The sequence below is a fragment of the Microbispora sp. NPDC046933 genome (assembly GCF_040644635.1).
GTDB lineage: Bacteria > Actinomycetota > Actinomycetes > Streptosporangiales > Streptosporangiaceae > Microbispora.
Genome location: NZ_JBEYWW010000053.1, coordinates 1 through 49,848, shown reverse-complemented (window position 1 = coordinate 49,848; position 49,848 = coordinate 1). Strand labels below are relative to the sequence as shown.

The 49,848-nt window shown below is 70.4% G+C and carries 39 protein-coding genes, 2 tRNA genes and 1 riboswitch; of the genes, 24 read left to right on the top strand and 17 right to left on the bottom strand.

What is annotated here, in order from left to right; translation table 11 throughout:
* Window positions 1-632: 632 nt before the first annotated feature.
* The 6 genes from ABZ857_RS41000 to ABZ857_RS40975 form a co-directional block, all read right to left on the bottom strand.
* On the bottom strand, window positions 633-3,221 hold the full coding sequence (locus ABZ857_RS41000; protein ID WP_357055279.1) for a valine--tRNA ligase: 2,589 nt from the start codon (window positions 3,219-3,221) through the stop codon (window positions 633-635).
* Window positions 3,222-3,294: 73 nt separating this feature from the next.
* A complete protein-coding gene (gene clpX / locus ABZ857_RS40995; RefSeq protein ID WP_079317756.1) occupies window positions 3,295-4,578 on the bottom strand; it encodes an ATP-dependent Clp protease ATP-binding subunit ClpX in 1,284 nt (427 codons plus the stop codon).
* A 222-nt stretch (window positions 4,579-4,800) separates the two neighbouring features.
* Window positions 4,801-5,448 carry an ATP-dependent Clp protease proteolytic subunit gene (locus ABZ857_RS40990; RefSeq protein WP_079317758.1) on the bottom strand — a complete coding sequence of 216 codons (648 nt, stop codon included), beginning with the start codon at window positions 5,446-5,448 and terminating at the stop codon, window positions 4,801-4,803.
* A gap of 14 nt (window positions 5,449-5,462) precedes the next feature.
* Entirely contained in the window at window positions 5,463-6,107 is a 645-nt protein-coding gene (locus tag ABZ857_RS40985; protein WP_030509565.1) for an ATP-dependent Clp protease proteolytic subunit, read from the bottom strand.
* A gap of 355 nt (window positions 6,108-6,462) precedes the next feature.
* Entirely contained in the window at window positions 6,463-7,857 is a 1,395-nt protein-coding gene (gene tig / locus ABZ857_RS40980) for a trigger factor (RefSeq protein ID WP_357055276.1), read from the bottom strand.
* A 201-nt stretch (window positions 7,858-8,058) separates the two neighbouring features.
* On the bottom strand, window positions 8,059-8,925 hold the full coding sequence (locus ABZ857_RS40975) for a helix-turn-helix transcriptional regulator (RefSeq protein ID WP_357055273.1): 867 nt from the start codon (window positions 8,923-8,925) through the stop codon (window positions 8,059-8,061).
* A 276-nt stretch (window positions 8,926-9,201) separates the two neighbouring features.
* Here ABZ857_RS40975 and ABZ857_RS40970 point away from each other — a divergent pair, with 276 nt between their 5' ends.
* The 3 genes from ABZ857_RS40970 to ABZ857_RS40960 all read left to right on the top strand — a co-directional run bounded on the left by ABZ857_RS40970 (window position 9,202) and on the right by ABZ857_RS40960 (window position 12,539).
* Window positions 9,202-9,681: an ATP-binding protein gene (locus ABZ857_RS40970; protein ID WP_357055270.1), complete on the top strand. Its 480-nt coding sequence runs from the start codon at window positions 9,202-9,204 to the stop codon at window positions 9,679-9,681.
* Between the two features lie 1,095 nt (window positions 9,682-10,776).
* Complete coding sequence (locus tag ABZ857_RS40965; RefSeq protein ID WP_357055267.1) at window positions 10,777-12,204, top strand: serine hydrolase domain-containing protein; 1,428 nt, start codon at window positions 10,777-10,779, stop codon at window positions 12,202-12,204.
* Window positions 12,205-12,227: 23 nt separating this feature from the next.
* Window positions 12,228-12,539 (top strand): hypothetical protein, encoded by a 312-nt coding sequence (locus tag ABZ857_RS40960; protein ID WP_357055264.1) that lies wholly within the window; start codon window positions 12,228-12,230, stop codon window positions 12,537-12,539.
* A 57-nt stretch (window positions 12,540-12,596) separates the two neighbouring features.
* Here the strand turns inward: ABZ857_RS40960 and ABZ857_RS40955 are convergent.
* Window positions 12,597-12,667, bottom strand: a tRNA-Gly gene (locus tag ABZ857_RS40955).
* A gap of 90 nt (window positions 12,668-12,757) precedes the next feature.
* On the opposite strand from ABZ857_RS40955, the gene ABZ857_RS40950 reads away from it, so the two are divergent.
* Together ABZ857_RS40950 and ABZ857_RS40945 are read left to right on the top strand one after the other, a co-directional pair.
* Window positions 12,758-12,834, top strand: a tRNA-Pro gene (locus ABZ857_RS40950).
* Between the two features lie 180 nt (window positions 12,835-13,014).
* Window positions 13,015-13,776: an enoyl-CoA hydratase gene (locus ABZ857_RS40945; protein WP_357055261.1), complete on the top strand. Its 762-nt coding sequence runs from the start codon at window positions 13,015-13,017 to the stop codon at window positions 13,774-13,776.
* A gap of 3 nt (window positions 13,777-13,779) precedes the next feature.
* Here ABZ857_RS40945 and ABZ857_RS40940 read toward each other — a convergent pair whose 3' ends face one another.
* Window positions 13,780-14,202, bottom strand: a complete 423-nt coding sequence (locus tag ABZ857_RS40940) for a VOC family protein (protein WP_357055258.1) — start codon at window positions 14,200-14,202, stop codon at window positions 13,780-13,782.
* A 20-nt stretch (window positions 14,203-14,222) separates the two neighbouring features.
* Here ABZ857_RS40940 and ABZ857_RS40935 point away from each other — a divergent pair, with 20 nt between their 5' ends.
* The 8 genes from ABZ857_RS40935 to ABZ857_RS40900 all read left to right on the top strand — a co-directional run bounded on the left by ABZ857_RS40935 (window position 14,223) and on the right by ABZ857_RS40900 (window position 22,609).
* On the top strand, window positions 14,223-14,720 hold the full coding sequence (locus ABZ857_RS40935) for a DUF2087 domain-containing protein (RefSeq protein ID WP_357055255.1): 498 nt from the start codon (window positions 14,223-14,225) through the stop codon (window positions 14,718-14,720).
* Window positions 14,721-14,797: 77 nt separating this feature from the next.
* Window positions 14,798-16,156: a TrpB-like pyridoxal phosphate-dependent enzyme gene (locus ABZ857_RS40930; protein ID WP_357055252.1), complete on the top strand. Its 1,359-nt coding sequence runs from the start codon at window positions 14,798-14,800 to the stop codon at window positions 16,154-16,156.
* Between the two features lie 162 nt (window positions 16,157-16,318).
* Window positions 16,319-18,052, top strand: coding sequence for a SpoIIE family protein phosphatase (locus tag ABZ857_RS40925; RefSeq protein ID WP_357055249.1), 1,734 nt, complete (start codon window positions 16,319-16,321; stop codon window positions 18,050-18,052).
* A gap of 87 nt (window positions 18,053-18,139) precedes the next feature.
* On the top strand, window positions 18,140-18,706 hold the full coding sequence (locus ABZ857_RS40920) for a TIGR03086 family metal-binding protein (protein ID WP_079317795.1): 567 nt from the start codon (window positions 18,140-18,142) through the stop codon (window positions 18,704-18,706).
* A gap of 226 nt (window positions 18,707-18,932) precedes the next feature.
* The gene (locus ABZ857_RS40915) at window positions 18,933-19,736 is read left to right on the top strand and encodes a DeoR/GlpR family DNA-binding transcription regulator (protein ID WP_357055245.1); all 804 of its coding nucleotides are present in this window, start codon (window positions 18,933-18,935) and stop codon (window positions 19,734-19,736) included.
* A gap of 83 nt (window positions 19,737-19,819) precedes the next feature.
* Window positions 19,820-20,878, top strand: a complete 1,059-nt coding sequence (gene galT, locus ABZ857_RS40910; protein ID WP_357055242.1) for a galactose-1-phosphate uridylyltransferase — start codon at window positions 19,820-19,822, stop codon at window positions 20,876-20,878.
* A 70-nt stretch (window positions 20,879-20,948) separates the two neighbouring features.
* A riboswitch (cyclic di-AMP (ydaO/yuaA leader) is annotated at window positions 20,949-21,087 on the top strand.
* A gap of 16 nt (window positions 21,088-21,103) precedes the next feature.
* Window positions 21,104-22,030, top strand: a complete 927-nt coding sequence (locus ABZ857_RS40905) for a hypothetical protein (RefSeq protein WP_357055239.1) — start codon at window positions 21,104-21,106, stop codon at window positions 22,028-22,030.
* Window positions 22,031-22,099: 69 nt separating this feature from the next.
* Window positions 22,100-22,609, top strand: coding sequence for a DinB family protein (locus tag ABZ857_RS40900; RefSeq protein WP_357055236.1), 510 nt, complete (start codon window positions 22,100-22,102; stop codon window positions 22,607-22,609).
* Window positions 22,610-22,646: 37 nt separating this feature from the next.
* On the opposite strand, the gene ABZ857_RS40895 is transcribed toward ABZ857_RS40900, so the two are convergent.
* Window positions 22,647-23,951 (bottom strand): site-2 protease family protein, encoded by a 1,305-nt coding sequence (locus ABZ857_RS40895; protein WP_357055233.1) that lies wholly within the window; start codon window positions 23,949-23,951, stop codon window positions 22,647-22,649.
* A 190-nt stretch (window positions 23,952-24,141) separates the two neighbouring features.
* Between ABZ857_RS40895 and ABZ857_RS40890 the strand changes: the two genes are divergently transcribed.
* Window positions 24,142-24,747 (top strand): response regulator transcription factor, encoded by a 606-nt coding sequence (locus ABZ857_RS40890; RefSeq protein ID WP_357055230.1) that lies wholly within the window; start codon window positions 24,142-24,144, stop codon window positions 24,745-24,747.
* Between the two features lies 1 nt (window position 24,748).
* On the opposite strand, the gene ABZ857_RS40885 is transcribed toward ABZ857_RS40890, so the two are convergent.
* Window positions 24,749-25,861, bottom strand: a complete 1,113-nt coding sequence (locus ABZ857_RS40885; RefSeq protein WP_357055227.1) for a PP2C family protein-serine/threonine phosphatase — start codon at window positions 25,859-25,861, stop codon at window positions 24,749-24,751.
* Between the two features lie 117 nt (window positions 25,862-25,978).
* On the opposite strand from ABZ857_RS40885, the gene ABZ857_RS40880 reads away from it, so the two are divergent.
* The gene (locus ABZ857_RS40880) at window positions 25,979-27,214 is read left to right on the top strand and encodes a GNAT family N-acetyltransferase (protein WP_357055224.1); all 1,236 of its coding nucleotides are present in this window, start codon (window positions 25,979-25,981) and stop codon (window positions 27,212-27,214) included.
* A 37-nt stretch (window positions 27,215-27,251) separates the two neighbouring features.
* Window positions 27,252-27,425, top strand: coding sequence for a hypothetical protein (locus ABZ857_RS40875; RefSeq protein WP_357055221.1), 174 nt, complete (start codon window positions 27,252-27,254; stop codon window positions 27,423-27,425).
* Here ABZ857_RS40875 and ABZ857_RS40870 read toward each other — a convergent pair.
* Window positions 27,422-27,892, bottom strand: coding sequence for a ribose-5-phosphate isomerase (locus tag ABZ857_RS40870; RefSeq protein ID WP_357055216.1), 471 nt, complete (start codon window positions 27,890-27,892; stop codon window positions 27,422-27,424). The two genes, ABZ857_RS40875 and ABZ857_RS40870, sit on opposite strands and share 4 nt — an antisense overlap.
* A 108-nt stretch (window positions 27,893-28,000) precedes the next feature.
* On the opposite strand from ABZ857_RS40870, the gene def reads away from it, so the two are divergent.
* Window positions 28,001-28,489 carry a peptide deformylase gene (gene def, locus ABZ857_RS40865; protein ID WP_357055213.1) on the top strand — a complete coding sequence of 163 codons (489 nt, stop codon included), beginning with the start codon at window positions 28,001-28,003 and terminating at the stop codon, window positions 28,487-28,489.
* 4 nt (window positions 28,490-28,493) lie between these two features.
* Here the strand turns inward: def and ABZ857_RS40860 are convergent, their stop codons facing one another.
* Window positions 28,494-29,900 carry an aldehyde dehydrogenase family protein gene (locus ABZ857_RS40860; RefSeq protein WP_357055210.1) on the bottom strand — a complete coding sequence of 469 codons (1,407 nt, stop codon included), beginning with the start codon at window positions 29,898-29,900 and terminating at the stop codon, window positions 28,494-28,496.
* A 95-nt stretch (window positions 29,901-29,995) separates the two neighbouring features.
* The gene (locus ABZ857_RS40855; protein ID WP_357055207.1) at window positions 29,996-30,604 is read right to left on the bottom strand and encodes a DsbA family protein; all 609 of its coding nucleotides are present in this window, start codon (window positions 30,602-30,604) and stop codon (window positions 29,996-29,998) included.
* A gap of 181 nt (window positions 30,605-30,785) precedes the next feature.
* Between ABZ857_RS40855 and pepN the strand changes: the two genes are divergently transcribed.
* On the top strand, window positions 30,786-33,350 hold the full coding sequence (gene pepN, locus ABZ857_RS40850; protein WP_357055205.1) for an aminopeptidase N: 2,565 nt from the start codon (window positions 30,786-30,788) through the stop codon (window positions 33,348-33,350).
* Window positions 33,351-33,383: 33 nt separating this feature from the next.
* Here the strand turns inward: pepN and ABZ857_RS40845 are convergent, their stop codons facing one another.
* The gene (locus ABZ857_RS40845) at window positions 33,384-33,878 is read right to left on the bottom strand and encodes a hypothetical protein (protein ID WP_357055202.1); all 495 of its coding nucleotides are present in this window, start codon (window positions 33,876-33,878) and stop codon (window positions 33,384-33,386) included.
* Complete coding sequence (locus ABZ857_RS40840) at window positions 33,860-40,135, bottom strand: DNRLRE domain-containing protein (protein WP_357055199.1); 6,276 nt, start codon at window positions 40,133-40,135, stop codon at window positions 33,860-33,862. Before ABZ857_RS40840 ends, ABZ857_RS40845 begins: the two co-directional genes overlap by 19 nt.
* 311 nt (window positions 40,136-40,446) lie before the next feature.
* On the opposite strand from ABZ857_RS40840, the gene ABZ857_RS40835 reads away from it, so the two are divergent.
* The 3 genes from ABZ857_RS40835 to ABZ857_RS40825 are packed head-to-tail and all read left to right on the top strand — an operon-like array spanning window position 40,447 to window position 43,814.
* Window positions 40,447-40,998, top strand: a complete 552-nt coding sequence (locus tag ABZ857_RS40835; protein ID WP_357055196.1) for a LemA family protein — start codon at window positions 40,447-40,449, stop codon at window positions 40,996-40,998.
* Window positions 40,999-41,000: 2 nt separating this feature from the next.
* Window positions 41,001-42,833, top strand: a complete 1,833-nt coding sequence (locus ABZ857_RS40830; protein WP_357055193.1) for a hypothetical protein — start codon at window positions 41,001-41,003, stop codon at window positions 42,831-42,833.
* Between the two features lie 9 nt (window positions 42,834-42,842).
* Window positions 42,843-43,814 (top strand): hypothetical protein, encoded by a 972-nt coding sequence (locus tag ABZ857_RS40825; RefSeq protein ID WP_357055190.1) that lies wholly within the window; start codon window positions 42,843-42,845, stop codon window positions 43,812-43,814.
* A gap of 3 nt (window positions 43,815-43,817) precedes the next feature.
* On the opposite strand, the gene ABZ857_RS40820 is transcribed toward ABZ857_RS40825, so the two are convergent.
* Window positions 43,818-45,245 carry an amidase gene (locus tag ABZ857_RS40820; RefSeq protein ID WP_357055187.1) on the bottom strand — a complete coding sequence of 476 codons (1,428 nt, stop codon included), beginning with the start codon at window positions 45,243-45,245 and terminating at the stop codon, window positions 43,818-43,820.
* Window positions 45,246-45,584: 339 nt separating this feature from the next.
* Between ABZ857_RS40820 and ABZ857_RS40815 the strand changes: the two genes are divergently transcribed.
* Both ABZ857_RS40815 and ilvD read left to right on the top strand, forming a co-directional pair.
* A complete protein-coding gene (locus ABZ857_RS40815; protein WP_357055184.1) occupies window positions 45,585-46,220 on the top strand; it encodes a nuclease-related domain-containing protein in 636 nt (211 codons plus the stop codon).
* A 108-nt stretch (window positions 46,221-46,328) separates the two neighbouring features.
* Window positions 46,329-48,167, top strand: coding sequence for a dihydroxy-acid dehydratase (ilvD, locus tag ABZ857_RS40810; protein ID WP_357055183.1), 1,839 nt, complete (start codon window positions 46,329-46,331; stop codon window positions 48,165-48,167).
* Between the two features lie 49 nt (window positions 48,168-48,216).
* On the opposite strand, the gene ABZ857_RS40805 is transcribed toward ilvD, so the two are convergent.
* Entirely contained in the window at window positions 48,217-48,699 is a 483-nt protein-coding gene (locus tag ABZ857_RS40805; protein WP_357055180.1) for a hypothetical protein, read from the bottom strand.
* 512 nt (window positions 48,700-49,211) lie between these two features.
* On the opposite strand from ABZ857_RS40805, the gene ABZ857_RS40800 reads away from it, so the two are divergent.
* Window positions 49,212-49,706, top strand: a complete 495-nt coding sequence (locus ABZ857_RS40800) for a WYL domain-containing protein (protein ID WP_357055177.1) — start codon at window positions 49,212-49,214, stop codon at window positions 49,704-49,706.
* Window positions 49,707-49,848 lie beyond the last annotated feature (142 nt).

Sequence of the window (49,848 nt, the reverse complement as noted above, 5' to 3'; positions counted from 1 at the left end):
GCCAGGATCAAACTCTCCAAACAATGCTTGAAGAAATCTCCCTGGCCGACACCCCCCAGCTAAAGAAGGATGCCGTCAAAGGAATCCGTCACCGATGCCAAGCACCGGTCGACGGGGTCATGCATGATTCATGCACTGGCTTTTAGCACACTGTTGAGTTCTCAAGAAACGGACGCGACCACCATCACCCGAAACCTCCGAGAAGGTCCCACGCTCCGGGGCGTTTCACCGTTCGTTCTACCTTTATTCTGGCGAGTCCCGTTATTCTTGTCAAATCAATTCGATTTGCTTCGAATTCCGTTTTTCGCCGAGAATTTCGGCCGCCCCGTTTCCAGGGCAACCCCTCTAACTTACCTGATCCCCGAAAGCCCGTCGAATCGCGACGGAGCATCCCAAGATCGGGTCCGATGAGAGGGAGTGGCTGAGAGCCTAGCAGCCGATCCCCGGAGGGGGGTTCAGGCTCGCCGGTCCTCAGCGCGTGCAGAAAGACTAGCACCCGTCCGGAGGGGCTGCGCACAACTTGGGCAACTTTGTGGTCCTGCCCTGTCTTCAGGGCCCTCAAACCTCTGCCGCCACAAAGCTTCCGGATGCCTGTGCGCCCTCGTCGTGACGAGGGCGCACAGGACGACGGCCTAGGCCGGCAGGGCTGCGAGCTGGGCTTCGAGGCGGGAGATGTCCTCGGCGGCCTGCTCGGCCCGCCGGCGCACCTTCGCCACGACGTCCTCAGGTGCCTTGGCCATGAACTGCTCGTTGCCGAGCTTCGCCGTGACCTGCGCCTGCTCCTTGCGCGCCGCGGCCAGGTCCTTCTCCAGCCGCTTCCGCTCGGCGACGACGTCGATGGCTCCGGCTGTGTCGATCTCCACGAGCACCGTGCCGACGGTGAGCCGGGCTGTCGGGTTGAAGGTGTCCGCCGGTGCGTCCAGGCGCAGCAGGACGCGGATCGCGTCTTCGTGGGCGGCGAGAGCCGTACCGGACAGGGACAGCCGTGCGGCCACCCGCTGGCCGGGCTTCAGGCCCTGGTCCGAGCGGAACCTGCGCACCTCCGTCACGAGGTTCTGCAGTGAGCCGATCTCCTGCTCGGCCGCGGGGTCGAGCAGTCCGGGCGAGGCCGCGGGCCAGGGAGCGACCACGATCGACTCCCCACCGGTCAAGGCCCGCCACAGCTCCTCCGTCACGAACGGCACGAGCGGGTGGAGCAGCCGGAGCAGTGCGTCGAGCACATGCCCCAGCACCCGCTTGGTGTTCTCCGCCACCGCGCCGCCCTCGGCGAACTGGACCTTGGCCAGCTCGACGTACCAGTCGAAGACCTCGTCCCAGGCGAAGTGGTAGAGGGTGTCGGACGCCTTGGCGAACTCGAACTCCTCGAAGGCCGCGTCGACACCCGTGACGACCTCCTGCAGCCGCGACAGGATCCACCTGTCGGCCGCGGTGAGTTCCTCGGGCAGGCCGTCGGAGACGGCGCCGTTCATCAAGGCGAAGCGGGTGGCGTTCCAGATCTTGTTGCAGAAGTTGCGGGATCCGGCCGCCCAGTCCTCGCTGATCGCCACGTCGGAACCCGGGTTGGCACCGCGCAGGAGCGTGAAGCGCGTGGCGTCCGCGCCGTACCGCTCGATCCAGTCGAGCGGGTCGACGACGTTGCCGAACGACTTCGACATCTTCTTGCCGAACTGGTCACGCACCATGCCGTGCAGCGCCACTGTGCGGAACGGCGGCTGGCCGTCCATCGCGTACAACCCGAACATCATCATCCGGGCGACCCAGAAGAACAGGATGTCGTAGCCGGTGACGAGCACGGTCGTCGGATAGAAGCGGGCCAGATCGGGCGTGGCGTCGGGCCAGCCCAATGTGGAGAACGGCCACAGGCCGGAGGAGAACCATGTGTCGAGGACGTCCTGGTCCTGCTCGTAACCGGCCGGCGGCTCCTCGTCAGGCCCCACGCAGACCATGTCGCCGTCCGGGCCGTACCACACGGGGATCCGGTGTCCCCACCACAGCTGGCGGGAGATGCACCAGTCGTGCATGTCGTCGACCCAGTCGAAGTAGCGCTTGGCCAGCTCCGGCGGGTGGATGCGGGTGCGGCCGTCACGCACCGCGTCGCCGGCGGCCTTGGCCAGCGGCGTGACGTTGACGAACCACTGCAGCGACAGTCGCGGCTCGACCACGGTCTTACAGCGGGAGCAGTGCCCGACGGAGTGCACGTACGGCCGCTTCTCGGTGACGATGCGGCCCTGCTCGCGCAGCGCGGCGACCACGGCGGGCCGCGCCTCGAACCGGTCGAGGCCCTGGAAGGGCCCGTGGGCGGTGATGACGCCGCGCTCGTCCAGGACGACGAGCGACTCCAGCGAGTGGCGGCGCCCGATCTCGAAGTCGTTCGGGTCGTGCGCGGGGGTGACCTTGACCGCTCCGGTGCCGAAGGAGGGGTCGACGTGCTCGTCCGCGACGATCGGGATGCGCCGCCCGGTGAGCGGGACCTCGACGTACTTGCCGACCAGGTGCGCGTAACGCTCGTCGGCGGGATGGACGGCGACCGCGGTGTCGCCCAACATGGTCTCCGCGCGGGTGGTGGCGACGATGATCTCCTCGTCGCCCGAGCCGTACCGGATCGAGACGAGTTCTCCGTCATCCTCGCTGTGCTCGACCTCGATGTCGGACAGGGCGGTCAGGCAGCGGGGGCACCAGTTGATGATCCGCTCGGCGCGGTAGATGAGCCCGTCGTCGAACAGCTTCTTGAAGATCGTCTGGACGGCCCGGGAGAGCCCCTCGTCCATCGTGAAACGCTCGCGGGACCAGTCCACGCCGTCGCCGAGCTTCTTCATCTGGCCGAGGATCCGGCCGCCGGACTCCTCCTTCCACTGCCAGACGCGCTCGACGAACGCCTCACGGCCGAAGTCGTGGCGGGACAGGCCTTCCTTGGCGATCTCGCGTTCCACGACGTTCTGCGTGGCGATGCCGGCGTGGTCCATGCCGGGCAGCCACAGCGTCTCCATGCCCCGCATCCGGGCCCGCCGGGTCAGCGCGTCCTGGATCGAGTGGTCGAGCGCGTGGCCCACGTGGAGCGACCCGGTCACGTTGGGCGGGGGGAGCACAATGCTGTACGGCTCGCGCCCGCTGCCCGGGTCCGCGGCGAAGTAGCCCGCGGATACCCAGCGCTCGTAGCTCCGGGTCTCGACATCGGCGGGGGCGTACTGGGTGGGCAGCTCAGACGTAGTCACGCTGCCCAATTCTAGGGACGTCCGGCCGCCGCCCGAGCCGTCGCCGCACGCCCTGTGGACAACCTGCCGGCGAAGGCCCGCGTCAGGCCGACTTCTCCCTCGGGGTCCGCTGCTGCTTGGCCTGCAGCTGGTCGCGTGGCACCAGGGTCGGATTCACGTGCTCAAGCACGGCCTCGCGGGTGATGACGACGCGGGCCACGTCCTGACGGGAGGGCACCTCGTACATCACCGACTGGAGGACCTCCTCCATGATGGCGCGCAGGCCGCGGGCACCGGTGCCGCGCAGGATGGCCTGGTCGGCGATGGCCTCAAGCGCGTCGTCGGAGAACTCCAGCTCGACGTTGTCCAGTTCGAGCAGGCGCCGGTACTGCTTGACAAGCGCGTTGCGCGGCTCGGTGAGGATCTGGATCAGCGCGTCCCTGTCGAGGTTGTGCACCGAGGTGATCACCGGGAGCCGGCCGACGAACTCGGGAATCATGCCGAACTTCAGGAGGTCTTCCGGCATGACGTCGGAGAAGATGTCGGAGGAGTCCATCTCCTCCTTCGAGTGGATGATCGCGTTGAAGCCGATGCCCTTCCTGCCGACCCGCGACTCGATGATCTTCTCCAGGCCGGCGAAGGCGCCGCCGCAGATGAACAGCACGTTCGTGGTGTCGATCTGGATGAACTCCTGGTGGGGGTGCTTGCGCCCGCCCTGCGGGGGCACGCTCGCCGTGGTCCCCTCCAGGATCTTCAGCAGGGCCTGCTGCACGCCCTCACCCGACACGTCTCGGGTGATCGACGGGTTCTCGCTCTTACGGGCGATCTTGTCGACCTCGTCGATGTAGATGATGCCGGTCTCGGCCTTCTTGACGTCGTAGTCGGCGGCCTGGATCAGCTTGAGGAGGATGTTCTCCACGTCCTCGCCGACGTAGCCGGCCTCGGTCAGCGCGGTCGCGTCCGCGATGGCGAACGGCACGTTGAGCATCTTGGCGAGGGTCTGCGCCAGCAGCGTCTTGCCCGACCCGGTGGGGCCGAGCAGCAGGATGTTGGACTTGGCCAGCTCCAGGCCGTCGTCACGGCCCCGCTCCCCCGACTGGACGCGCTTGTAGTGGTTGTAGACCGCCACCGACAGCGCCTTCTTCGCCTTGTCCTGGCCGATGACGTACGCGTCGAGGAACTCGTAGATCTCGCGCGGCTTGGGGAGGTTGTCCCACTTGAGCTCGGAGGACTCCGACAGCTCCTCCTCGATGATCTCGTTGCAGAGATCGATGCACTCATCGCAGATGTAGACGCCTGGTCCGGCGATGAGCTTCTTGACCTGCTTCTGGCTCTTGCCGCAGAACGAGCACTTCAGCAGGTCTCCCCCGTCGCCGATGCGTGCCACCCCAGATACTCCTTTGCGTGGGACCGCCCCTGCCGCCGCGGTCGCTTCCGTCCGCACCCTGTTCACGATCCGGACTCATGATCCGGTGATCGCGATCCGGTGCGAAAACGTCATCCCGCTCAGGTTTCGACGTTACCGTCTCTCGGGCCCTCAGTGAGCCCCCTAGCGGTGAGTCGCACCGGAACGTGCCCAAATGGGCACTGTTCCGGTGCGGCAGCTCCCTCAGGAAGCGGCGACCGCCGCCGCGCGCTTCTTCCGTGACGGGATGATGTCGTCCACCAGCCCGTACGCCTTCGCCTCCTCGGCGCTGAGGATCTTGTCGCGCTCGATGTCCTTGCGGACCTCGTCGGCCGACTTGCCCGAGTGCTTCGCGACGATCTCCTCGAGCAGCGACCTCATCCGCAGGATCTCACGAGCCTGGATCTCGATGTCACTGCCCTGGCCACCGCCCTCGGTGTAGGGCTGGTGGATCAGCACGCGGGCGTTCGGCAGCGCGAACCGCTTGCCCGGCGTGCCGCCGGCCAGCAGGACCGCCGCGGCCGAGGCCGCCTGCCCCAGGCAGACCGTCTGGATCTCGGGCCGGACGAACTGCATGGTGTCGTAGATCGCGGTCATCGCGGTGAACGAACCGCCCGGCGAGTTGATGTACATGCTGATGTCGCGGTCCGGGTCCAGCGACTCCAGCGTCAGCAGCTGCGCCATCACGTCGTTCGCCGAAGCGTCGTCGATCTGGACGCCGAGGAAGATGATGCGGTCCTCGAACAGCTTGTTGTAGGGATTCATCTCCTTGACGCCGTACGACGTGCGCTCGACGAAGGAGGGAAGGACGTAGCGGCCGTTGATGTCACCCGGCCGGATCAGCTCACTCATCTGGGAAGCTCCAGTCACGAGACGGCGCCCTCGGAGGGCACCTGGCGGGCGCTGCGCACCACGTGGTCGATGAAGCCGTAGTCCTTGGCCTCCTCGGCCGTGAACCAGCGGTCCCGGTCGGAGTCGCGCTCGATCTGGTCGAGCGGCTGGCCGGTGTGGAAAGCGATCCGCTCCGCGAGCGTCTTCTTCACGTAGAGCATCTGCTCTGCCTGGATCGCGATGTCGGCCGCGGTGCCGCCGATGCCGCCCGACGGCTGGTGCATCATGATCCGGGCGTGCGGAAGCGCGTACCGCTTGCCGCGGGCGCCGGCACAGAGCAGGAACTGCCCCATGGAGGCGGCCAGACCCATGGCGACCGTGCAGACGTCGTTCGGCACGTACTCCATCATGTCGTAAATCGCCATGCCCGCGGTCACCGAGCCACCGGGGGAGTTGATGTACATCCAGATGTCGCGGTCAGGGTCATCGGCGGCGAGGAGCAGGAGCTCAGCGGCCAGCCGGTTGGCCACCTCGTCGTTGACCTGGGTGCCGAGCACCACGATCCGCTCGCGCAGCAGGCGCTGGTAGAGCTGGTCCTCGAGGCGGGAGGGGCCACCCTCCGGGCTCCGGGCCTCGAAGCCGGAACCACCGGTCGGGAAGAAGGTCGGCGGGCTGGTCACAGCGTCACCTTCCGATGCGTCGTAATCGATTGGCTTTGCTTGTGACCTTAACGCGCGACGCAGACAGGTCATGCCCGTGCGCCGTACTGTTCGCTGACGGCGCATGCCCGGCCGCCGACGCGCCCCCGCGCCGCATCGTCCGTGTTTCCCGCCCCTGGCCGCGCGGTCAGGGGCACGCGGATCACAGGCGTACGATCGCTCCCCGACACGCGGTAAGAAACAAATTTGCAGGGATTTGCCCGAATATAACCGGAAACCCCCGGCGCACCCGAGTGCGACGGGGGTTTCACCGTTACCGCCGAACCGGCCGGCCTCTCGGCCGACCGGCGGCAGAGTCAGGCGACAGGCTCGGGAATCAGCTTTCCTTGGCCTCGTCGGCGGGCTCCCCTGCGCCCGCCTCCTCCACGCCCACGGCCTCCTGCTCGGGGTTGAGCTCGGCGTAGATGGCCTTGATGTCCACCTCGTTGCCCGCAGTGTCGGTCACCTTGGCCGCGTCGCCGATGAGGGTCTTGGCCTTCTCCCGCACGATCTCCATCATCGCCAGCGGGAGCTGGTTGTTGTCGGCGAGGTGCTGGGCCAGCGTGTTCGGCGCGACGCCCATCTGCATGGCGCGACGCACCACGAAGTCGGTCAGCTCCTGCTCACTGACACCGATCTCCTCCGCCTTGACGATCTTGTCAAGCACGAAGCCGGACTTGAGCGCCTTTGCCGCGTTCGCCTCGTACTCGGCGAACAGCTCCTCCTCGGTGGTCTGCTGGAGGCGGAGGTACGCCTCGCGGCTCAGGCCGCTCTCGGCGACCTGGTGCTCGAGGTTGTGCTTACGGGCGTCGACCTCCGCCTGGAGCGCGCTCTCGGGCAGCGGGATGTCGATCTTCTCGAGCAGCGCGTCGAGCGCCTTCTCGCGGCTCTGCACGACCTGGTCCACCAGCTTGTTGCGGCGGACCTGCTCACGGATGCTGTCCTTGAGCTCGTCGAGCGTGTCGAACTCGCTGGCGAGCTGCGCGAACTCGTCGTCCAGCTCGGGCAGCACCTTCTCCTTCACCGACTTGACGTTGATGATCACGTCGGCCTCCTCGCCGGCGTTCTCACCGCCGACGAGCGTGGTGCGGAAGGTCTTCTCGTCGCCGGCGGCCATGCCCTGCAGCGCGTCGTCCAGGCCCTGCAGGACCGAGCCCGCGCCGACCTCGTACGACACGTCGGCGGCCTGCTGCTCGTCCAGGTTGCGGCCGTCGATCTCGGCGCGCAGGTCCATCACGACGTAGTCGCCGTTCTGAGCCGGCCGCTCCACGCCGGTCAGCGTCGCGAAGCGCTGGCGCAGGGCCTCGAGCTGCGCGGTGATGTCCTCGTCGGTCGCCTCGGCCGGGTCGACCACGACCTCGGCGCCCTGGTAGTCCGGAATGTCGAAGGCGGGGCGGATGTCCACCTCGGCGGTGAACTCGACCTGCTCGCCGTCCTCGATCTTGGTGACCTCGATCTCCGGCTGGCTGACCGGGAAAACATCGGTCTCGTCAACGGCCTGGCCGTACAGCTTGGGCAGCGCGTCGTTCAGGGTCTCCTCGAGAACCACCGCGCGGCCGAAGCGCTGCTCGATGATCCGGGCCGGCACCTTGCCAGGACGGAAGCCGGGCACGCGCACCTGCTGCGCGACCTTCTTGTACGCGGCCTGCAGGCTCGGCTCGAGCTCCTTGAACGGCACCTCGACGGTGAGCTTGACCCGGGTAGGGCTGAGCTCCTCGACAGCGGTCTTCACGGGGTGGTCTCCTTGATCCAGCATCTGGTGATCGCGGGCACGTCGTGCACGGCAACCGCGGCACAGTAACGCGCGCCGCGCCCACGTGAGAGGCGCAGGATCACCGTCTCGCCTGCACGCGACCTGTCCGGGCATGCTCGACTGTGGCGGGTGTCCGACGCCAAGGGCAGTCTAGAGCAGATGAGCCCCGGTAGCGACAGATCAGAGGTCGGCCATGATCTGCCGCAGCAGGTCCACCGTCTCCGTGGGGGTGGTGCTGACCGCGCAGAGGCGTTCCATGACCTCGCTGTAGCGGTCGACCTCTTCCCGTTTGTCCAGGTAGAGCGCGCTGGCGAGCTGCTCGACGTACACGATGTCGGGCAGGTCGGAATCGGCGAACCGCAGGATGCTGAAGGCACCGCCCTCGGCGGCGTGTCCACCGTAGCTGAACGGGATGACCTGGATCGTCACGTTGGGCTGGTTCATCAGGTCGATGAGGTGCTGGATCTGCCCCCGCATGACGTCGACGCCGCCGATCGGGCGGCGCAGCGCGGCCTCGTCGATCACGGCCCAGAACTTGGGGCTGTTCTCGCCGTCGAGGATGCGCTGACGCTCCAGCCGCAGGTCCACGCGCCTGGCGATCTCCTCCGGCGCCGCGCCGACCGCGCCGGCCATGATGACGGCCCGCGCGTACTCCTTGGTCTGCAGCAGTCCGGGCACGAACTGCACCTCGTAGGTGCGGATGCGCTCGGCGGCCTCCTCCAGGCCGACGTATGCCTGAAACCACGAAGGCAGCAGGTCGTTGAACCTGTGCCACCACCCGGGCTCGTTGGCCCTTTCGACCAGGTTCATCACGACATCGCGCGTCTCCTCGTCCTCCACCCCGTAAAGGGCGAGAAGGTCGGTGACGTCGCGTTCCTTGAATCCGACCCGGCCCAGCTCCATCCGGCTGATCTTCGACTCGGACGCCCGGATGCACTGGCCGGCCTGGTCACGGCTGATGCCCTTGCTCTCACGGAGCTTGCGGAGCTGGGAACCGAGAAGGATGCGCAGAGCCGTCGGACCCGATCCAGCCTGGATCTGTATCACGGCGCCTCCCTCTCACCTCGGCCCTGTTGTGCCGCCAAGGGACGACCCGCACGACACCCCCAGCCCACACAGTGTCACCACTTCGGGCTCCGATGACAAGGTCTGATCTACGTGTCCCTGACGGTTAGCACTCTCGCATCGTGCGTCTGCACATGACACCTGCACGTGCATTTGGGTCTTGCAGCGACAGGAGGCGCTGTTCCATCATGTCTAGGTGCATATTGGGCCAAATGTGCACCAGTCCTCGATTCAGGCCAGCGGGAGGTATGGGCAACCATGTCGGACGAGCCCAAATCCGGCGGCCAGCTGACCCGCGAAGTGGGATTCGGCTGGTTCCGGAGGGCGGCGGGCGCGTCCGATACGACGTTGTGCCCTCTCGCCCCGCAGGCCGACTCTGTCAAGACGGCACGCGACGTCACACGGACGACCCTGCAACGGTGGGGCCTGTCGGAACTGAGCGACGACGCGGCACTGGTCGTGAGCGAACTGGTGACGAACGCGGTCCGTTACGCTCTGTATCCGGCGAACCGTGCCGGCGACCGGCCGATAACGCTGACGCTCCTGCGCATCGCCCCGCATGTGCTGCTCGCCGTCTCTGATCCGAGCGACCAGGCGCCGTCGCCCGTACAGCCGGACTTCGTCTCCGAGCACGGGCGCGGCCTCTACATCGTCGAGACGTACAGTCAGGCGTGGGGCTGGGACGCGCTGGACGAGGGCGGCAAGGCCGTCTGGGCTCTCTTCCGCACCGGCGACTGACGTTCCTCGGGGGTTGCCCCTTCCCCGCCACCTCGCCCCAAGCGGCTATACGGACGATCGACGGCCCGCCGGAACGGCGGCGGGCGGCCGGCGCGGCGTTCACGGAGGGCAGGACGACCACGGGGACGGCCCGTCCGCCTTGCCGGACTCGGTCACGTGGTGACTCCCATGATTCGGCGTACGGCCCATAACGGGGACCAACGCCCCGGCCTGGGCTTTCATTGCCTCTGTTGCGGCACCCGAACCGACAGCGGCGTGACCGGCATCAGTCGCGAGGCCGTTCGCGTCGCCCTTTCAGGACCACTGCCAGGCCATCCATAACCGCGAATACCAAGCAGATGACGATCCCGAAGGTGAGCAGGAGAGCCAAGGATAAAGTCACCGCCTGCCAACCGCCGGCTTTCATGGGCTCGTCCAGAAGATCCACCAGCGTCAGCCCGAGAAGACACCCCACGAGTGTCAGTAACTCGACTTTCAGCGCGCGTAGTGTCCGGCCCCTCCGCTTCCTCCGCGACAAGCCGCCTCCCCTCTCCTGCCCGATCTTCCCGTCGCCATCGTCCCATGGAACCGCCCTGCCGCCGGCCCCGCACGAGAACGGCCCCCGCACCGCACGCGCGGCGCGGGGATCGGCGCGGGGCCGTGGCGGCGTCTGGTTCCTATCGGCATAACTCTGCGGACACGTGGGCTATCCGCCTTGTCGCGTCCTCACATGCCGAACGTCGCCCTCGCGTTCATATCGCCGGGTGTGCGCGTGCTTCCGTAGTGCCAGACTGGCTGCGACATCCCTGTATGGCATATTCCGGGCGACTGGCGAACGAGTCCGGAAGTGGCTGATATTTGGGTCGATGTGCCCCACGACCGCAGAGTAGCGTTAACAAAGAGATATGCGGAGGGAAAAGGGCGCCGATCGCCGTTTGCGATTCCGGCGAACGGATAGCAAGCTCCCAGAAGAACGGCCCGCCGGGCTTTGCCGAACGGGAATCTCCCGGTTCGGGAAATGTCGAAATTCTGGACAACGGGGAGATCATGCCCAAGTTTCCTAATGCTGTCGGATTTCTTGCGACCTTCTCCGTGCTAGCCGGTGGGGCCATACCCGTGGGCACTCCTGCCATCGCCGCATCCGCCGGGGGCACTGTCGTGACCGGCCCCGACATCGATCACCCGACCGTTCACAGTCATGCTCGAGCCCATGAGCGCCATCGCGTCAGGCACCGCGACAAGCAGCGGCAGCTGGAACGCGAGCGGCACCGTCAAGGTCAGAACCTGCTCCACGACGTCACGCTCGTCATGACACCGAACCAGAAGGGCGGCACGGATTCGCGGGCTCTGCCGTACAACTGGCAGAAGGCGGACACGAGCGCGAACGCCTATAACGATCAGGACAGCCTGTCGGACGTCACGAATCGGCCCACCCAGGAATCGGACTCACTGGTCTCCGACCTGACGAGCCACCCCACCCAGATATCGAACCCGCAGGTCACGTCCCCGGCATCGCAGGGTGACTCCACCGGTGCGGCCATGCTGGCGTACCTGCGAGACCTGGCCGCGAAGAAGCAGTTCACCGGCTCGGCGCTGGTGATGCGGCGTGGGGAGGTGCTGGCGCGTTTCGCCGCCGGCGAGGCCGACGAAGAGAAGCACATCCCCAACCGGCCGGACACGGTCTACCGGGTCATGTCGATCACCAAGCAGTTCACCTCGATGCTCGTGCTGAAACTGCAAGACCGCGGGCTGCTCAAGCTGGACGACCCGGTCTGCCCGTATCTCGTCCCGGAATACATCAAGGCCTGCCCCACAGCGTGGCGTCCCATCACGATCCGCGAGGCACTCACACACACCTCGGGCATCCCCAACATCGAGACACTGCCCAGCTACCTCGCCAATGTCACGCGACCGACCACGCCCCGGAAACTGATCCAGCAGTTCGTGAACCTGCCACTGGACTTCCCGCCCGGCACCAGTTGGAAGTACACCAACTCCGGCTACGTCCTGGCCGGTGCGATCATCCAGGCGGTGACGCACGAGCCGTACGGCGTCGTACTGCACAAGCTGATCACCGGCCCGCTGAACCTCCGGCACACCGGTTACAGCAGGGGATATCCGCCGGACGGGTACGCGAAGGGTTACTTCACGCTCGGGTCACCGGCCCCGCTCCTCAACGGCTCCGAGCTGTTCTCCGCGACCGGCCTCTACTCCACCGTCGACGACATCGCCCGCTGGGACCGGGCGTTCGGCTCATACCAGGTCGCGCCACCCGCCACCGTCAAGCAGGCGTTCACGCCACAGGCGCCGTGTCCCTCCACCGGCTGCCTCAACCTGCCGTCGAGCGCGTACGCCTTCGGCTGGCTCGTCGACCGGCTCCATGGGCACCGGCTCCGGTACCATCCAGGTCTTTTCCAGGGCTACGCGGCGAGCAACATGTACCTGCCCGATGACGACATCGAGGTGGTCGTGCTCAGCAACGTGCAGGACACCGATACCAACGGCATCGCCCGCCACCTCGCCACGATGGCTCTCGGTCTTTGACCCGTGGATCGGCTGTTCGAGGCTTGGACGCCTGGACGATCAGCGAGTGCAGGCCGCAGGTCGCGGCGTGGGTGCGCGTGATCGTCCAGGCTGTCCGGCCGTCGCCGGCAGAGCGCTTCGGGTTCGGTGCGGGTGCCGACCGGGCAGCCGGCGAGGCGTTCGGCTGCGGACAGGTTGATGTTCCTGTCCCTGACCGAGGTCACGAGGGACCGCTCTATCTGCACGTTACCCAGGACCGTGATCAGGCGATCGCCAGAGCGCTCGGGCAGGCGTTCGAGACGACGGCCGAAACGAAGATCGAAAACCGAGGTGGCACGGAAGATCGGAAAGAGTGATCCGAGATCACGAAGGCCAGGCTCCCCGTACGGGGTGACCTGGCCTTTCGCACTGAGAGCGGACGACGGGAATCGAACCCGCGTAGCCAGTTTGGAAGACTGGGGCTCTACCATTGAGCTACGTCCGCGCGCGCCCGGTGTCCATCTGGTCTAGACTTCATCCGGTCGTCAGGGCGTAAGCGTACCGGAGTCTCGGACCGCTCGCGTACCCGACGAGACGGGGCGTGGCGCAGCTTGGTAGCGCGCTTGCTTTGGGAGCAAGAAGTCGCAGGTTCAAATCCTGTCGCCCCGACCAGCGCTCACGCGCTACAGAGGCCGCTTCCGGTGATCGGAAGCGGCCTTGTCTGTTCCCCGTGGCCCACAGGCCCCTACCGCTCGCGGATCCGACGGCGTCCTGCCGCGCCAGCCGGGCTCCGCGCTTCCCGCGCATTTCTATAACCTGTTCTCGCCGTACCCCGGGATCCTGAGGAGCACCATGGGCGACCTGGTCCTCGTCGACCGGCCCTCCGAGGCCGTCGCGGTTGTGACGCTGAACCGGCCGCGCAAGTACAACGCGATCTCCAAGGCGCTGCTCGAGGAGTTCCATGACACGCTCGGACGGCTCGCGGAGGAGCCGGACCTGCGCGCGATGGTCCTGACCGGGGCCGACCCCGCCTTCTGCGCCGGCCTGGACCTCGGCGAGCTGGAAGCGGGAGTGAAGATCGGCCACCCCGACTCGATCCTCCCCTTGCGCGACTTCCCGGCGCCCGTCATCGGGGCGGTCAACGGCGTGGCGGTGACCGGCGGCCTCGAGTTCGCGCTCGCCTGCGACTTCAGGATCGCCAGCGAGCGGGCGCGGTTCGCCGACACCCACACCCGCGTCGGCATCGTGCCCTCGTGGGGCATGACGGTCCGGCTCAGCCAGGCCGTCGGGCAGTCCTGGGCCCGGCAGATGACGTTCACCGGGGATTTCGTCGACGCTCCCCTGGCGCTGCGCATCGGCCTGGTGAACGAGGTCGTCGCGCACGACCGGTTGCTGCCCCGGGCCGTGGAGCTGGCGCAGAGCATCGCGACGACGACGCCGGAGACGCTGGGCAGGATCCGGGAGATCTACGACCTCCTGCGCGACGGCACCGGCGCGGACGGCCTGCGGGCCGAGCTGGAGACCGGCCGGGGCGGGCTCACCATCGCCAGCCCCGAGGACTTCGCCGCCCGCAGGCGCGCCGTGTTCGACCGGGGCCGGACGCAGGCCCGCTGAAGGTCACTCCTCCTCGACGTACGGATGGGTGAGGAACTCGATGGCATGGCCGTCGGGGTCGTCCACGTACACCCCGCGGCCGTGGTGGCGGTGGTTGATCTGCTGCGGCTCCTGGTGGCCGGGGCCGCCCCAGTACGGCAGGCCCCGCTCGGCGATGCGAGTGAAGATCGCGTCGAACTCGTCCTCCGAGACGAGGAACGCCAGGTGCTGCATGACGATCCGGTCCCGGTCGACGATCGAGTCGGCGTAGTCGATCGTCACGCCGTTGGCGACCCGGACCGTGGCGAACGGCCCGAACGCGCCGGGCTCGGGCTCGCCGAGCAGCCCGGTCAGGAATCGGGCGGACTCGAAGCGGTCGCTGCTGTGCACGATCGTGTGGTCCAGTTGAGCGGTCACGTCGCCCTCCAGGTTTCCTACGGTCCTCATCGAGCCAATACCGTGGACAGGTGATCGACAAGCACATCTCCCGCGTGCTCGGGCTGCTCGGGCAGGACGACACGCTCCGCGTCCTCGCCGGGCTGGTCCTGCGTCCCGGTGAGCCGCTCGACAAGGTCACCGGGCTCGACCCGGAGGTGACGGCCAAGGCCCTGGACCGGCTGGAGCGGGGCGGCCTCGCCGTACGGGACGGGGACGGCTGGCGGGCGCGGCCGGAGACCTTCCGCGACCTGCTGCGCACGATTCCCTCCACGCCGGCGGATCCGATGGACGCGTTCCTGGTTGGCGGGCGGCTCGTCTCCATGCCGGCGAAGAGGACCAAACGGCGGATGGTCCTCGACTACATCGCGCAGGTGTTCGAGGTGGGCGTGCGCTACCCCGAGAAGGAGGTCGACGTCGCGTTGCGGGCCTTCCACGACGACTACGCCGCGCTGCGCCGCTACCTGGTGGACGAGGGGTTCCTCACCCGGGAGGCGAACGTCTACTGGCGCTCGGGAGGAACCACCTGACGCAGCTGTCTGACCGGGTCCGGCCACATCGGCGGACTCCCTTTCCCGATGGGCCTCCGCGGCGGAGACTGGGAGACATGGGCGAGCCGACCAGGGTCCTTCTCGACGAGTCCCGGATCCCCCGGAACTGGTACAACGTGGTCCCCGATCTGCCCGCGCCTCCCCCGCCGGTGCTCCACCCGGCGACGCTGCAGCCGGTCGGCCCCGACGACCTCGCCCCGCTCTTCCCGGCGGCGCTGATCGGGCAGGAGGTGTCGGGCGAGCGGTTCGTCCCGATCCCCGAGGGCGTCCTCGACGTCTACCGCCTCTGGCGGCCCACGCCCCTCATCCGCGCCCGGCGCCTGGAGCGCGCCCTCGGCACGCCCGCGCGCATCTACTACAAATACGAGGGCGGCAGCCCGTCGGGCTCGCACAAGCCCAACACCGCGGTCCCGCAGGCGTACTACAACGCGCGGGAGGGCGTGCGGAGGCTGACCACCGAGACCGGCGCGGGCCAGTGGGGCTCCGCCCTGGCGTTCGCCTGCGCCCAGTACGGCCTGGCCTGCGAGGTCTGGATGGTCAGGGCGTCGTACGAGCAGAAGCCGTACCGCCGCACGCTGATGAAGGTCTACGGCGCGACCCTGCACGCCAGCCCGTCGGCGGTGACCACGGCGGGCAGCAGGATCCTGGCCGAGGACCCCCACTGCACGGGGTCGCTGGGCATCGCGATCAGCGAGGCGGTCGAGGTCGCCGGGCAGCACGACGACACGCGATACGCCCTCGGATCGGTGCTCAACCACGTCCTGCTGCACCAGACCGTGATCGGTGAGGAGGCGCTGGAGCAGCTGGCCGCCCTCGGCGAGACCCCGGACGTGGTGATCGGCTGCACCGGCGGCGGCTCCAACTTCGCCGGGCTGGCCTTCCCGTTCCTGCGCGAGAAGCTGGCGGGGCGGATGAACCCCGTGCTGCGGAGCGTCGAGCCCGCCGCCTGCCCGTCCCTGACCCGGGGCGCCTACGCGTACGACTTCGGCGACACGGCGGGGTTCACGCCGCTGATGAAGATGCACACGCTGGGGCACACGTTCGTGCCCGACCCGATCCACGCCGGCGGGCTGCGTTATCACGGCATGTCGCCGCTGCTCTCGCACGTGTACGCGCTGGGCCTGGTGGAGGCCGTGGCCGTCACGCAGACCGAGTGCTTCGACGCGGGGATCCGCTTCGCCAGGGCCGAGGGGGTCGTGCCGGCTCCCGAACCCGCCCACGCGGTGGCCGCGACGATCGCGGAGGCGCTGCGGTGCGCCGAGTCGGGCGAGGAGAAGGTGATCGTGATGTCCCTGTGCGGGCACGGCCACTTCGACCTGCCCGCCTACGAGAGCCGTCTCGCCGGTCGCCTGGAGGATTTCACGCTTCCGCAGGAGCGTATCGACGCGGCTCTCGCGCACCTGCCCGCCGTCTGATGCGACGCATGCCCACCGTTATCCGTTTCGTCCCTTGACCGGCGGGTACGGCTGCGCCATCGCGGCGTCATACCGACCGGAGCACTCATGTCAAACGGCTGAAATGCGCGGTATCAGCTCCATACGATTCTGGAACACCATCCGCTCTCTCCGGAGAATTCGTTGAACCGGAACTGCGTTATCAAGGACCCCGCGCCGGGGAACCGGGCGCAGTGGCGCCGCAGCAGCGCCGCGTCCGCGCACGAGCGGCTGGCTTTCCTGAACGAGGCGAGCCGGCGCATCGGCAGCACGCTCGACCTGGCCGAGACGAGCCGCGAGCTCGTCGACGTGGCGGTCCCCCGCTTCGCCGACGCGGCGGCCGTGATGGTGCAGGACCGTCTCATGGCGGACGGCGAGTTGTCGTCCCGGCCGGTGGACGGGACGACCCTCGTGCGCCGGGTCGCTCTGGGCGTGGCCGGCGCCGATCCGGACTCCTGGGTGAATGCCTTCCCCGTCGGCGAGGCGACGGTCTACCCGGCCATCCTCCCGCAGGCCCAGTGCATGGCCGGCGGGAAACCGCTGATGTACCCGGCGCTGGACAAGGAGAGCGCCCGGCTGATCGGCGCCAGCCTGGACCGGGAGGAGGCGGTCGCCTCGCTCCTGACCGACTCCTCGTTCCTCGCGGTGCCCCTGCGCGCGCGGGGACGGGTCCTCGGCTGCCTGATCTTCACCAGGCGCCCGGAAAGCCTGCCGTTCGAGGAGCAGGACGTGGTGGTGGCCGAGGACCTGGCCGCCAGAACCGCCCTGTGCATCGACAACGCGCGCCTGTACACCCGGGAGCGCAGGACCGCGCTGACCCTGCAGAGCAGCCTGCTGCCCGTCGAGCTGCCGCAGGCGCTCGGCATGGACATCGCCTCGCGCTACCTGCCCGCCAGCGACCTGATGGGCGTCGGGGGCGACTGGTACGACGTGATCGCCCTGCCCGGGTGCCGTACGGCCCTGGTGGTGGGCGACGTCATGGGCCACGGGACCAGGGCCGCGGCGACCATGGGCCAGCTCCGCACGGCCGCGCGTACGCTCGCGAGCCTCGACCTGCCACCCGACGAGGTGCTGTTCCGGCTCAACCTGATGAGCCAGGACCTCGACCCGAGCCAGATCGCGACGTGCATCTACGCCGTCTACGACCCGGTGACGCGCAGTTGCGCGCTCTCCCGTGCCGGGCACGTGCCGCCGATCCTGCTGCACCCCGACCGGTCGACTGAGATCATCGAGCTGCCGTCGGGCCTGCCTCTCGGCATCGGCAGCGACCCGCTGGAGTCGCGCGAGATGGTCCTGCCGGCCGGGAGCGTGCTCGCCTTCTACACCGACGGTCTCGTGGAGAGCCGGGAGCGGGACCTGGACGCCGGGATCATGGGGCTGCGCCGCCTGCTCGCCGGTCCGGTCGAGGACCTGGACGACATGTGCGACGTGATCATCAGCAGCCAGCGGTCGGGCCACGAGCGTGACGACATCGCGCTGATGGTGGCCCGGGTGCGCGATCTCGACCCGGACGAGGTGGCGGCCTGCCCGTTGCCGTCCGACCCGCGGTTCGTCTCGCACGCCCGCCGCTTCGTCCGCGGCACGCTGCAGAGGTGGGGCCTGGGCGGCCTGGTGGACAGCACCCAGCTCATCGTGAGCGAGCTGGTCACCAACGCGCTCAAGCACGGCTGGCCGCCGATCGAGCTGCGCCTGCTGCGCGGCCGCACGCTGGTGGTCGAGGTCGTCGACGGCTCCCCCGCCACTCCCGCCCCGCGCACGGCCACCCCCGACGAGGACACCGGCCGCGGTCTCCAGCTGATCAAGCGGTTCGCCTATCGCTGGGGCACCCGGCCCACTCCGTACGGAAAGATCGTCTGGGTCGAGCAGCACCTCCCTTGACCCGGGCGTTCCCTCCCCGGCGAGCGTGTATGACTGATCGTTGAGAAGAGTTACGTTCGAACGGGGAGTTCGTGGCGAGGAGGGGACATGATCGACATCCGTGACGCGTACCGCAGGGCGCTGGACGGTTTCGGGGACCGCCTCCATCTCGTCCGCCGGGGACAGTGGGAGCTGCCGACCCCCTGCGTCGACTGGGACGTCCGGGGGCTCGTCAACCACGTCGTGGCCGAGAACCTGTGGGCCCCCGAGCTGCTGTCCGGCCGTACGGTCGCCGAGGTGGGGGACGCCTTCGAGGGCGACGTGCTCGGCGACGACCCGCTCAAGGCGTTCGAGGCGTCCGCGCAGGGCGCCGTCCAGGCGGTGTACGCCGAGGGCGCCCTGACCAGCGTGACCCACCTGTCCTTCGGCGACGTGCCGGGTGAGGAGTACATCACCGAGCTGTTCGCGGACGCGCTGATCCACACCTGGGACCTGGCACGTGCCATCGGCGGGCCGGAACGGCTCGACCCCGAGCTCGTCGCCTCCTGCTCGGAATGGTTCGAGAAGGCGCGGGAGGACTACCGCGAGGCGGGCGTGATCGGGGACGAGCGGGACGTCCCGGCCGGCGCCGACCAGCAGACTCACCTGCTCGCCGCCTGGGGCAGGAACCCCTAGGACTGCCGTCTACCGGCCTGTGGGCCGCCTGCCGTGGTTGGCCTTCTTCTTCTTGCGTGCCTTCGACTTGCGTGCGCGCCTGCCCATCACGACCGCCTTCCGTCGAGTACGGCTTTCGCTCAATGTCCTCCCCCGGACCGCGAGCGGCAAGTACCCGGACCCCAACTCAACATGTCTCCACGTGCGTGCGGCATAATTTGTTTGAATCTGTTGACAGGAGTGGTGGATGCTGGCCCAGCAACGGCAGCAGGCGATCCTGGAGAGGGTACGCAGAACCGGCGGGGTGCGCGTCGCGCAGCTCGTACGCGACCTCGGGGTCTCGGACATGACGATCCGCCGCGACCTGGAGGTCCTCGCGGAGCGCGGCCTGATCGTCAAGGTGCACGGCGGGGCGACCGCCACCGGCACCGGCTCTACCGAGGAGCCGGGCTTCGCGGCCAAGTCGGTGCGGCAGCAGGCCGAGAAGGAGGCCATCGCCCGCCGGGCCGCCATGCTCGTCCGGCCGGGCAGCTCCGTCGCCCTGTCGGCCGGGACCACGACCTGGACACTGGCCCACCACCTGGTGGACGTGCCCGAGCTGACCGTGATCACCAACTCCGTCCAGGTGGCCGACGTCTTCCACCGGGCGGGACGGCCCGACCAGACCGTGGTACTGGTGGGAGGCGTGCGCACGCCCTCCGACGCGCTGGTCGGCCCGGTGGCCGTGGCGGCCGTCCGCTCCCTGAACGTCGACACGCTCATGCTCGGCGTGCACGGCATGAGCGTCCGGGCCGGTTACACCACCCCCAACCTGCTGGAGGCGGAGACCGACCGCGCCCTCATCGCGGCCGCACAGCAGCTCGTGGTCCTGGCCGACCACACCAAGTGGGGGACGATCGGCATCAGCACGATCGCCACCCTCGGCGAAGCCGACATGGTCGTGAGCGACGTCGGCCTGCCGGAGGAGGCGCGCGCCGCGCTGTCGGAGCACGCGGGCGAGCTCCTCCTCGCCGATCCGTCCGGGGAGACCGAGCTGGAGAACGCACTGTGACCCCGGACCTCTGGAAGCCCGCTGTGACCCGGGACACCGCACCGTGAAGCTGGAGACCGCTCTGTGAAGCTGGAGACCGCTCTGTGAAGCGCACCATCACCCATCTCGCCGACGGCCGCGAGCTGATCTACTTCGACCGGCGCGACGACGCCGACCACAGCGCCGCCGACCCCAGGGACCTGCCGCCGCGCCCGCTCGCCTCCGAGCTGCGCTACGACCCCCTGACGGACGAGTGGGTGGCCGTCGCCCGGCACCGCCAGACGCGCACCCACCTGCCGTCCGCCGAGGAGTGCCCGCTCTGCCCGGCCCATCCCGGCTCGGAGATCCCCTCGCCGTACGAGGTGGCGGTGTTCGAGAACCGGTTCCCGTCGTTCAGCTTCAACACGGGCGCGTACGAGCAGGTGGGCGGGCTGAGCGAGGTGCGGCCGGGGATCGGGCGCTGTGAGGTCGTCTGCTTCACCTCCGACCACGACGCGTCGTTCAGCTCGCTGAGCGACGCGCAGGCCGAGCTGGTCGTCGAGGCGTGGGCCGACCGCACGGCCGAGCTGTCCTCCCTGCCCGGCGTGGAGCAGGTCTTCTGCTTCGAGAACCGCGGCGCCGAGATCGGTATCACGCTGCCGCACCCGCACGGGCAGATCTACGCCTATCCGTACGTCACGCCGCGTACCCGCCAGATGCTGGACGCCGCCTCCCGCCACCGGGGCGGCAACCTGTTCGCGGACGTCCTGGCCGCCGAGCGGAGGGGGCCGCGGGTGGTGGCCGCCAACGAGTACTGGACGGCCTTCGTCCCGGCCGCCGCGCGGTACCCGTTCGAGGTGCACGTCTACCCGCACCGCCGGGTGCCCGACATCCCCGCGCTGTCGCCCGAGGAACGGGCCGCCTTCGCGCCGCTCTACATCGAGGTGCTGCGCCGCCTGGACGGGCTGTTCGGCGTCGTCATGCCCTATGTCGCGGCCTGGCACCAGGCCCCGGTCACCTACCGGCGCGACCTCGCCTATCTCCACCTGCAGCTCTTCACGATCCGGCGGGCGCCGAACAAGCTGAAGTATCTCGCCGGATCGGAGTCGGCCATGGGCGCGTTCGTCAACGACGTGCTCCCGGAGGAGGCCGCCCGAATGCTCCGCGAGGTGGTAACGGCTTGATCTCCGAATGGTTGCGACTTGGGTGGCAGCCATCGTTTCTTTACCACTAGTATCCCTGACACCGGCGGTCACAGCCGGTACGCCTAATCCCGGGCACCCTGCCCGGGAGCCGGGGACCCAACCACGCACCTGGGGTCAAGGCAGTCGCCTGCCCGGGCTCCTCCAGCCCGAACCCGTCAGCTAACCCGGTCGGCAGATGGAGAGGAGTGGGCTCTGCCCCGCGCGTTGCCCCTGGCTGTCGGCGTGCTCGCCTCCGCCGTCCTCGTGTTCGGCACGGCCGCCCCGGGCGCCGCCGACCCCAAACCGACGGAGAAGCAGCTCAAGAAGGAGCTGTCGGACCTGCGGAAGAAGGTCGACCGGCTGATCGGCGACTACAACGCCAAACGCGTGGCCCTCGCCAAGGCCCGCGTCGAGGAGAAGGCGGCGCGCGGCCGGCTGGCCAAGGCCGAAACCGACTACGAGGCCGCGAGGGACGCCGTACGGCAGATGGCCGGGCTGCGCTACCAGACCGAGAGCGCGATGGCGCTGCCCGACATGAACACCGCCGCGCTGAACTACCAGCTCAAGGAGGAGCAGGCCGCCAGGCTCGCGCGCTTCGACCAGGTCCGCGCCGAACGGCAGCGGGCCGCGGACGCCGCCAAGACGCTGACCGAACAGCTCAAGGCGCAGGCCGCCGAGGTCGCGGGACAGCGGAAGGACGCCGAGGATCTCATCGACGAGATCAAGGACAGGCTCGACGCGCTGATCCCGACCGCGCCGGGCAAGCGCACGGGCGGGTGGGCGCCGGAGCTACCCGGCGGCGCCGACAACATCACGCCCCGGATGCGGCTCATGCGCACCGAGGTCGAAAAGCACTTCGACCTGCGGTTCCCGGTGGGCTGCTACCGCGCCGAGAACAGCGGCGAGCACCCGCTCGGGCGCGCCTGCGACTTCATGATGAGCTCGGGCGGCGCCATGCCCTCCCCCGAGATGAAGGCGCTCGGCGACAGCCTGGCCGCCTGGGCCATCAAGAACGGGCCGAAGCTGGGCGTGATGTACGTGATCTGGCAGCAGCGCATCTACAACCTCGGCCACCCGGGCTGGCGGACCATGTCCGACCGCGGCGGCATCACCGCCAACCACTACGACCACGTACACATCTCGATGTACTAGGCCCGCAGGCCGCCTGAAGCGACCTCAATTGACGTGACTCCGCGCCGCGGCTCGGGGCAGGATGCCGGAATGACCGACACACGTATCGATCCCCCTGTCGTCGCGGACGAGCGCGCGATGCTGCGCGCCTGGCTGGACTGGCACCGTCAGACCCTCGCGGTGAAGTGCGAGGGCCTCACGGAGGAGCAGCTGCGGCTGCGCTCCGTGCCGCCCTCCAGCATGTCGCTGCTCGGCCTCGTACGGCACATGGCCGACGTGGAGCGGTCCTGGTTCCGGCGGCGGCTGAACGGCGAGGACCTCGGCGGCATCTACTACAGCGACGACGACCCGGACGGCGAGTTCGACAACGTGGACACCGCGTCCGCCGAGGAGGCCTTCGCGACCTGGCGCGCGGAGATCGAGCACGCGCGGGCGGCCGAGGAGGCCTGCGCCGACCTGGACGCGATGACGAAGGCGGACCGCCAGGGAGTCCACTATTCGCTGCGCTGGATCATGTGCCACATGATCGAGGAGTACGCCCGCCACAACGGCCACGCCGATCTGCTGCGCGAGCGCATCGACGGCGTGACCGGCGAGTAGCCCCCCGCCCGGCGGGGCGCAGCCGGACAGACGGAGCTCAGCCGGACAGGCGGACCGGATTGACGAGGTCGGCGTAGATGAGAAGGCCGCCCATCACGACAAGCAGGGCCGCCATGACGTACGTCAGCGGAAGCGCCTTGGCCACGTCCACGTAACCGGGGGCGGGCCGGCGGCGCACCCGCGCGAAGGCCCGCTTGAGGCCCTCCCACAGCCCGCCGGCGATGTGCCCGCCGTCCAGCGGCAGCAGCGGGATCAGGTTGAACATGCCCACCGCGAGGTTCAGCCCGGCCAGCAGGCTGATGAAGATTTCGATCTTGTTCTCGACCGGGATGTCCGAGGCGGCGATCTCGCCACCGATCCGGCCCGCCCCGACGATGCCGATCGGCCCGTTCGGGTCGCGCTTGTCTCCCGAGAACGCGGCGTTCCACACGCCGACCATCTTCTTGGGGATGTTGACCATCGCGACGGCGGTGCGTTCGGTCAGGTCCCACATCTGCCCGACGACGTAGCCGGGGCCCTTCTTCTCGACGACGACGGTCGGGCTCACGCCCAGGAAGCCGGCGTTCTTGTCGACCTTGTCGGGGTCGGTCAGCGAGGGCAGGTCCTGCGCGATCAGGTCGACCCTCACGTCGGCCCGCTTCCCGCTCCGCTCGACGCCCAGCGTCGTCACCCCCGCGCCGTGCTCGCGGATGAGCCGCCGGGCGGTCTCCCAGTCGGTGATCGGCGAGCCGTCGATGGCGACGATGCGGTCGCCGGGGCGCAGGCCGGCCTTGGCGGCGGGCGTCGTGGGATCGCCCGGCCGGCAGTCGCGCGTGTCCGCCTCCGCGGCGGGAATGGCGCACTTGGACACCGAGGACACGACCGGCGTCTGCACGCGGACGCCGAAGCCCATCACCACCACCGCGAACAGCACGAACGCGAGCACGAAGTTCATCGCCGGGCCACCGGTCATGATGATGACCTTCTGCCACCAGGGCTTGCGATAGAAGACCCGGTTCTCGTCGCCCGGCCGGATCTCCTCCGAGGCGACCGCCCGCGCGTTCTCGATGAGGCCCTGCCAGGGACCGGTGGAGACGCTGCGGAGCTTGCCGGGATCGTCGGAGGGGCGTGGCGGCAGCATGCCGATCATGCGGATGTAGCCGCCGAGCGGGATCCACTTCACGCCGTACTCGGTCTCGCCCCGCCTGCGTGACCACATCGTGGGCCCGAAGCCGACCATGTACTGGGTCACGCGGACGCCGAAGAGCTTGGCGGGCACGAGATGCCCGATCTCGTGAAGCGCGATCGAGAGCAGCAGACCCACGAAAACGATCACGAATCCGGCCACGATGAGCCAGCTCATCAGCGCGTACCCCCGAATCGGAGAAGGTGCCCTGGCAGACGAAGCACCTTTCGAGCGTAGCCCACCCGCACGAGAGCGAAGACTTTTCCAGGGCGGGTTCGGCTTGCCCGCCCGTGACCGATTGGGGACACTTCGTTGACAGTACGCAATTGGTCGATCACCCTTTGAGAGACGTCCAGAGGGGAGCATCTTGATCCGGATCCTGGTGGCCGAACACCTTCCGTTGGTACGGCGAGGCCTGGTCGCGTCCCTCGACGGGGAGGACGACCTGCGGGTGGTCGCGGACGTCGGGTCGGGCGAGGACATCGTGCCCGCGGCCCTGGACGTGCGGCCGGACGCCGCCGTCATCGACGCGGACCTGCCCGGGGTGGACGGGCTCAGCGCGGCCGCGCGGCTCGGCGAGAAGGCGCCACGGTGCCGCGTGATGCTGCTGTCGGCGCAGCCGAGCCCGGGTCACGTCAAGCGGGCCTTCGCGGCGGGCGTCCTGGGCTACCTGAGCATCGAGGTGGCCCCCGAGCAACTCGCCGACGGCATCCGGCGGATCACCGCCGGGCGCCGGGTCGTCGACTCCGAGCTGGCGGTCGCCGCGCTGGAGGCCGCCGACTGCCCGCTGACGCCGAGGGAGCACGAGGTGCTGCGGCTCGCCGCGGGGGGCGCGCGCTCGAAGGACATCGCCACCGAGCTGGGCCTGTCCGTCGGCACCGTGCGCAACCATCTGTCGCGCATCCTCGTGAAGACCGGGGCGCGCAACCGCGTCGACGCCGTCAGGATCGCCACGGACTCCGGCTGGCTGTGATCTAGGGGCGCCAGATCAGGACGAGCGCGCAGTCGTCGTTGTGGCCGGAGGACATCGACTGGACGAGCTGCCGCGCCTTGTCGCGGAATCCCGACGGCAGCAGCCGCTCTGCCTCCCCCAGCAAGCGGTCGAGCCCGGCGTCGATGTCCCGGCCGGGCTGCTCGATCAGCCCGTCGGTGAACAGCATGAGCGCGTCGCCCTTGCGCAGCACCCCGCTGTCGGTCTCGCAGGCGAGGTCGGGCACCACGCCGAGCACGACGCCCTTCGCCGTGGAGACCCGCCACGTGCCCGATCCGGAGTCGAACCGGACCACGGGCGGGTGCCCGGCCGAGGTGATGGTGTACTCCCCCGTGGACAGGTCGAGCTCCAGGTGGACGGCGGTGACGAAGCCCTCGTCGCCGAGCTGGCGGTGCAGGTAGGAGTTGCACGCGACGAGGAAGTCGTCCACCGAGCCGAGCAGGCCGCCGAAGGTGCCCGACAGCATGAGCGCGCGGGTTCCCGCGTCCACCCCCTTGCCTGACACGTCGACGACCGCCACCTGGACCCGGTCGCCCTCCCGCATCGAGACGACGAAGTCGCCGCCGAACGACGATCCGCCGGCCTGCTTCAGCACCACCTTGCCGCCCCAGTCCTTGGGCAGCGGCGGCAGCTCGCTCTGCCGCTTGAGCCGGTCGCGCAGCTCCAGCAGCATCGCGTCGCCGCGCAGGCCCTGGACGCCGAGCTTGCCCCGCGTGCGCGCCATCGTCCAGGCCAGCGCGGCGGTGAAGGCCATCGTGATCAGCAGGCCGGGCCCGACGCTGAGCACGCCCCTGATCGGTCCCATGTACGCCAGGGACGCCACGACCACGCACAGCAGGATCGCGAGGCTGCGCAGCCGGAGCTGGAGACCGCCGATCAGCGTGAAGAGGATCAGCAGCGAGGGCGAGAACCAGTACGCCGACACCTCCGCGTCCAGCACGCCGACCACGATGGTGAGCACGATGAGAGCGATGAGGAGGTACTGGTCCTTCGACCAAACTTTCCTGACAAAACGGACCAACGGCACCAGGAGCGGCACGCGCGCGAGGAGCGCGCGCAGCCGAGGAGGGATCAGCGGCGCCGGACGGGAAGTCATGATGGCCTCGACTGTATCCGGACATCCCAGGTGGCGGCACCTGCTTGACCAACGTCTAGATCATCCCGCACGGATATTGGGTCGCCTCGCGTGGCGGCCCCCTTCTACGGTGATCCGATGAGCATCACCGTGCGCCCCATCGAGGAATCCGAGTGGCCGGAGTTCGTCGCCGTCGACGACGAGGCGTTCAACTCCTCCCAAACGCCCGAGATCACCGACGGCTGGCGGGAGATCACGGAGATCGACCGCCTGCTGTCCGCCTTCGACGGCGACCTGAGGGTCGGCTGCGCGGGCGCGCTGTCCTTCCGGATGACGGTCCCCGGCGGGCCGATCCCCGTGGCCGGCGTCACGGCGGTGGGCGTGCTCCCCTCGCACCGCCGCCGCGGCGTGCTGACCGCGCTGATGACGCGCCAGCTGCACGAACTGCACGAGGACGGGCGGGAGGCCGTCGCCGCGCTCTACGCCAGCCAGGCCGGCATCTACGGCCGCTTCGGGTACGGTAGGGCCGCCGACGCCATGTCCTTCCGCATCCCCACCCACGGGTCGGCCTTCGCGCGCTCGGCCCCCAGCGACCCGGGGCTGCGCCTGAGGGTGGTCAGACCCGCGGACGCGCTGGCCGACTTCCGGCGCGTCTACGACGCCGTCCGACCCGGTCGTCCCGGCCTTTACGCGAGGTCCGACGCCTACTGGCGGGTCGAGATCCTGTCGGACACCGAGTTCCACCGGGGCGGGATGGGCCCGCTGCGCTGCGTGGTCGCGGAGGACGGCGAAGGCGCTCGCGGCTACGCGCTGTTCCGGGTGAGGTCCGGCTCGACCGAGCACGACGTGCCGGACGGGGAGGTGCGGCTCCTGGAGTTGTTCGCCTCCGACCCCGCGGCGTACGCGCTGGTCTGGCGCAGCGTCCTCGACCGGGACCTGTGCTCGCGGGTCGTGGCCGAGAGGCGACCGGTGGACGACCCGATCATGCATCTGCTGGCCGAGTCCCGTCACCTCAACGCGGTGTGGTACGACGACCTGTGGGTCCGCCTGGTGGACGTGGACCGGGCCCTGGTCTCCCGCGCGTACGCGGCGCCCGCCGACGTGGTCGTCGAGGTGGAGGACGAGGTCTGCCCGTGGAACGCGGGCCGCTGGCACCTGAAGACGACGGGCGGGGAGCCGTCGTGCGAGCGCAGCGACGCGCCGGCCGACATCACGCTGCCGGTCGACGTGCTGGGCGCGGCGTACCTCGGCGGGCGGCCCCTGCGGGCGGCGGCCGACGCCGGGCTGGTGCGTGAGCACCGCCCGGGCGCCCTGCGCGAGCTGTCGGCCGCGATGGCGTGGGACCCCGCGCCGTGGGGCTGCCGGGTGTTCTGAGCATCCGCGACCGGTGATCGGCGCGTAGGCTCAAGGCATGGCGCTGCAGAGTTTGCAGATCACCGCGATCACGGCCATGCGGGCCCGCGACGTGTCCCGGCCGACCCCCGAGCAGCAGGAGGCCGCCGACCAGCGGCCGCTCCGCGACGAGACGCCCCGGCGGGAGCCCCGCCGGGGCCGGGACAGGGACACCCGCCAGGCGCAGGGCTAGGCGGGCAGCGGCGGCAGCTCGCCGGTGGTCTCGTAGTCGGCGAGCTGGCGGATCCGCCGGGCGTGGCGCTCGGCCCCGGAGAACGGCGTGGCCAGGAAGAGCCCGACGAACCGGACGGCCTCCTCCGGCGTGTGCTGCCGGGCGCCCAGGCTGATCACGTTGGCGTCGTTGTGCTCGCGGGCCAGCTTCGCCGTGTCCTCGTTCCAGGCGAGGGCCGCGCGCACCCCCCGCACCTTGTTGGCGGCGATCTGCTCGCCGTTCCCCGAACCGCCGATCACCACCCCGAGGCTGCCCGCGTCGCCGGCCACGCCCTGCGCGGCGCGCAGCACGAACGGCGGGTAGTCGTCCTCCGCGTCGTAGACGTGGGGGCCGCAGTCCTCCACCTCGTGGCCCTGCTCCTTCAGCCAGGAGACCAGGTAGTTCTTCAGCTCGTAGCCGGCATGGTCGGCACCGATGTAGACACGCACGGCACAAGTTTCCCAGAAGGCCTCTGGCGGAGACGACCCCGGGCTCCACTAAAGTAATAACCGATATGGGCCTGCGTCCCTTACACCCTCCGGCCTGACAGGAGTGTCATGCGCGAGCTTCGTTACGTCGGCGACCCCGTCCTGCGTACTCCCGCCGAACCGGTGACGGACTTCGACCGCGAGCTGCGCCGGCTGATCGACGAGATGTTCGCGGTCATGTACCAGTCCGACGGCGTCGGGCTCGCCGGGCCGCAGATCGGCGTGGGCCGGCGGCTGTTCGTCTACGACATCAGCAACCGCAAGGGTCACGTGATCAACCCGGAGCTGACGATCGACGACCCCGAGGAGGTCGTCGAGGAGGAGGGCTGCCTGTCGGTGCCCGGCAAGGAGACCGGCAAGCCGCTGTACGCCCCGACCCCCCGCGCCGCCGGGGTCACCCTGCGCGGGGTCGACAAGCTCGGCCGGCCCGTCGCCCTCAAGGCCCGGGGCATGCTCGCCCGGTGCTTCCAGCACGAGTTCGACCACCTTGAGGGCACGCTGTACGTCGACCGGCTGGGCAAGGACGAGCGCCGCAAGATCCTCCTGCAGGCGCCCTGACCTCCTACAGCTGGATGGCCTTGATCTCCAGGAACTCCTCCAGGCCGAACTCGCCGAGCTCGCGCCCGATCCCGGAGTGCTTGTAGCCGCCGAACGGCGCCATCGTGTTGAACCGGCCGCCGTTGATCGCCACCTGCCCGGTGCGCAGGCGCCGGGCGACCGCGAGCGCCTTGTCCTCGGTGCCCGCCCACACCGCCCCCGACAGCCCGTACGGCGTGCCGTTGGCGATCTCGACGGCCTCGTGCTCCGACGCGAACGGGATGATCGACAGCACCGGGCCGAAGATCTCCTCCTGCTCGATGGCCATGCCGGGCGAGACGCCCGCGAAGACGGCGGGCTCGACGTAGTAGCCCCGTTCCATGGGGTTGTCGGTCCCGCCGAGCACGAGCCGGGCGCCCTCCTCCTGGCCGCGGTTGATGTACCTGACGACCCGGTCGCGCTGGGCGGCGGACACCAGCGGCCCGAGGCGCGTGCCCTCGGCGAACGGATCGCCGGGGACGTAGGCGCCGGCCGCCTCCACGGCGAGCCGCACCGCGTCGTCGTACTGGTCCCAGTGGACGAGCATCCGGGTCAGCGCCGAGCAGGTCTGGCCCGAGTTGAGGTAGGCGCCGGCCACCCCGCTCTTGACCGCCTTCTCCAGGTCGGCGCCGGGAAGGATGATGTTCGCCGACTTGCCGCCCAGCTCCAGGGCCACCCGCTTCACCGTCTCGGCCGCAAGGGCCGCGACCCGGCGGCCGGCCCTGGTGGACCCGGTGAACGAGACCATGTCCACGTCCGGGTGGGCGGCGATGGCCTCGCCGACCACCGGCCCCTGTCCGCTGACCATGTTGAACACGCCGGGCGGCAGGCCGACCTCGTGGAAGATGTCGGCCAGCGCGTACGCCGCGAGCGGCGCGACCTCGCTCGGCTTGAGCACGACGGTGCAGCCGGCCGCGAGGGCCGGGGCCACCTTGCACACCACCTGGTGGAGCGGGTAGTTCCACGGCGTGATCGCGCCGACCACGCCGACGGGCTCCCGCACGATGAGCGAGTTGCCCACGCGGCCGCCGTCGAACTCGTACCGCTTGGCGAGGTCGGCGTAGGAGGCCAGCACCTCGGCGGGCATCAGGGTCTGCACCTTCAGCGCGAGCGTGAGCGGGGCGCCCATGTCGGTGGCGATCGTCGCCGCGATCTCCCGGGAGCGCTCCTGCAGCCGCCCGGCCGCCGCCCCCAGGAACGCGGCGCGTTCGGCCGGTTCCAGGGCCGACCAGGACGGGAAGGCGGCACGGGCGGCGGCGACGGCGGACTCGACGTCGGCGGGCGACCCCGCGGGCACCCGGTCCACGACCTCCTCCGTCGCGGGGTTGACGACGTCGACGGCCTCGCGGGAGGAGGACGGGACCCAGGCTCCGTTCACGTAGAGGTGACGCATGTCACTCATCCTTGCGCCTCGGCTGTCAGATGGCGAGCCTTCCAGCCGAAACCTTTCCGGTCAGTTCGCGCAGGAGTGAAGGAGCCTGTGAAGTCTCAGGTGAAGATCGGGTCGCGGGTCCTGGAGCGCTTCAGCTCGAAGAAGCCGTCGGTGCCGGCGACGAGCAGGACGCCGTCCCACAGGCGCGCGGCGGCCTCGCCCCTGGGGATGGGCGAGACGACGGGGCCGAAGAACGCCGTGCCCTCGACGGCGATGACCGGCGTGCCCACCTCCTGGCCGACCAGTTCGATGCCCTCTCCGTGCGAGCGCCGGATCGCCTCGTCGTACTCGTCCGAGTCGTGCGCGGCGACCAGCGCGGGGTCGAGCCCGGCGGCGGTGAGGGCCTCGGCGATCGTGTCCCGGCCGCGCTCGCGCCCCTCGTCGTGGAAGCGCCTGCCGATCTCGGTGTAGAGGTCGCCGAGGACCTCCTCGCCGTACTTGTCCGCGGCGGCGGCGAGCACCCGGACGGCGCCGAGCGTCTGCTTGACCCGCTCGCGGTAGTCGTCGGGGATGTCCTTGTCCTCGTTCAGCACCGCCAGGCTCATGATGTGCCATCGCACATCGACGGGACGGAGCGCGGCCACCTCGTGGATCCAGCGTGAGGTGATCCACGCCCAGGGGCAGGCGGGGTCGAACCAGAAATCGACAAGCTTTCGGTCGGACACTGTGACACCCTCTCGAACGGACTATGGTTCCCTCGGTCGTCAACCCGGGCAGGAAATCTCCTATTCCAGGTAGGAGCAATCTCGAATCCGTCGTGTCGCCGCGACGTGGCAGGATTCATGCAATCCCTGACGCGACGGGGCGGCGGGGATCGGGGGCTTGATCATGCGATGAGGAGCGGGTGTGGCAGGGAATCTGACACGGGACGAGGCTCGGGAGCGCGCTCGGCTGCTCTCCGTCCAGTCCTACCAGGTCGAACTCGACCTGACGGAGGGCGAGGAACGGTTCGAGAGCATCACGACGGTCCACTTCACGTCGGACCGCGAGGGGGCGGACACGTTCATCGACCTGCACGGCGCGCACGTGCGGAAGGTCGTCCTCAACGGCAGGGAGCTGGATGTCAGCACCTACGACGCCGAGAAGGGCCGCATCCCGCTGCCGGGGCTCGCCGAGCACAACGAGCTGCGCGTGGACGCCGACTGCTCCTACATGCGCACCGGTGAGGGCCTGCACCGCTTCGTCGACCCCGTGGACCGGCAGGTCTACCTGCACAGCCAGTTCGAGACGGCCGACGCCCACCGGATGTACGCCTGCTTCGACCAGCCGGACCTCAAGGCGACCTTCGAGCTGACCGTCCTCGCCCCCGCCGACTGGGAGGTGGTGTCCAACGCCGCCCCGGACGCGGTCGAGGCGCTGGAGGAGCACCACGGGCGGCACGGCACGCTGCAGGCCGCCAGGCGCTGGCACTTCCCGCCGACCCCCGTCATGTCGACGTACATCACGGCCCTCATCGCCGGGCCGTACGCGGTCGTGCGGGACGAGCACGACGGGATCCCGCTCGGGATCTACGTGCGGCGCTCGCTCGCGCAGTATCTCGACCCCGAGAACATCTTCGAGGTCACCAAGCAGGGCTTCGACTTCTTCCACCGCGTCTTCGGCCTGCGCTACCCCTTCGGCAAGTACGACCAGCTGTTCGTGCCGGAGTTCAACGCGGGCGCCATGGAGAACGCCGGCGCCGTGACGTTCCTGGAGGACTACGTCTTCCGCTCGCGCGTGACCGACGCGCTCATCGAGCGCCGCGCGGAGACGATCCTGCACGAGATGGCGCACATGTGGTTCGGCGACCTCGTCACCATGCGCTGGTGGGACGACCTGTGGCTGAACGAGTCGTTCGCCACCTACATGTCCGTGCTCTGCCAGGCCGAGGCCACCCGGTGGGGGCAGGGCGCCTGGACGACGTTCGCCAACGTCGAGAAGGCCTGGGCCTACCGGCAGGACCAGCTGCCCTCCACCCACCCCATCGCCGCCGACATCCCGGACATGCAGGCCGTCGAGGTCAACTTCGACGGCATCACGTACGCCAAGGGCGCCTCGGTGCTCAAGCAGCTCGTCGCGTACGTGGGGCTCGACAACTTCCTCGCCGGGGTGCGCGACTACTTCAACGAGCACGCCTGGAAGAACACCACCCTGCAGGACCTGCTGTCGGCGCTTGAGCGCACCTCCGGGCGCGACCTGTCGTCCTGGTCGAAGGAGTGGCTGGAGACCTCGGGCGTCAACACGCTGCGGCCGTCGTTCACCACCGACGACGAGGGCCGGTTCCTGAGCTTCGACGTGCTGCAGGAGGCCACGCAGGAGCACCCGACGCTGCGCTCGCACCGGGTGGCCATCGGCCTGTACTCCCTGCGCGACGGCGTGCTGACCAGGACCAAGCGGGTCGAGCTCGACGTCGTCGGCGCGCGCACGGCCGTGCCCGAGCTGGTCGGCGAGGGCCGGCCCGACCTGGTGCTGGTGAACGACGACGACCTCACCTACGCCAAGATCCGGCTCGACGAGCGGTCGCTGCGCACCCTCGTCGGCGGCGGGATCACCGCGTTCACCGAGTCGCTGCCCCGCGCGCTGTGCTGGTCGGCCGCCTGGGACATGACGCGGGACGCCGAGATGGCCACCCGCGACTACGTCAAGCTGGTCGTCTCCGGCATCGACTCGGTGCGCGACATGACCGTCCTGCAGACCGTGCTGCGCCAGGCCCGCCAGGCCGTGCAGCAGTACGCCGACCCGGCGTGGCGGGCCACCGGCCTGGCCGAGCTGGCCGGCGCGCTGCGCCGCCTCGTCGCGGCGGCCGAGCCGGGCTCGGACCACCAGCTCGCCTACGTCAACGCGCTCGCCGCGACCGCGACCTCGTCCCAGGACCTGGCGTTCCTCAAGGGCGTGCTCGACGGCACCGAGGTGCCCGAGGGCCTGGCGGTCGACGCCGACCTGCGCTGGACGCTCATCCAGTCGCTCGTGTCCGGCGGCGTCCTCGGCGCCGGGGACATCGACGCGGAGCTGGCCAGGGACGCCACGGCGACCGGCGAGCGCTCGGCCGCCACCAGCCGGGCCTCGATCCCGACCCCGGAGGGCAAGGCCGAGGCCTGGGCGGCGATCGTGGGAGGAAAGCTGAGCGGCGCCCTGCTGCGCGCCACGATCCTCGGCTTCGTGGACCCGCACCACTCCGAGCTGCTGGAGCCGTACGCCGACCGGTACTTCGAGGAGGTCGGGCGGATCTGGAGCGAGTGGACCTCCGACATGGCGCAGAACTTCGTCATCGGCTGCTACCCCGCGCTGCTGATCCGTCCGGAGACCGTGGCCCGCACGCAGGACCACATCAGCGCCAAGCAGCCGCCGCACGCGCTGCGGCGCCTGCTGCTGGAGGGCGCGGACGGCGTCAGCCGGGCGCTGCGCGCCCGCGCGCGGGACGCGTCCGCCTGATCCCGCACCACCGGCGCCCCCTGACCCACGTGGTCAGGGGGCGCCGCCGTCTTCCGCACCGCTGTCTTCCGCACCGGGGTCTTCCCCCCACGCCCTGATCTCCGGGGGTGACGGGGGCCGCGGGCCGAACGCGCGGACGACGTGCAGCACACCGTCGGCGATCGACACGGCGCCCAGGACGACCGCGGCCGAGGCGGCGATCACGGCCGCCGGTGGCCGCATCCCCATCTCCCCGGCCCGCAACCCCCACCAGAACGCCGCAGACCCGAACGCCAGCCAGTAGGCGGCCCCGGCCAGTTCCCTGCGCCGCGAACGGACCGTCGCGAACCGCCCGCCCGGCAGCCACGCGCAGTACGCGACGTGCGCCGCCACGGCGGGCCACAGCCACCCGGTCACGCCTCCCGCGGCCAGAAGGAGGGAACCGGCCAGGTACGGCAGGCCCGCCAGGCAGACGAGAAGGCGGGGGCGCCGGGAGGAGCGCTCCTCCCGGTGCCCCCGGTTCGCGCGGCTCAGAAGATCCGCCGCCATCTGCGATAGACGCGGTAGCCGTACCTCACGCCGCGGAAGACGCCGTACGAGGTGCCCCATCCGGCGCCGGAGATGCCGCCGAGCGCGGCTCCGCGCCAGAAGTAGTTGTGGCAGTTGCGCCAGGCACGCCGGTAGGCGCAGTACCCCACGCCCGAGGCGCCGCCGATGTAGCCCCCGCGGCTCGTCCAGACCCGCCCGTGGTGGGCGGTCCTGTAGGCGAATCGCCAGCCGCGGCGGCCCCAGCGCTTGCCCCAGCGCGCCACCCGGGGAGCGGCCCACCTCGCGCCGCTCCAGATCGCCCGGCCGGCCCGGGCGCAGAAGCGGATGCAGGCCTGGACGCCGAGGCGGACCAGGAAGGCCCACTTCCCGTCGAGGTCCGTGCAGTTGACCGGGTCGCCCATGCAGTACTCGTACGCGTTGGCGCTGCCGCCCTCGACCGGGTCGAGCTGGAGGAACCGGCCGAGCGACGGATCGTAGAGCCGCACGCCCATGAGCATCACGCCGTCCAGGGTTTCGGCCGACCGCTGCTTGCCGCCCAGCCAGCCGTACCGCTGGGGCCGCGAGCGCGACACGCCGAACTCGTCGGCGTCGAGCACCGTGGCCTCGCCCGTGCCGAGCGTGAGCTCGGTCCCGACGTCGCCGTGCAGGGTGGTGAGCTGGAGCCGGACGTCACCGGTCTTCGAGGTGGTCGCCACGAGGTCGCCGTCGGCACCCGAGACGTTCCTCGTGACGTCCCCGGTCGAGACGTTCTCGACGATCCAGTCGGGCGAGTCGCTCTCGGAGCCGTAGTGGTTGACCTTGGTCCAGGACGGGCTCCACGTGCCGCCCGACTCGGTCTCGGCCGTGAAGGACCTGATCCGGCCGGCCGCGTCCAGCGACCAGGTCATCCGGTCGGACCCGATCGTCTGGCGGCGCACCAGGTCGTCGACGTGATACTCCAGTGTCCGGCCGCCGGGCAGCGACGTGGTCCGGCCGAGCGCGTCGTAGGCGTACCCGTCGCCCACCAGCCGATCGCCGGAGTCGTAGCCGTACGAGGTGATCGCCGCCGCCGGGTCGTCGGCCCGCGGGCACTCCGTCTCACCGGTCTGCACGGCGAGCCGGGTGCGGTTCGAGTTCTCGTCGTAGGTGTACCGGCGGAGCGTGCACTGTTCGCCCGCGGTGTCGCGCACCGACGTCAGGCGGCCCGCCTTGTCGTACCCGTACACCTGGGACGCACCCGAGTCGCTGCGCGCGTGGGTGAGCCACTGACCGTGCACGGACTCCGACACCTGCTCGCTGAGCAGCGGCTCGGCCGCGCCGTCCCGGGTGAAGATCCGGGAGGTGTCCGCGCCGGTCTCGTCGCCCTCGGCCACCAGGTGAACGCCGCCGGGCAGGTCGCCCCCGGTCATCTCACCGTCCGCGTCGTACCTGGCGGTGAACGTCCCGGCCACGGAGTCGGTGAGGGAGGTGACCAGCCCTCGCGGCTCCTGCTGGTGGTCGTAGGCGTAGACCGTGGTGGACGGCGCGGAGTCGGCGACCTTGACCTTCCTGCCGAGCAGGTCGTACTCGGTCCTGGTCACCCCGCCGTCCGCGTCGGTGTAGGAGATCGTCCTGCCGAGCTTGTCGTAGGCCGTGACGACCCGCTCGATCACCTTGCCCGCGGCGTCGATCCGCTGGTTCTCGAGCACGGCGCCCGTCGCGGGGTCGTAGTAGACGTTGGCGGCGGGCAGCGGCTCGCCGATCCCCCCGCTGGTCCACGTCGTGACCGGGCGTCCGGCCGTGTCGTAGTTGGTGGTGGTGGTCCGGGTCGTGCCGTTCGCGGACTCCGTGACCGTGACGACGTCGCCGAACCGGTTGTACGTCGTGGTCTTCACCGGCAGCTGGGACGGGTTCGGCCCGCCGCCCGTGATCGCTCCGGCCGGCGCCTTGCGGCAGACGAGCCCGGCCCATTCCGGACGGCCGGCGCAGTCTCCCGAGCCGGTGGCCGAGTAGTACGTCGTCACCGTGGTCCCCGCGTCGGAGCCCTTGGGAAGGGTCGACCTGATCTCCCTGCCCTGGTCGTCGTACTGCGTGGTCTTGGTGATGGCGAGGCCGCCCGGGTCCTGGACGGTCTTGACCGCCTGGCCGAGCTTCCAGTCGTACTCGGTCGCGGTGACCCGCACGTCGGCGTCGGGCCCCTGCCTGCCGAGGATCGAAGCGCCGGCCGCCGCCTTGGTCACGAGGTTCCTGGTCGGCGCGTCGGCGGGCCGGCCCTCGTCGTAGGTGTTGACAGTGTGGGCGCGGGCGACGGCCTGGGAGCCCGCGGGCAGGTCGGGCAGACCGGCCACGGCGGGGGCCGCCGCCTGCAGGGTCACCGTGTGAACGGGACCGAGCTTCTCCAGCTCACGCTGGCCCTCGTCGTCGTAGATCGTCCGCGACGACAGCAACTCGGCGCGCTCGGCGGTGCCGAGGCCGGTCAGGCCAAGCTCGGCGAGCCGATCGGCCGAGCCCCGGCCGAGCGCCAGCTCCCGGTTGGCGGCCGTGAGCTCGCGCACGACGTTGCCGAACTTGTCGTGTTCCCGCGTGGTCAGGTGCCCGCCGGGCGTGAGGCCGTTCACCTCGCGGCCGTTCGCGTCCAGGTAGGTCACGCTCGCCCGGGTCCAGGACGCCTGCGCTCCCGTGCCGGAGCCCGGCCGCTGGTCGGCGGGGAACACTGCGGTCGCGTCGGTCGGGTTGTCCCGCTGGCCCCACGCCGCCGTGTGCTGCGGCCGCATGTCGGCGGGGCCGCCGCCCGCCTTGTCGAGCGGCACGTCGTAGACGATCGTGGTGCGGGCCTCGCCCTCCACCTGGTCGGCCGTGCCCTGCTTGAGCGCCGGACGGGACACCGAGAGCAGCCGGCCGTCGTTGCCGTCGGCCGGGTCGCCGGCCTTGCCGTACTGGAAGGTCCACGGCAGCGTCCCCGGCGGGGTGAGCGAGGTGACGCGGCCCGCGGCGTCGTAGGCGTAGGCCGTCTTCAGCGCGGGGGCGACCCGCGGGTCCCAGGCCTCGCGAAGCCGTCCCGAGGCGTCGTAGGCGTACTGTGCCAGCGCGACCGGCGTGCCCATCGTCGCCTGCCCGGCCGACGCGCCCGGCGTGGCGCCGTGGAACAGCACCTTGCTCACCCGGCCCGCGTAGTCGCCGAGCGACGACCCCGTCGCGGTCGTCGTGGTCGCGTAGACCAGCTCAAGCACACGGCAGCCCACCTTGGGCGCGGGCAGCGCGCAGTCGGCCGCGAGATCGGCCATCGCGGGCGTCGGCGCGACGATCGCCTTCAGGCGGGTGGCACCGGCCGACGTCTCGTAGACGTAGCGGGTGACGTTCTGCTCGCCCGGCGGCGTCGTGGTGGCCACCAGGTGGACGGCCGAGCCCGACGGCTTGGTGAACGTGGTGACCACCCCGTCGGAGTCCTTCAGCGTGTAGGCGCCGGACGCCGGGCCGGTGAGCGTGAGCTCCTCCGCGCCCTCCTCCGGCTTCCATCCGCTTCCCGACTTCACGAACTGGATGGGTGTCCCGTCCACGAGAGTCAGCTCGGCCGACGTCGCGGAGGTCTCGCGGAGCGTCGCGTAGTCGGTCTCCGCCACCTCGGACACGCCGCCCGCCGACCATTCGGGGCCGAAGGGCGAGGTCTGCCCGGTGACGCGGGTGCCGAGGAGCGGGTCCCGGGAGGACGCGGTGCGCGAGAGCGAAAGACCGAACTCCGACGCCTCGGTGACCTCCAGGCGGAAGTCGCCGGTCAGCAGGTTCACGACGCCGGGGCCGATCTCCTCGGTCGCGGCGCCGGTGGCCTGCCTGTCGGCGACCACGTCGGCCGCCGCGGTCGTCGCCGAGCCGCCCGATCCGTTGGCGAACACGGCACGCACCTGGACGGCGGCGTCCCCGCCGAGCTGGTCGACCACGTTCCAGGTGAGGCCGGACACCTTGGCGGAGCCGTTCGCCACGGTCGCCGTCACCGGCCAGGCCGTGAGCGTCCTGCCATCGGCGCCTGCCACGGCGGCGGCGGGGATGTCGGCCCAGGCGTCGGTATCGGCCCTGCGCCATTGGAAGGTCACCCGGTCGAACTCTCCGCGGCCCGCGGCGGAGAGTTCCACGCGGCGGGCCGTGCGCTGCCCGTCGGTGGGCGAGACGACCGTTCCCGCGCCCACGTTGAACTCGTGACTCACGGTGGGAGAGGCGTTGCCCGCCTTGTCTACCGTGTAGAAGCTCAGCGTGTGCGTCCCCGAGGTCGCCGGCGTCACCGAGACGGTCTTCGCGGCGCCGGGGGTGAGCACCCTGGTCTCGGCTCCGTCGTCGAGCTTGTAGGCGATCCACCCGGTGTCGCCGTTCGCCGGCTGGATCGTGAACGTGGCGGCCTTGCCCGCGTCGCCGTACCAGCCGCCGTCGTTGGGATGGGAGGTGCCGGTGATGGACGGGGCGGGCGGCTTGGTGGTGTCCACGGTGAACGTGTAGGTCTGGTACGACTTGGAGGTGAGCGAGCCGTCGTTCGACCACGCACGGACGGAGTAGGTCCTGCCGTTCACGAGCTTGCCCGACGGCGGCGCGGAGGTCGACGAGAAGCCGCCGCTGGCGACGTAGCCACCGTAGACGTCGTTGACGAGCAGCGTGCTGCCGTCATAGACGTCGAACAGGCCGCGGACGTTGCCGCCGTCGGGATCGCCGACGTGCGCCCTGAGCTGGGGCGTGGTGGTGTTCGTCCAATGGGTCGTGACGCCGCCGTCGGTGTAGTCGCTGTACGGCGAGATCCAGGCCGACACCGGCGTGGTCGGGTAGGAGTTGTACGTGACCGAGATGTACGGCACGTGCGACGAGGCGTTGCCGGAGTTGAACCGCTTCCAGGCGTAGGGGTCGGACTCGTCCGTGGCCCGCAGCCCCATACCGGACTCCGACCAGCCGTTGTCGGCCCAGTACTGCGCCAACGAGGTGACGTTGGCGTTTACCCAGCCGTCGGCGCAGGACGAGCTGTAGCCCTTGGTCTGGGTGGAGGTCGCGTACTTGGCCGCCATGGTCGGCCCGGGCCACCGCGAGGAGGTGGAGGCGCGGTTGGCGGCCCAGACCTCCCAGCTCCTGGCGGTGCACGACCAGGAGTGGAAGTTCCACAGGTTGAGCGTGGCCGAGAGGATCTTCTTGCCGGCGATGCCGGGGGTCTTCCAGGTGATGAACGACCTGGCGACCTGGCCGCTGCCGTTGTTGCCCAGTTTGAGCTCGGTCGAGCCCGACTGGTCGGTGCCGTAGCCCTCCTGGACGAAGGTGTCGAAGACCTGGCCGAGGTTGACCGAGGGGTCCACGGTGACCGGATAGGCGGTGGCGGGGTCGGCGAGGAAGGCGGGGTCGGGGGTGACGACCAGGTCCTTGCCGTCGAGCGTCATTCGCACCGCGCCCCTGCGCGTGTGCTCCCCTGACGCCTGGTCGACCGTGGCGTCCCACATCACCGGCGCGGGCACGGTGACGGCGGCCTTGCCGTCCTTGCCCGTGAGCTCGATCGCGCCGTCGCCGGTCTGGCGCGCCTTCAGGCCGGGCGCCTTCAGCCGCAGCCGGTAGGACAGCTCGCCGCCGGGTCTGCGGTTGAGGACCAGGAACTGCTCGGCTCCTGTCCGGGTCGCGGTCACCCGCAGGTCGGCTCCGGGCAGCACTCCCGGGTAGGTGACGTCCTGTCCCGACACCTGGGGCGACGGCAGCGCGCCACGCCACTGGAGCGTGACCTGCGCGTCGCCCTCGCCGACGGTGATCAGATCGGTGTCCGCCGCCGCCGACCGCGCCTGTCCCGGCGCTCCGATGCGCAGGCCGCGGGAGTGGGACCTCGGCGCCACCGTCCCGTCCGTCATCTTCACAAGGGAGACGTCGACGGGGGCCCAGCCGTCGCCCTGCCGGGTCCTGACGGGACCGGAGAAGGACTCCATGGTGAGCGAGCCGTCGGGATTGGCGTAGGTGGTGGACGTCTCGGTCCGCAGGGACTCGATCTCGGTCCTGCGGCCCGTGAGCCGCGCCGTGAGCCGGGCCGAGGGCTCGTCGGCGGCGCCGGGCCCGGCGTCGGGGGTCGCGGAAGGGTCGGCGGCCGTCGCGGAGGGGTCGGCGGCGGCCGTGGCGGGGGCGGGGGCGGGGGACGGCGCTGCCGCGATGGTCGCGGCCCGGGCCGGCGCCTCCTCCATGAGGCTCACCGCCATCGTCACCGACAGGGCGGCGGCGACGGCTCGGGCGGGCCCGGCGAAGCCGCGGCGGGCAAGCCGGTCGCGCAGGCGACCGAGGGGGGTGTGACCGTGGGGCAATTCGGTTCTCCGATCTCGTCCGAAGATCAACCGCGGCGATCGTAAACGTTTACGATCAAGCCCCGGAACTATCCGGAAGCGCGATTCACGAAGATTTCATCGGGTATCAACCTCGCCCGGCGCTCGCCGTGCGCCGCCCCGAAAGCGGGGCGCAAGCCCGGTGCAAGGCGGCCGGGGTGACATGGGGCGCACCGGGTCGTTCACCGGCCGCGGCCCCGTAAGCCGACCCCGCAAGCCGGGCATGGCGCGCCGGGCCGTTTACAGGGTGAGCGGGCCGGGACTACCGTCCGTGCAGGAGGCCCGTGATCCCCATGATCCCAATGATCGTCGTCCTCGCCGTCGTGGCCGTCCTCGTCGCGACGCTCGTGTCCGTCTACAACCGCCTCGTACGCGCCCGCAACACCGTCGACAACGCGTGGGCGCAGATCGACGTGCAGCTCAAGCGCCGCTACGACCTGATCCCCAACCTCGTGGAGACCGTCAAGGGCTACGCCGCCCACGAGCGGGCCACGCTGGAGGCCGTCGTCGCGGCGCGCTCCCAGGCCATCGGCGCCCGGGGCCCCGCCGAGCAGGCGGCGGCCGAGAACATGCTGTCCGGCGCGCTGAGGAGCCTGTTCGCGGTGGCCGAGGCCTACCCCGACCTCAAGGCGAGCGCCAACTTCGCGGAGCTCCAGGAGGAGCTGACCGCCACCGAGAACCGGATCGCGTACTCGCGGCAGTACTACAACGACGCCGTCCTGACCTACAACAACGCCATCCAGACGGTGCCGGCCAACATCGTGGCCGGCATGACCGGCTTCACGCCCCGGGAGTACTTCCGGGCGCCCGGCGAGGAGCGCGGCCCCGTGCAGGTCAGGTTCTGAGCATGGCCGCCTGGGTGGCAGCGGCGGTGGCGACCGGCCTGTGGCTGCTGCTCCTGCTCGGCCTCGCCATGGCGACGAGGAACCCGGACGTCGAGCCGGGGCCGGCCACCGGGGAGCTCGCCGGGCAGTCCCCCGCGGTGGTCGACCTGATCACCGGGAACTGGCGGCTGTGCGACGAGGCGGCCTCGGCCACCCTGCTCGACCTGGCCGCCAGGGGCGTCGTGGCCGTCGAGGAGATCGGCCCCGAGCTGTCCCTCGTACGGCTGCGTGGTGAGCCGGGCGACCTGCGGCCGTACGAGCGGCTCGTCTACGACCACGTACGCTCGCTGGCCGTCGACGGCGTGGTGGCGACGGGGGCGCTGGCCGAGGGCTCGCGCGACCTCGGCCGGTGGTGGAGGAGCTTCCGCAAGAAGGTGATCGTCGAGGCGCGGGAGCAGGGCCTGTCCCGGCCGCGCTGGAGCAGGGCGCACGCGCTGCTCCTCGGCGTGGCGGCGGTCGTCCCCGCCGTGGCGATCGGCATCGCGTTCTCCGCCGACGACACCCGCGCGAACCACGACGGCGGGCCCGGCGCGGCGATCGTGTCCTTCGCCCTGCTCGTGGCGTTGATGGGCAGGCTGAACGGGGAGCGCGGCACGGCCGAGGGGGCCGGGGCCGCCGCGCACTGGCTCGGCGTCCGCGAGCACCTTCGGGCGACCGGGCGGTTCGCCGAGCAGCCCGCCGCCTCGGTCACGATCTGGGGCCGCCACCTCGCGTACGCCGCCGCGCTCGGGCTCGCGCCGCGGGCCGTCAGGAGCCTTCCGGTCAGCACCCCGGCCGACGACAACCGGGCCTGGTCCGACTACGGCGGGATGTGGCACGTCGTCGACGTCCGCTACCCCTCACGCCTGCTGTGGGGCCGGCCGCCGGGGCCGACGATCCTGCGGGGCCTCGCGGCCGGCTGGTTCGCCGGGTTCTTCGCCTGGATCCTCCTGGTGGTCGCCGCCGCCTTCGGCGTGTGGCCGGACGGGCTGGTCCTGCCCGCCGCCCTCGCCGTGGGCCTGGCGGTCGCCGGCCTGCCGGTCGTCTACGCGATCTCCGACCTCGGCGGCGCGGCGGCCGTCGAGGGCCAGATCGTCCGGCTGCGCCGCTTCTCCGACGGCGGCAAGGCCGGCGACACCCCCAAATGGACGTACTGGTGCGCGATCGACGAAGGGGGGTCCCGCGAGGTCAGGGCCATGTGCCTGAGCGAGGAGATGTGGCGCCCCCTGCGGGAGGGCGACAAGGTGCGGGCCGTGGCGGGGCGCAGGCTCGGCTGGATCAGGCGGATCGACGTGACCGAGGGCTCCCGCCTGCGGGACGCCGCCTCCTACGACGACACCGGCGAGCACCTGGTGGACGCGCCGGAGAACCTCGGCGAAGTGCGCGTCCTGCCCGGCCTCGCCTCCCGTGGTGCGGCGGACGGCATGCGCCCGGCCGACCTCGTCACCCCCGCCGACCTCAAGCGCGCCCTCGGGATCGACGTCGGGGAGCCCGTGGCGTGCGACGGCCTGCCCGCACCGTCCTGGCTCCGGATCGACTCCTGCCGGTACGAGACCGGCACGGGCGTGACGGTGGACGTCCACACCGCCACCGGCCTGCGCTCCCGCTATCTGATGGTGATCGGGCACACGCTGACCCGGGTTCAGGGCCGGCCGGTCGAGGGGGTCGGCGACGGCGCCATGCTCTACCCCGGCCTGGTGTCCGCGGCCACCCGCCAGGGCACGTTCGCGATCACCGTGTCGTCCCCCCAGGGCCCGCCCCCGCCCGGGCCGCTGATCGAACTCGCCCGTACGGCCGCCGCCCGCCTGGGTCAGTAAGGTCGTCGGGTGCACTCAGCCCGAGACCTGTTGATCGCCCTGACCCGGAGATACTCGTTCGGCGACGTCGGCGCGCTCGCGCCGGCCGTGCTCGGGGAGGGCGGACGATCGGCCCTGGTGGCGTCGGTCTGCGAGTTCGGCCAGCGGCTCCTCACCCTCGACGCCGAGGACTTCCACACCGAGATCGACGCTCAGACGGTGCCCGCCGACCTGCGCAGGCGCGCCCGCGCGTGTCACATGCCGCAGACGCCGAGAGAGCAGCCGCGCGGCGCGCTCGACTCGCTGCGACCGGCGTACGCGCTGCTCCTCGAGGTCGTCGAGGTCCGCTGGCGGCGGCGCGAGCTCAGCCCGATGATCGCGGCCGTGCACATCTGCAGCGAGTATCTCCCCCTGCTGGCCTTCGAGTCCGCGCTCGGGCACGCGGGTGACCCCGCCCGCTGGCCGGAGGGCCTGCGCGCCCCCGGCAGCAGGTTCGGGGTGATGCCCGACAGGGAGTGCGACCACACCAGGGCGGAGCGGTCGGCGGCCGAGCGGACGCTGCGGGTGGCCGTGGAGCCGCCCGCGGGCTGGCGGGCCTACTTCGACCGGCAGCACAGCCAGGTGGCGGGGGCCCTCGCCACCTGCGCGGGCCGGTGCCGCACCCCCTGCCCCGCCCTCGACTGGGTGCCGGACCTCGACGACCTGTCCGCCCGCTGCCGGGTCGCGCTCGCGTTCGCCGAGACCCCGCTCGTACGGCTGCGCCACGCCGCCCCGGTCGGCCACGGATTCGGCGTGCCGTCGCCGGAGGAGGTGCTGGAGGCGTGGGAGCGCAGCCGCGCCGCGCTGGCCAAGCACGAGGCGGCCGCCGCGGTCACCGCCGACGACGGCTTCCCGTTGCCGGGACTGCCCGCCCTGTTCTCCGCCGTGGCGGCGGCGCCGGTGCGGCCGGCCACGCTGCTCGCCGACGTCTCCGCGCACGTCGTCGAGCTGCTGCGGGGGTAGCGGTCACCAGACCGGCGGCCTGCGGTCCCCCCAGAAACCCCCGACCGACGCCTCCACCTGGGACGACAGGGAGATGAGCGTCCCCTCGTCGCCGTACCTGCCCGCCAGCATGACGCCGATGGGCAGGCCGTCGGGCGTCCAGTAGAGGGGAAGGTTCACCGCGGGCTGGCCGCTCACGTTGTAGATGGCCGCGAACGGCGCGAAGCGCATCATCCGCTCGAACGTCTCCTCGGGTGACTCGACGTCCTCGAACCAGCCGACCGGCACGGGCGGCTGGGTGACGGTCGGCGAGAGCACCGCGTCGTAGGCGTCGGTCACGAGCAGCGCGAACCGCGTGGCGAGCTGGAGCGTCGACTGCGCCTGGAGGAACTCGGGGGCCGAGATCGCGTGGCCGCGCTCGCGCAGCCACGCGGTGAGCGGGCGCAGCTTCGGCTCCAGTTCCTCCGCCACCGGATGCATGCAGGAGAAGCTGAACCACATCTTGACGAACTCGGGCACCACGTCCGGGCCGAACGGCGGCGCGATCTCCTCCACCTCGTGGCCGAGCGACTCCAGCACCGCCGAGGCGCTCTCGTACGCCGCGAGCACGTCGGGGTGGACCTCCGCGCCGGGCACGGCGGGCGTGGCGAACCTGGCGATCCGCAGGCGGCCCGGGTCCCGCCCGGCGTAGGCCGAGAACGACCCGAGCGCCGGCGCCGGGGCGTGGTAGAGGTCCCCGGGATTGTTGTGGGCCATGACGTCCAGCAGCGCCGCGGCGTCGGCGACGTTCCTGGCCAGGGGCCCGCTGGTCGACAGCCCCGCGAGGTCGGGCATGATCGGGGCCGCGGAGATCCGGCCGCGGCTGGGCTTGATGCCGTACAGGCCGCAGACGGAGGCGGGGATGCGGATCGAGCCCGCGCCGTCGCTGCCCTGCGCGGCGGGCGCCAGACCGGCCGCGACGGCGGCCCCCGCTCCCCCGCTCGACCCCCCGGCCGACCGGGTGGTGTCCCACGGCGTGCGGGTGGGCTCGTGCAGGTAGGTCTCCGTGTAGCAGGGCATGCCGAACTCGGGGGTGCTGGTCTTGCCCAGCATGATCGTGCCCGCGTCCCGCAGGCGCTCGACCACGCTGTCGTCCGCGGGCGCGACGAACCCCTCGTACGTGGCCGAGCCGAAGTGGACCGGCACGTCCTTGACGAAGTTGAGGTCCTTGATCGGAATCGGCACGCCCAGCAGCGGGGGCAGGTCCTCCGTGTCGCCGGCGGCGAGCCGGGCCTCCTGCTCGCGCGCCTGGGCCAGGGCCCGGTCGGCGGTCACCGTGACGAACGCCCCCAGGCCGGGGTCGAGCCGCTCGATGCGCTCCAGGTAGTGCTCGGTGATTTCGACAGGAGAAACTTCACCCGTACGTACGGCTGCCGCCTGCTCAAGGGCGGTAAGATCGTGAATGTGCGCCACGCTACCGAACGGTAGGCCTCTGGACCGCGGATATCTAGAGAAGATACCCGCACTTCCGCGCAACGAATCGGCTCAAGCAGGCCACAAAAGTATGAACCATCCAACACTAGGCAAGCCGCTGACGGCTCAACTACCGTGAGTGATGTGGATACCGGTCTAGCGCCAGAAGACGGTCACGATACGTCACCCATCTGGGTCGGTGACCAATCGTCGGAGCAGGCGGAACGCCCTTCGGCGCCACCTGAGGCGCCGGCGTCCCCCACGTACGCTCCGGTCCAGCGCACGTCGCTGAGCAGCCTGTGGCAGGACACGCGATACCGCCACCTGCGCCGCCGGGCCGTGATCGCCGTCGTGGCGGGCGTGGTGTTCGGCGTGCTCTTCGGCAGCTGGCGGCTCGGGCTCACCGCGGCCATCCTCGCGTGCGTCGCCGACGCCGTCTACCGGGCGAGGACGGTCTCCTCCATCCCCGCGTGGCGGCGCGCCTCCGCGGCGGAGCGTCAGACGGAGGCCCAGCTCAAGAAGCTGGAGCGGAACGGCTACAAGACGCTGCACGCCAGGGCCATCCCCGGCAGCGAGGCGCAGATCGACCACCTGGTGGTCGGGCCCACCGGCGTGTACGCGGTGGACTCCGAGAAGTGGGACAAGCGGCTGCCCGTACGCGTCCAGTCGCACCGCAAGCTCTTCCACGGCCCGTTCAACCAGAAGCCGCGGCTCGACGAGGCCCGGTGGGAGGCGGCGCAGGCCAGCGACCTGATCAGCAAGGCGCTCGGCCGGGAGATCACCGTGGTGCCGTCCCTGGCCATCTACGGACCGCCGATCCCCTGGCGCATCCTCAACATCCGTGAGGTGGACGTCTTCTCCGGCGGGCTGGTGCGCAAGTGGATCACCAAGCGGGAGAGGTCGCTCACCACGGCGGAGATCGACGCGATCTACCGGGCCGCCGAACGCGTGCTGCCCGCGCGATACCCCGAGTAGAGCGGTACCCCGAGTAGACACGTCCCGATTCGTGGACAGCGGGTCTCGGCAGCCGGGCACTGGTCGTACCATTTGAAGACTCAGTAGTCTCCGGATGGGGGTCCCTCGATGCCCGCTCTCAGGTCCCGCACTGTCACTCACGGCAGGAACATGGCCGGCGCCCGTGCGCTGCTCAGGGCCACGGGCGTAGCGGGCAGCGACCTCGGCAAGCCGATCGTCGCGGTGGCCAACAGCTTCACCCAGTTCGTGCCCGGCCACGTGCACCTGCGCGAGGTCGCCGAGGTGGTGGCCGACGCGGTGCGCGAGGCGGGGGCCGTCCCGCGCGAGTTCAACACGATCGCCGTGGACGACGGCATCGCGATGGGCCACGGCGGCATGCTCTACTCGCTGCCCTCCCGCGAGCTGATCGCCGACGCGGTCGAGTACATGGTCAACGCCCACTGCGCCGACGCGCTGGTCTGCGTGTCCAACTGCGACAAGATCACGCCGGGCATGCTGCTCGCCGCGATGCGGCTGAACATTCCCACGATCTTCGTGTCCGGCGGCCCGATGGAGGCCGGCAAGGTCCCCGGCCGCAAGCTCGACCTGATCGACCCGATGATCGCCTCCGCCGACGCGAGCGTGTCGGACGCCGACCTCCTGGCGATGGAGGAGAACGCCTGCCCGACCTGCGGGTCCTGCAGCGGCATGTTCACGGCCAACTCCATGAACTGCCTCGCCGAGGCGATCGGCCTGGCCCTGCCCGGCAACGGCACCACGCTCGCCACCCACACCGCCCGCAAGGCCCTGTTCGAGGAGGCGGGACGGCGGATCGTCGACCTCACCCGGCGTTACTACGAGGAGGACGACGAGTCGGTCCTGCCGAGGAGCATCGCCACCCGCGAGGCGTTCGAGAACGCCATGGCGCTCGACGTCGCCATGGGCGGATCGACCAACACGATCCTCCACATCCTCGCCGCCGCCCGCGAGGCGGGCGTCGACTTCGGGCTCAAGGAGATCAACGAGGTGTCGTTGCGGGTGCCGTGCCTGTGCAAGGTCGCCCCCGCGACGATGAAGTACCACGTCGAGGACGTGCACCGGGCGGGCGGCATCCCCGGGATCCTCGGCGAGCTGGACCGGGCCGGCCTGCTCCACCGCGACCTGCCGACCGTCCACTCCGCCTCCATCGCGGAGTACATCGCCAAGTGGGACCCCAAGTCGCCCGAGGTCACCGACGAGGCCCTGGAGCTGTGGCACGCGGCGCCCGGGAACGTGCGGACCGTCAAGGCGTACTCGCAGAGCGCCCGCTGGGAGTCGCTCGACCTCGACCGCGCCGAGGGCTGCATCCGCGACCTCGACCACGCGTACACCAAGGACGGCGGCCTCGCCGTGCTGTACGGCAACCTCGCCCTGGACGGCTGTGTGGTCAAGACGGCCGGCGTGGACGAGTCGATCTGGCGTTTCTCCGGCCCGGCGGTCGTGTTCGAGTCCCAGGAGGCCGCCGTCGAGGGCATCCTCGGTGACCGGGTCAAGCCGGGTGACGTGGTCGTCATCCGCTATGAGGGCCCCAAGGGCGGCCCGGGCATGCAGGAGATGCTCTACCCGACGAGCTTCCTGAAGGGCCGGGGCCTGGGCAAGGTGTGCGCGCTCGTCACCGACGGCCGCTTCTCCGGCGGCACGTCGGGCCTGTCCATCGGCCACGCCTCCCCCGAGGCGGCCGAGGGCGGCACGATGGCCCTGGTCGAGGACGGCGACATCATCGAGATCGACATCCCGGGCCGCTCGATCGAGCTCAAGGTGGCCGAGGACGTGCTGGCCGCCCGCCGCGAGCGGCTGCTGGCCGACCTCGGCGGCTACCGGCCGCGCGACCGGCACCGCCCGGTGTCGGCCGCCCTTCAGGCGTACGCCGCGCTGACCACCTCGGCCTCGACCGGCGCGTCCCGCGACCTGACCCAGCTCTCCCGGTAGGTCGTGTGGGGCCGCCTCGCCGGAGGCGGCCCCACGTAGTTCATACCGGTCAGCTGTAGGAAACCGACTGCACGCTGCAGTTTGTCACCCACGGACCGGGATAGACCGGGGCCGTCGTACAGCCCCAGGTGGCGGTCACAGTGGTGGTTCCCGCGGGGATGCTGACGCCGCCCGTGGAGCCGGTGAGGTCGTACGTATGGCCCTCGCTGCACTTGGCGGAGACGCTGACGGCCGTCGTCCCACTGGGCAGCGTCTGCGTGAACTGCCACGCGTGCGTGGCCGGGACCGCGACCATGCTGGTGTAGGGCACCGTCCCCCCTCCGCCGTACGGTGAGGCGCCGACGGCCGGGGCGATGGGGTACCAGTCCCTGGTGTCCCCGAAACTGTTGTAGTTGAGGCAGTCCACCGTGGCCTGCAGCGTGACGGTGTCGGCCAGGGCAGGGCTGGGCGCGAGCGCCAGGCTCAGCACGCCGGCCGTGACGAGCGCCGCACCGAGCGCGAGCACCCGCCGGGCTGATTTCGCAGCAAACATGGGTAGTCCCTTCTCCCGCCTCTGACATCAGCCACAGCGAATGGCACCACCTCCCCCGGACACCGTCAATCACCCGCATTTTCGGCAAACCGGAACATCGCGCCAGCCGTTACGCGAAAATGGCGCCCTGCCGGGGGCCGGAAACCTATTACGGATCGGGCCCCTCGGCCGGAATCGGATATGCAGCGGCGATCGCGAAACCAATGCCGGAGATTCGTCGAAACGTTTCGCAGACCGGGCCCGCCGTGATTAGGGAATGGAGCCCGGCCGGGTGAAAGATTCAGCGCGGGCACGAATACGCGGTCATGCCCGGGCGGCGCCGCCCTCCCGGCGCATCGTCCGACGGGTTTGACGACGGCCGGCGCGGTCACGGCGGCGGCCTGCCCGCAGCCCGGCTACAGCCTGCTGGTGTCGAAACGACAGGACAGTATGCCCGCGCAGACAGGCTTTCCTGTCCTTTGCTTCGAGTGAGCGTTCGGAAAAATGTCAGTCCTCGTCGTTATTGTCGAGGTATGGCCAACGTCATTCGGCACTCGCTGACCGCCGAGGAACTCGCCGCCCTCGCCCTGTCGCTCGCTCACCTCGGTGCCGGCCCGCAGTCGGTCACCGCCCGGCGCGGCCTGCGCCACGCTTTCGAGCACCTCGATCTGGACGACGACGTCATCGCCACGACCCTCACCACCCTGACCACCCCGCTGCCCACCGACGTCGCCCGCCGGGCGCGGGCGGTGGCCAACGCGATCACCGCCCGCCTGGTGATCCGCATCCAGTATCACGACGCCGCCGGCCGGCTGACGGTCCGCGACGTCGAGCCGGTGACCTGCCTGGTCCACGGCGAGTTCTGGTATCTGGTCGGTTGGTGCCGCATGCGCCGGTCGATCAGGGCCTTCCGCTTCGACCGCATCCTGGCGGTCGAGCCGACCGATCTGCCGGCCCGCGCCCACCTGCCGCAGCGCTACCTGCCGTTCCAGCGACGCTCACGGACCAGGCGCCCGTCCGCGGCCTGACCAGCGCCGATTCCGCACCGATTCCGGCCGGTGTCCGCCCCCGGGCGGACACCGGCCGGACGGGTCCGAAGGCAGGGTGGGGTGGACACCCGCGGCGGCCCCCGGGCCCCACCCGCAGGTCCGGCGGGCAACACACCCCGCG

Excerpts from the sequence above, each read along its gene's own strand:
- ABZ857_RS40990 (WP_079317758.1), bottom strand. The coding sequence starts at position 5,448 with ATGAGTGAGCTGATCCGGCCGGGTGACATCAACGGCCGCTACGTCCTT.
- ABZ857_RS40970 (WP_357055270.1), top strand. The coding sequence starts at position 9,202 with ATGTCGGACGAGCCCAAATCCGGCGGCCAGCTGACCCGCGAAGTGGGA.
- ABZ857_RS40945 (WP_357055261.1), top strand. The coding sequence starts at position 13,015 with ATGGGCGACCTGGTCCTCGTCGACCGGCCCTCCGAGGCCGTCGCGGTT.
- ABZ857_RS40940 (WP_357055258.1), bottom strand. The coding sequence starts at position 14,202 with ATGAGGACCGTAGGAAACCTGGAGGGCGACGTGACCGCTCAACTGGAC.
- ABZ857_RS40930 (WP_357055252.1), top strand. The coding sequence starts at position 14,798 with ATGGGCGAGCCGACCAGGGTCCTTCTCGACGAGTCCCGGATCCCCCGG.
- ABZ857_RS40920 (WP_079317795.1), top strand. The coding sequence starts at position 18,140 with ATGATCGACATCCGTGACGCGTACCGCAGGGCGCTGGACGGTTTCGGG.
- ABZ857_RS40915 (WP_357055245.1), top strand. The coding sequence starts at position 18,933 with ATGCTGGCCCAGCAACGGCAGCAGGCGATCCTGGAGAGGGTACGCAGA.
- ABZ857_RS40900 (WP_357055236.1), top strand. The coding sequence starts at position 22,100 with ATGACCGACACACGTATCGATCCCCCTGTCGTCGCGGACGAGCGCGCG.
- ABZ857_RS40895 (WP_357055233.1), bottom strand. The coding sequence starts at position 23,951 with ATGAGCTGGCTCATCGTGGCCGGATTCGTGATCGTTTTCGTGGGTCTG.
- ABZ857_RS40885 (WP_357055227.1), bottom strand. The coding sequence starts at position 25,861 with ATGACTTCCCGTCCGGCGCCGCTGATCCCTCCTCGGCTGCGCGCGCTC.
- ABZ857_RS40880 (WP_357055224.1), top strand. The coding sequence starts at position 25,979 with ATGAGCATCACCGTGCGCCCCATCGAGGAATCCGAGTGGCCGGAGTTC.
- ABZ857_RS40875 (WP_357055221.1), top strand. The coding sequence starts at position 27,252 with ATGGCGCTGCAGAGTTTGCAGATCACCGCGATCACGGCCATGCGGGCC.
- def (WP_357055213.1), top strand. The coding sequence starts at position 28,001 with ATGCGCGAGCTTCGTTACGTCGGCGACCCCGTCCTGCGTACTCCCGCC.
- ABZ857_RS40860 (WP_357055210.1), bottom strand. The coding sequence starts at position 29,900 with ATGCGTCACCTCTACGTGAACGGAGCCTGGGTCCCGTCCTCCTCCCGC.
- ABZ857_RS40845 (WP_357055202.1), bottom strand. The coding sequence starts at position 33,878 with ATGGCGGCGGATCTTCTGAGCCGCGCGAACCGGGGGCACCGGGAGGAG.
- ABZ857_RS40835 (WP_357055196.1), top strand. The coding sequence starts at position 40,447 with ATGATCCCAATGATCGTCGTCCTCGCCGTCGTGGCCGTCCTCGTCGCG.
- ABZ857_RS40830 (WP_357055193.1), top strand. The coding sequence starts at position 41,001 with ATGGCCGCCTGGGTGGCAGCGGCGGTGGCGACCGGCCTGTGGCTGCTG.
- ilvD (WP_357055183.1), top strand. The coding sequence starts at position 46,329 with ATGCCCGCTCTCAGGTCCCGCACTGTCACTCACGGCAGGAACATGGCC.
- ABZ857_RS40805 (WP_357055180.1), bottom strand. The coding sequence starts at position 48,699 with ATGTTTGCTGCGAAATCAGCCCGGCGGGTGCTCGCGCTCGGTGCGGCG.
- ABZ857_RS40800 (WP_357055177.1), top strand. The coding sequence starts at position 49,212 with ATGGCCAACGTCATTCGGCACTCGCTGACCGCCGAGGAACTCGCCGCC.